We start from the raw sequence: 48650 nt of genomic DNA, 5'->3' as shown, positions 1-48650 counted from the left end.
ATCTCGGTGGGCGCCGTATGTGTGGCATCATCCCGGGGCGAGCGCACATGGCACGGTTGAAGCTGGGGTACCGGGAGGCTGTGGCGCTGACTGATTCTGTGCTGTGCCCGGTAGGAACGCGCGTGCGCGGTCACGAGTTCCACAAGACAGCCCTAACCGATGACACCGCAAGTGTCGCTGCTGCGGCCGGGTGGCAACCAGCCTGGGGTTGGCGTGGATATCAAGGCGAAACAGTTCGCGACGGCTTCGTTTCCGAGTCTGGGCGGATTCATGCCGGTTACCTGCATGTTCATCCGGCGGGTGCGCCGGGGAACGTCAGTCGCTTTGTCGCTTCGTGCGCCGGGTAAAGTGTTAGCTATGAGTTTGCTTCTCAAAGACTACGGTGTGTTGGTGATTGGCGGTTCCACGGCTGCAGAGCGCGTGATTCCTCGGCTGTTGGACTCTGGCGCTGATGTCACTGTGTGTGAAGGTGGGGAAGTAACAACTGCGATTGAGGCCTGGGCTGCAGACGGCCGTATTACTTTGACCCGCACCGGTTTTACCGAGGCGATGAGCTGGGGCAAGGCTCTCATGGTCTGCTGTGACGAGGCGTTGTTGCGTGAGGTGACTCTAGAGGGACACCGCCGAGGTATTCTCGTCGACGATGAAACCGGGGCTTCCAGCCCGCTTACTCCTGTGGCGCTGACCGGCCGTCGCGCGTCGCGCGCTGGGGACCTCGCTGGTCAGGTCGCACTCGTAGGCGGTGGCCCGGGCGACCCCGGTCTGATTACCGTTGAGGGGCGTCGCTTGCTCCGGCTTGCCGACGTTGTCGTTGCAGACCACCTCGGTCCACTGTCGCTGCTCGGTGACTTGGAGCCGGATGTCGAGATTATTGATGCCGGCAAGCTTCCTTACGGCCGCGCCATGGCTCAGGAGCGCATCAATGAACTGCTAGTTCATCGTGCCCGTGAGGGCTACTTTGTGGTCCGGCTCAAGGGTGGCGATCCGTACATCTTCGGCCGCGGTTTTGAAGAGCTTCAGGAGCTGCAGAAGGCTGGGGTACCGGTTCGCGTTGTGCCGGGTATTACTTCAGCACTGGCGGTACCGGGGACGATTGGCATCCCAGTTACTATGCGTGGCGTCAACCATGAATTCACTGTTGTGTCCGGTCACGTCCCACCGGGGCACAGGAAATCGCTGGTCAATTGGGATGCGCTGGGCCGGATGCACGGCACTATTGCCATCATTATGGGAGTTAAGAACGGGCCAAAGATTGCCGAGGCTCTGATGAAGGCCGGCCGCAGCCCGAAGACTCCGGCTGCGGTCATCCAGGACGGCACGCTGCCGAATCAGAGGTCGCTACGCTGCACACTCGGCGAGCTTGGCGAGAAAATGGTCGAAGAGGCAATCAAGCCGCCCGCGGTTATCGTCATCGGTGAAGTCGCCGGTCTGGATGAGGGCGATGAGTAAGAACAACAAGTCGAGGAAGCGTGAGCCAGAGCAGCAAAAGGCAGGGCTTGTTACCCGACTGCTTGCCGACGATCAGCTGCGTAGCGCCATCTGGATGGGCGCTGCGACCTTCCTGGTGTTCTACCTCGGAGCCATGATCATCTTCCGCCTCCTTCTCCTCGGCGGAGAAGGCTCGCGATACGACAGCATTTTCATCGCTGTCATCGCGCTCATTGCCGCCATTGTGGCAGGCCGGAAGCGCTACAACGACGACATTTAGTTTTCCGGGACGCGGAAGATGAGGGTGTCGTCGTCAAGCGAGACGTCGTATCCTGCGGCGCGTGCGATGTCGACGGCCTCTGTGGGGGAGGTCGGTGCCGTGTCGGAAAGGGCGATGGCGCGGGCAAATAGGCCCTTGTAGTGCTTGTTGAAGTGGCTGACGATTTTGCCCTCGGCGGTGAGCACGGTCATCGTTGTCGCGGTCTTGACTTTGCCCAAATTGGCGTAGGTGCCGGAACGAAGGTCGATGAGGAAGTCGACATCCTTGAGAGCCTCGGTGATGGCGGTGCCCCATCGGCGCTTCATCGTCGGAGCTGCGTCGGCAGGCTGATCCGCGAAGGGGAGCTTGACCGTGCCAGAGAGACGGTAGTGGGGGATGAGGTCGTCTCCGCCAATGACACCGAAGAGTGCTGACCCGATGGCGAGTCGAGCACGGCCGGTTTCCGGCAAATCGCTGGGGGAGAGTGCGTCGTAGAGCACCCCGGTATAACGCTCGAGAGCCGGCATGGTCGGCGACTCTAGGAGCGCGGCATTAGCTGTGACTTCGTCAGCAAGCCGTGGTCCCAGCTTCAGTGTTTCCATCGCAGCTTCCCTGTTCGCACTTAACTCCACGAGATCGGCTGCAATGCGCTCGCGGATGGGGTTGAGGGAGCCGAAGCTCAGCGAGGAAAAGTCCACTGCGGGATGGCTGCCACCAGTGGCTTTGGTTTCAGATGGGGGTAGGACTACGAGCATGGGCACCATAGTAATGCCCCGCATGTTGCGAAGAATGATCGACGGGTAAAATCAGCATTCATGATTACGCGAATGTCCCAGCTGTTCCTGCGCACACTGCGCGAGGATCCAGCTGACGCCGAGGTCCCTAGCCACAAGCTGCTCGTCCGTGCCGGCTACATCCGGCGAACTGCCCCTGGTGTGTACTCCTGGCTGCCACTGGGCTTGAAGGTTCTGCGCAACGTAGAGAAGGTTGTGCGCGAGGAGATGGAAGGCATTGGCGCACAGGAGCTGGCATTCCCTGCACTGCTCCCGCGTGAACCGTACGAGGCGACGAATCGGTGGACCGAATACGGCCCCGAGCTGTTCCGTCTGAAGGATCGCAAGGGCGCGGACTACCTGCTGGGGCCGACGCACGAAGAGATGTTCGCGCTGGCTGTCAAGGATCTTTTAAGCTCCTACAAGGATTTCCCGACGACGCTGTTTCAGATTCAGACCAAGTACCGCGACGAGGCTCGCCCGCGTGCAGGTATTCTGCGTGGCCGCGAGTTCGTGATGAAGGACTCTTATTCCTTCGACATGGACGACGAGGGGCTGGAGAATTCTTATCAGCAGCACCGCGGTGCCTACCAGCGAATTTTTGACCGGTTGGGCATTAAGTACGAAATCTGCCACGCCACCTCCGGTGCTATGGGCGGTTCGGCCTCCGAGGAGTTCCTGGCTGTTAGCGAAAGTGGCGAAGACTCCTTCGTAGTCTCCACCGACGGTGAGTACGCCGCCAATGTGGAAGCCGTGAAGATTCCGGCAGTCGAACCGCAGCCGATTGAGGGACAACCGGAGGCGAAGGTTTACGAGTCTCCGAACTGCACCACAATCGCAGCGCTTGTTGATTGGGCCAATGGTGCGGACCTCGGACGCGAGGTCACTGCTGCCGATACTTTGAAGTGCGTTCTCGTCGCCGTCGACCCGAAGAAGGTCGATAAGGAGGGCAACGCCCTGCCGGAACAGCTCACCGCAATCCTGGTTCCCGGTGACCGTGAGGTCGATGAAAAGCGTCTTGAAGTCGCATTTGAACCGGGTGAGGCGCGCTTGCTGGAGGACAAGGACTTCGCAGCCAATGACTTCCTGATCAAGGGCTACGTCGGCCCGCAGGGGCTCGCCGATCGCGGTGTGAAGGTCCTTGCTGACCCCCGCGTGGCGGAGGGCACTAATTGGATTACAGGAGCCAACGAGGAAGGCAAGCACATCGTCGATGTGGTCGCTGGTCGCGACTTCCAGATTGACGGTATTTGCGATGTCGCAGAGGTGCGTGACGGCGACCCGGCTCCGGAGGGGCATGGCACGCTAAAGATCGAGCGCGGAATCGAGATCGGTCACATTTTCCAGTTGGGCCGCAAGTACACCAACGCCTTTGAAATCGACATCCTCGATGTCAACGGTAAGCGTGCTCGTCCGACGATGGGGTCCTACGGCATTGGCGTATCCCGCCTGGTCGCTGTCCTCGCAGAACAGCAGTTGGATGAAAAAGGCCTCAAGTGGCCAGTTGCCGCAGCACCGTACAAGGTTCACATCGCTGTGGCCGGCAAGAACGCCGAAGCAGCTGAGGCCGCTGAACAGCTGGCGGAAGACCTCAGCCAGCAGGGCATTGAGGTGCTTTTCGACGACCGTCCGAAGGTCAGCCCCGGTGTGAAGTTCAAGGACGCCGAGCTGCTGGGTATGCCGTTTGTGGTCATCTTTGGCCGTGGCTACGCGGACGGCAAGGTGGAGCTGCGTAACCGCCTGACCAACGAGACCGACGAGGTCGCCGCTGACGGCATTGCAGCTCACGTCGCGGAGCTGGTTCGCAAGGCTTAGAGCCCGGGCAACGGCTCCAAGTTGTTGCCACCTAGCGCTGCCGCTCCGGCGGCAGCCACGCCAGCTGCCTGCAGTGCGAACATACGCATCCGAGGGTTATTAGCAGCGAGCAATACGTCTTCCCACGCCTGGGCACAATAGCGCTCCAATGCAATCATGTAATCGACGGGTGCCGTATCTGGCGAAGGAGCGCCTTCCGGCATATAGCCAGGTGCGCTCTCCGGCACCTCAACGTCGGAATCCTCCAAAATTAGTCGGGTACGATCGCGCAAAATACGGTGGCGCTCGCCACGAGCCAAAAGAGCAGTAGTGGTATCGCCTCCGACACGTGGTGCGGCTACGCCGACACCGTAGATCATCATGTATTCGGCTTGCAGTGCCTTAGTCATCTGTTCTTCGGCACCCGAGATTTCATCCCTGTCACTGGGAATCAATGGGACAAGCTCCTCCCACTCAGCGCCCGCAACACGCAGAGCGAGGACGATACCGCCATCGACAGCCGTGGCGAGGCGCGCAGTGTGCTCCTCCCGCAATGCAGTGCGTGAATCCAGGGCATTCGTCAGTACGGGATTGTTTCGCGAGTCCGTGAGCAGTAATTTCGCATCGGAACCGGTAACCAGGGATCCTGGGACTGCTACGTCCGAGCCACATTCATCGACAGGTTTACCGTCCTTGTGGGTACCGCAGGCGCGTGTGATTTCCTTATCCAGTTCGGTTACCTGCGCGGAGCGCACAGCTGCGAGGTTAGGATTGGCGTCGCTAAGCGACTGTGCATCGCGCGCCGCCAGCGCATGGAGAACCTCAATGGCGTAATCGGGGCGCGGTGCCACCAGATGCGAGCACGCGGAAAGCGCAGGAAGTGATCCCACGGCGAGGGCAGCAGCGAGGAAGCCACGGCGCGAGAGAGTACGAGTGCGATGCGATGCGGAAGCAAAACTGGGGGCGGGAGGTTCAACAATCACCTCACTATGGTGCCACGGCGGGCGGCACTTTGTGTCAACGCGGTGCGGGAAAGTGCCCAGGTGCGCAATTCCTAGTACTTGACCTGTAGACTCTACGACTATGGCGATACCCGCACCCGAGAAAATTGAACAGTTTGTGAGCCCGGCGCTCGCACAAATCGGCCTGGATGTGGAAGATGTCAAGGTCGTTCGCGCCGGCGCAAAGTCACAGGTCATTGTGTTGGTTGACGCAGATGAGCGTCCTGACCTCGATGTTCTGGAACAAGCCACGCATGAAGTATCTTCGGCTCTGGATGCCGCGGAGGCACGTGGTGAAGCGGACTTCGGCGCTCAGGGCTACACCTTGGAAGTTTCCACTCCTGGTATTGACGCACCGCTGACTCAGCCTCGGCACTGGCGTCGTAACCGTGGTCGTATTGCGGAGATTTCGCTTGCCGACGGTTCCGCGATTGCAGCCCGCATTGGTGCGCTGTCGCCGGATGAAGAATCCATCATTCTCGTTACCTCTAAGGGGCCAAAGGGACGTTTGAAGGCTGTTGGCCAGCGTGTCCAATTAACCAATGTGGCCCGTGCAGTGGTACAAGTTGAATTCTCTAATCCGCCCGCAGCCGAGAAGGATTTTGCGGGACTAGACTATGACGATGCCTTGACCAGGCTGGAGGATAACAAGTGAAGATTGAACTAGCTGCCCTGCGAACCTTGGAAAAGGAAAAGGGTATTCCTGTCGACGAAATGCTGGGACTGGTCGCCCGAGCATTGCGTGAAAGCTACCGTAACACCACCGCACCGGCACAGTATGCGCGCGTCGAAATCGACCGTGAGACCGGTGACGTCATAGTCTTTGCCCAGGAGCGAGACGACGAGGGCAATCTCATCTCCGAATGGGACGACACTCCGGAGGACTTCGAGCGTACCGCTGCATTCGCTGTTCGTCAGACCATCCTTTCGCGTCTGCGGGATGCGGAGAGCGATAAGGTTCTCGACGAATACGCAGACCTGTCTAATCAGGTCATTTCCGGCGTGGTCCAGCGCGATGTCTATGCCAATGAAAAGGGCATTGTCGTCGTCCACATCGGTTCGGAGGCCAACGGCCGAGACGGTATTCTGATGCCGGCTGAGCAGCTGCCAGGTGAGGAACTCAAGCACGGTGACCGCATCAAGTGCTACGTCGTCGGTGTGAACAAGACACCGCGCGGTGTTGCGATTCACCTGTCACGCACGCATCCGGAGCTCATTCGTAAGCTCTTCGAACTTGAAGTTCCGGAAGTTGCCGATGGGGCAGTGGAATTGATTTCCATTGCGCGCGAGGCCGGTCACCGCACCAAGGTTGCTGTACGCCCCACGGTCAAGGGCCTCAACGCTAAGGGCGCCTGCATTGGGCCCCGCGGTCAGCGTGTGAACTCGATTATGAATGAGCTCAAGGGCGAGAAGATTGACATCATCGACTACGACGAGGATCCGGCGAAGTTCGTTGGTAACTCGCTGGCGCCCGCCAAGGTAGTTAGTGTCAAGATTCTGGACATGGACGAGCGCCGTGCACACGTTGTGGTGCCCGACTACCAGCTCTCTCTTGCTATCGGCAAGGAGGGACAGAATGCCCGTCTGGCGGCTCGTCTGACCGGCTGGCGAATCGATATCCACTCCGACGCGGAGTAGACACAACGTCAGCGTCCCAGCGGTTGCGAAAGTGGCGGGAAAGTGCCTAGGGGGTTGGCACTTTTCCGCCTTTTCGGGTTATGCTGGGAGGTGGCCAAACGACAAGGCGTGATTTTCCTATGCGAATTTTCGCGCTGAATTTCTTAGCAGGAAGGTGGGTGCGTCAGGAGTATGACGACTTCGCGGGTGCTAAACCCGAATTCGACAACTCATACGCCTGCACCCACACGTACCTGTATTGCAACTAAGCAGCGCCACAATTGCTCGGAGCTGCTACGCATTGTCGCCACCACCCGTTCAGATGGCTCAGTAGCCGTCGTTGCTGATCCGCATCGTCGGATGCAGGGGCGAGGTGCCTGGATCACCCCAACACTAAAGGCTTGGGAGATCGCCGACAAGCGCCGTGCATTTGGCCGCGCACTGAAGGTATCTACGCAGGTAGATGCGTTTCCGGTTAAACAGTTTATCGCCACGCACTACGAAGCGGCGGAGGGTTTCGCCCCCGCTGACGATGTGCGTGTCGCTAAGCAGGGAGGCAGGAAAAATGACAACAGAAAGACCTGAACACTGATGAGCACACGATGAAGCATCAGCGATGAACGGCAATAGATAAGAGGGAGCCCTGCAGGCGCTCTCGGTGCGCGGACAAATCCGCCATCGGGCGCTGCTCGGCCCCCACTAGTGAGGAGAGCAGTGTCCGGAAAGCTACGTGTCCATGAGCTCGCTAAGCAGCTCGGGGTCACCAGCAAAGAACTACTCGCCGAGCTGAAGGCTCAGGGCGAGTTTGTTAAGACCGCTTCTTCGACGGTGGAACCACCCGTCGTCAGGAAGATGAAGAAGGTCTACGAAGAGAAGAATGCTGGCGCAGGTGCTGACGCGTCTGCCCAGGCCCCAACTACCAAGGCTGCTGCTAAGTCGGGTGCCAAGCCAGCTGCAAAACCAGGCGCTAAGCCTGCTGCACCAGCGGCGGCAAAGCCGGGTGCCAAGCCAGCAGCTAAGCCAGGCGCTAAGCCTGCTGCACCAGCGGCGGCAAAGCCGGGTGCCAAGCCAGCTGCACCGTCCCGTTCGCCGAAGCCGGGACAAGAAATGCCACGCCCGCCGAAGCCTGCTGGCCCGAAGCCAGGGCCGAAGCCAGGCGCACGCGCACCGCGTGTGGCGAACAACCCATTCTCGACCGGCGGATCCTCCCGTCCGGCACCGCGGCCGTCCAACATGCCGCGTCCGCAGGGTGGAAACGGCCGTCCGGGCCCGAAACCGGGAGCACGCCAGGGTGGCCCTCGTCCGCAGGGTGGAAACGGCCGTCCGGGCCCGAAACCGGGAGCACGCCAGGGTGGCCCTCGCCCGCAGGGTGGACAGGGCCGCGGTAATAAGCCGAGCGGCAATCGTCCGACTCCGGCAATGATGCCTTCGCACCCGAACCCGGGGCAGATGCCTGCAAAGGCAAGCCGCGGTGGCGGTGGCGGTGGCTTCGGCGGCCGTGGTCGCGGCCCGGGTGGCCCGGGTGGCGGACCGCGCGGTGGTCGCGGCGGACGTCGCGGTGGAACTGCAGGTGCATTCGGGCGACCAGGAGGCGCCCCGCGTCGCGGACGTAAGTCGAAGCGTCAGAAGCGCAACGAGTACGAGGCAATGCAGGCACCATCCGTGGTAGGCGGCGTTAAGCTGCCCAACGGTAAGGGCACGACCATTCGCCTCGCACGTGGTGCATCCCTGTCTGACTTCGCTGAGAAGATTAACGCCGATGCAGCATCGCTGGTCCAGGCGTTGTTCAACCTCGGCGAAATGGTGACGGCAACTGCATCGGTCTCCGACGAGACCCTGCAGCTGCTCGGCGACGAGATGGATTACAAGGTCCAGGTCGTCTCGCCTGAGGATGAGGACCGCGAGCTCCTCGAGTCCTTCGACCTCCAGTTCGGTGAGGACGAGGGCGACGATGAGGACCTGGAGCAGCGCCCGCCAGTGGTAACTGTGATGGGTCACGTCGACCACGGTAAGACGCGCCTGTTGGACACGATTCGTAAGGCCAACGTCGGTGGCCACGAGTCCGGTGGTATTACCCAGCACATCGGTGCCTACCAGGTGCCGGTGGAGCTCGACGGTGAGAAGCGCAAGGTTACCTTCTTGGATACCCCGGGTCACGAGGCGTTTACCGCCATGCGTGCTCGTGGTGCCAAGTCGACCGATATCGCGATTCTGGTTGTTGCAGCTGATGACGGCGTCATGCCGCAGACGGTTGAGGCTATTAACCACGCCAAGGCCGCTGATGTGCCGATTGTCGTTGCAGTCAACAAGATCGATAAAGAAACTGCAGATCCGCAGAAGATTCGTGGTCAGCTGACTGAATACGGTCTCACTGACGAAGAGTGGGGCGGCGACACTATGTTCGTCGATATCTCCGCTAAGCAAGGTCTCAACATCGATCAGCTTCTCGAAGCAGTGCTGTTGACTGCCGATGCTTCGCTGGATCTGCGCGCCAATCCGGATATGGACGCTCAGGGTGTCGCCATTGAGGCTCATCTTGACCGTGGCCGTGGTCCGGTGGCAACCGTTATCGTTCAGCGCGGTACGTTGCGCGTCGGTGATTCCATCGTTGTCGGTGACGCATATGGTCGTGTTCGCCGCATGGTCGATGAGTACGGCAACGACGTCGATGAGGCTGGTCCTTCCCGTCCGGTTCAGGTGCTCGGCCTGACCTCCGTACCGGGTGCTGGTGACAACCTCCTGGTTGTTGACGAGGATCGTACGGCCCGCCAGATTGCAGACCGCCGCGACGCACGTCGTCGTAATGCGCTGCAAGCACGTCGTCGCAAGCGCGTCTCCCTGGAGAACTTGGACGAGATTCTGAAGGAGACCAACACCCTCAACCTGATCCTGAAGGGCGACAACGCCGGTACCGTCGAGGCACTGGAAGAAGCCCTGCTCAAGATCGAGGTCGACGACGAGGTCGCTCTGAACATCATCGACCGTGGTGTCGGTGCTGTCACGCAGACCAACGTCACGCTGGCTGCTGCGTCTGACGCCGTCATCATCGGCTTCAACGTTCGCTCCGAGGGCAAGGCCACCGAGGTTGCCAATGCTGAGGGCGTTGACATCCGCTACTACACGGTGATCTACCGTGCTATCGAGGATGTCGAGGCTGCTCTGAAGGGCATGCTCAAGCCGGTCTACGAGGAGAAGGAGATTGGTCGTGCAGAGATTCGCGCCATCTTCAAGTCCTCCGCAGTTGGCCTCATCGCCGGCTGTATGGTCGAGTCCGGAAAGGTCCGCCGCAACGCGAAGGCTCGCCTGGTTCGTGACGGCAACGTCATTACGGATTCGGCGACTATCGAGTCGCTGAAGCGAGAGAAGGACGATGCCACCGAGGTCGCAGCCGGTTACGAGTGCGGTATGGTGCTGTCCTACCCGGACATCCAGGTCGACGACGTTATCGAGGTCTACGAGATGGTCGAGGTTCCGCGCACGTAGCGACGTAAGCTAAACACTGCGTGAACTTTGATAAGGCGCTCCCTTCGGGGAGCGCCTTTTTGCGTATCGTGATCGTTATGGGCTTCAAAACTAATCTCTTTGCACTCTCAGATGAACTGCCGCGAACGAATATTTTGAATTATCCTCCTGCGAGCGCAGAGGAGACTCTTGCGCAATTGGACAAGATTTGGCCAGGGAAATTCGCCTTTGATTCCGAAGAAACCATTGAGGATGGTCATAATTGGTACTTCCACGCGGTAGCGTTTGGGCCAACGCTGCTTTTCGGGACCGACGACGTATACGACCTTATTGAGGACCCAGCGTTGGCGAACGATCCTCGCGAGAGTTGGTCACTGTGCATCAATAGTGTTGTCGATTTCTGCCACTACAAGACTCCTACCAGGGAATTAGCAGCAAGCTGCGAAGACTATGATTTTGACATGCAGCGGTTTTTCAGCTCTGGACGACTGTTGGATTTCGAGGTACCGTTCGCTAACGGTGAACACGTCGAGGTACTACATCCGACGGATGTGGCTGAATGGGAACAAACCCATGGCAGCGCGGCGCCCAAGGATAAAAATGGTGAGGTAAGTTACCTTTTCCATCCGCTGGATTTAGGCAATGCTGCGGTTAAATGGATTTTCGGCATCGAGGGAGAAACACCATTGCAGGACAGTGTGATGGATTCACTGCCTGACTGCTCTCATGTTAATGGGTTACCTATGTACAACTTCGTGGAGCGCCGTTAAGAGCGTACGGGTAGGCTGCGTTTCAGCTGCGCAATTCCGTAGTAGCGACTCCCCATGCCGTCGATGACATCGATGGTGGTGGCAGTGTTGTCGTGATGATTAATGGGTTAGTAACAAAGGGCGAGCGTGCGGCGAAGCAATTGACTGCACTCGGTAAACGGGTGTGGGCGAAGTCGCGAAACATGCGGTTCGAAGTTGAGTAGTGTTTTGCGTGTTAGTATTAGCAGTCCTTTGTATTGAACCGTTTTGCCGGATCCCAAATGGGTCTTTGTCAGCGAAGGGGCACTTCAGGCCCCACGCTAAATGGGGTCTAGCTACGAATCGTTACGCACAGGTAGAGATAGATAGGGAGTAGCCAAAAATGGCAGATCCAGCACGCGCGCGCAGGCTGTCCAAGCGTATTCAGGAGATTGTCGCTAGCGCAATTGAGCGTGAGATTAAGGACCGGCGGCTGGAGTTTGTGACTATCACCGACTGCCGCGTCACCGGCGATTTGCACGACGCCACAGTTTTCTACACTGTGCGCGGACGTACGCTCGACGAGGAACCGGACTACGAGTCGGCAGCAGCAGCGCTGGAAAAGGCGAAGGGGCAGCTACGTTCCCTGGTCGGTCGTGGCACCGGTGTGCGCTACACACCGACGCTGGCTTTTGAGGTTGACACGGTGCCGGAGATTTCCGCGCACCTTGAGGAGCTGCTCGATAAGACTCGCGCGCGCGACGCGGAATTGGCTGAGCAGGCTAGAAACGCAAAGCCCGCAGGCGATGCCAACCCATACCGCGACGAGGAGTAAAACTCTCCACCGGCCACATCTATCGATGAAAGGGGCACCCACGTGACCACTTCTCCGCAGGCTCAGGAGCAGGCAGCTCACCAGCTTTCCCAGGCGATTAATCGCCGCATGTCCAAGCCGATTCAGCAGATGCAGGATATGCTTGCCGACGCCAAGAAGGTCGGCGTCATTGCCCATGTTCACCCCGATGCGGATGCGATTGGTGCTGCATCTGCGATGGTCATGGCACTTGTACAGCGTGGCATTTCGGCTGTAGCCAGCTACGGTGAGAGCGATTTGCCAGCCAAGTCGCTGCTGACCATCCCCGGATGGGAGCGATTTGTCGAGTACACGGACTTGGATGAAGACATTGACACGTGGGTGACTGTCGACTGCGCAAGCCCGGGGCGCCTCGGTGCGCTGGAAGATCGCGTGATGGCCTCCGACCGCGTTATCAATGTTGACCATCACGCGACCAACACTCGCTTTGGGTCCGTCAACATGGTTGACGAACGCGCAGAGTCCTCGACCATGGTGCTCCTGGACTTCTTTGGTGTCTGGGGTATCAAGCTGACCACGCCGATGGCTCATGCTCTCTATGCAGGGCTGTTGACGGACACCGCATCGTTCCAGTTCGGCCATTCCCGCATGCACACTGCAGCGGCGCGCCTGCTGGATAAGGGGCTCAATCCGCGCACGATTGGTGCACAGCTGCTGGAAGAACATCCGTTTGCCTACCTTCCATTCCTGGGCAAGGTGCTTTCCACCGCGACATTGGTGCCCGAGTGGGGCGACGGCGCTGGCCTAATCCACGTCGTCATTGAGCACGACCAGACCGCCGAAGTTGGCCACGATGAGATTGAATCGGTCGTGGACATTGTTCGTACGACTAATGCGGCCGACGTCTGTGCTGTACTTAAGGAGTATGAGCCAGGCCAGTGGGCAGTCTCGCTGCGTTCTCGCGAGCTTGTCGATGTCTCCCAGGTCGCCCTGGAAATTGGCGGCGGTGGCCACGAGCGTGCCGCCGGTCTGACTCGGGAGTGCAGCAAGGATGAGCTGCTGCAGGCCATCCTGGACACCAGCGATGTCGCAGTCCAGGCACGCCGAGGCACGAGCGAGGCCTAGGGGATTGTCGGACTCGCGAGAAACTCAGGAGCACACTGAGATTGAGCACACTGACATAGAGCGAACCGGGCACAGTGCGAAGTCAGATGTCAGCCTTCGCGCAATCGTTTCGCTTGCGCTGCCAGCGTTGGGTGTTCTTGCCGCGCCCGCACTCTATGTGCTGCTGGATACGGCTGTCATCGGTCGGCTTGGAGCTGTTCAGCTTGCGGCGCTTGCCGCTGGTTCGACGGTTTTTTCTGTGGTAACTACGCAGCTTACTTTCTTGGCTTACGGCACGACCGCCCGATCAGCGCGAGCCTTTGGCAGGGGCAACGTGGACGAGGCGGTTGAAGAGGGACTGCAAGCGACGTGGGTCGCCATCTTTGTGGGCCTTAGCCTCTTTGCCATCATCGTGGGGTTGGCACCAGTATTTACCGGTTGGTTAGCTCCTCATCCGGAGGTCGCTCATGATGCCGGGCAGTGGTTGCGAGTTGCTGCCTTCGCCATTCCGCTGACGTTGATTGCGCAGGCTGGAAATGGTTGGTTGCGCGGTATCCAAAACACCCGCGCGCCGCTGCTATTTGTGCTCTCAGGCCTTGTTCCGGCCGCCATTGTGATTGTGCCGCTGGTCCGCGCCTTCGGTCTCGAGGGCTCTGCGCTGGCCGTTCTCTTCGGCGAATTGATTACCGGCGGACTGTTCCTCCGCAGTCTTTTCAAAGAGTGCTCTAGCCGCAAGCTTTCCATGCGCCCGAATGGCGCCATTATCAAAAGCCAGCTGGTCCTCGGCCGCGATCTCATCGTTCGCTCCTTGTCCTTCCAGGTAGCGTTCCTCTCCGCCGCAGCGGTTGCTGGCCGCGTTGGGCCGACCACGCTCGGTGGGCACCAGGTCATGCTGCAACTGTGGAACCTGATTTCGTTGGTGCTCGACTCGCTAGCGATTGCTGCACAGACGCTCGTCGGTGCAGCGTTGGGCGGTAGCTCCACGGCCGTTGCCCGCTGGACTGGCAAGCGCGTGACTGTCTGGTCAAGCGTCATTGCCCTCGGCCTAGCGGCTGTTTTCGCAGTAGGTAATGCCAGTATCGTCCGCATTTTTACCGACGCCACAGGCGTGATTGACGCAGTCACCGCTGGACCATGGTGGATTCTCGTCGCAATGATTCCTATTGGCGGTGTCGTCTTCGCGCTCGATGGCGTGTTGCTCGGCGCCGGCGACGCAGCCTTCCTCCGTAACGCCACCGTTAGCGCGGTCCTGTGCGGATTCCTCCCACCGGTCTGGCTGGCGCAGGCATTTGGCTGGGGGCTGACCGGCGTGTGGTGCGGTCTCTTGGCCTTCATGATTCTGCGACTCATCTTTGTCGCTACCCGTTTCCGTGGAGAGAAATGGTACGGCATCAGCTCATGAGTGTGCTTGCCGACGTCCAGGAGTACCTGGCCAGGCATTTGCCCGCCGGTAGCCGGCTGGTTATTGACTCCAATGCCGAGCGTCCGTTTAGTGATGCGGAATTGCAGCAGCTCCGTACTGCTGAGTTGAGGCTGTCTGATAGTGCAGCACCTGCTCGAATCCGTGATTTCACCCGAGGGCGCCTCGCTGCGCATGAGGCGGTGCAACGGCTAGGAGAGTCTGCCCCACATGGGATTGGCATGTCGGCCACCGGAGCGCCGCTGTGGCCACAAGGGATCGTGGGGTCAATTAGCCACTGCGGCAGGGCCGTGGCAGCCGTGTCCGCGAGCGCTGAACAGCTGCAGGGGATTGGCATCGATGTCGAGGTCGAGCAGACTCTAGAGTTAGGAATCATCGATGCAGTCTTGCTCACTGACGAAGCACGCCTTGACCCGCTGGTGCAATTTAGCGCCAAGGAATCAATGTACAAACTCTGGGAGCCGATAGTCGGGCAGTGGCTGGACTTCGACGAAGTCTCCGTGCAACCGAGGAAGAAACGGATAGCAGCGCGAGGTTTTTCCCGAGGACTCACAGGGGGACCTTTACAGCTAACGTTTCACCGTGAGATTCCCGGCGCCTTCCGCGGAGTAAAGGGCTTCTGGGCTCGCGGTGCAGGCATCGTTGCAACCGCGGTGTGGCTCGAGCAGTCTTAAAATCCTTGAGAGGTAGTCATAGCGTGGCCGGGCGCACCACGAAGACCGTCTTAGCCCGTTTGCCAGATTCTGTGAGTAGCGCCGGAACCTTTCCCGTTGGTGACACCGCCGCATAGACTCCAGGTTTTCCGATCGGCTCCAGCCACTTGCCCTGAGCCAAATCAGCCGCCTGCTGTTCAGTAATTTCGCGGGTATCAAAGCAACGCAGGCAGGCCTCGTCCAGACTCATCGGCAGCAAGGAAGCGGCGCGCTCCGGGACTGGGCGTCGCATCTCCGCAATTTCTGGATGGGCGGTGTCGAACTGCTCGGCCTTCGCCGTGAGCTCGTCGATAGTCAACGCCTCATCAATAGTGAAAACGCCGGCGGCAGTACGCCGCAGAGCAGTGAGATGACCACCGACTCTCAGTGCATCCCCCAAGTCACGAGCTAGGGCGCGGATGAAAGTGCCGGCAGAGCAGTCGACCTCCACGTCGATATCGATGCACTCCCCGGGGCGCGAAGGATCGGAGTCGTGGCGGATGTCCAGAGCCTCATAGCGGGTGATTGTCACTGGGCGCGCAGGGATATCGACCTTCTCACCACGGCGGATGCGCTCGTAGGCGCGGACACCGTCAATCTTCACCGCTGATACCGCCGCGGGTTTTTGCATGATTGTGCCGGTGAACTTCGCAATTTCCGCTCGAACCATTTCATCAGTCACCGATGCCGCCGAGGATTCGGAGAGCAACTCGCCCTCGGCGTCGTCGGTAAGCGTGGCAGCGCCGAGTCGAATGGTGGCTTGGTAGGACTTCGTGTCGGCGTGGACATGTGGCAGGAAACGGGTGCCGCGGCCGATGCCGAGGACGAGCACACCGGTGGCCATTGGGTCGAGGGTACCGGAGTGGCCGACCTTCTTGGTGCGGAAGATGCGACGGAGTTTGCCCACTACATCGTGGCTTGTCCAGCCTTGGGGCTTGTCGACGATGACAATGCCGGAGTCTGCAATCGGATCGAAGTCGGTCATAGACGCAATCCTATGTTGCGCTATATGCGGTGTGTTAAACGGTGACCAGTTACACTGGCTCTCTGTGGAGATTTGGTATGGCTTGGACAATGCACCCGAAGACCTGGGGGACACGGTCGTAACCATCGGAGTGTTCGATGGTATTCATCTTGGGCATAAGCGCCTGATAGCTGCTGCGGTCAGTGACGCTCGCGCTCGTGGCGTGAAATCGCTGTTGATGACTTTCGACCCCAATCCCGTAGCGCTGTTTGCCCCGGATAAGGTGCCGCCGGCGCTGTCCACCGTTTCCCGTCGTGCCGAGCTGGCAGAGGCGGAGGGAATCGATGCCATGCTCGTCGTGCCTTTCGACAAGAACTTCTCCAGTATCCCCGCTGAAGATTTTGTACGCACCGTTGTCCGCGACAAACTGAATGCACAGGCCGTCTTCGTTGGCCAGAACTTCACCTATGGGCAGAAGGCCGCAGGTACCGCCGAGACTATGCCGGAGCACGGCCGTAAGTGTGGGGTCGACGTCACCATCGTCGACCTCCTCGACGTCACTGCCGCGGACTCGACCGAACGTGTTTCGTCGACACGTATTCGCGGTTTGCTTGCCGACGGTGCGGTGTCCGCAGCTGCCTCGTGTCTCGGGTACTTCTACCGTGTCGATGGTGATGTTATTCCAGGTCAGGGGCGTGGGGGAGCGCAGCTGGGCTTTCCGACCGCCAATATTGACTTCGCTGAGGGCCTAGCAATCCCGGCTGATGGTGTCTACGCGGCATGGTTCACGGTTCAGCCGACGGCAGCCCGCCCGGAGCCGGACCCGAAGGGCGATATCGAGTTTGGGGTGCGCTACCCAGCGGCCGTGTCGGTGGGCACTAATGTGACCTTTGGAGACACTGATCGAACGGTCGAGGCCTACGTGATTGACCGTCATGCGGACCTCTACGGCACCGCCGGGCAGGTTGAGTTTGTCGACCGGATTCGCGGAATGGAGAAGTTCGACTCGGTCGAGGAGCTCATTGACCGGATGAACCAGGACGTGGCAGACACCGAGGCCATTTTGGCTAAGACCGATTAGCTGTTAAAGTAGAACGTCGGCTGTGACTGCGGTCCACAAGCAGTTGCGGGGAACCAGCTGCCAGACGCTGTTTGGTTCCGGAAGAGCCGAGAATGTGGACTGAAAAAACGACCATAATTTGATTCAAGGAGTTAGATTTACATGGCTTTGAACACTGCAGAAAAGGCTGAGATTCTCAAGGAGTTCGGCCTGCACGAGACCGACACCGGTTCCCCGGAGGCTCAGGTTGCACTGCTGACCGCACGTATTCGTCAGCTGACCGAGCACCTGAAGTTCCACAAGCACGATCACCATTCTCGTCGTGGTCTGCTGCTGCTGGTCGGTCGCCGCAAGGGCCTGCTGCAGTACCTGCAGGACAACGACGTTGAGCGCTACCGTAAGCTGATCGAGCGCCTGGGTCTGCGTCGCTAAGGTTCTCCCTAATGTCTTGTTTGTCAGAGCTTCATTGGTGTAAGTTGCTCTGTTAATTCAAGGCTTTTAAGCTTTTTAGACTCGCCGTTTGGGTTTCCATTGGATGGAAGCTCACGGCGGGTCTTTTTTGTTCACTTGTCGTTGTGGTATTCACTCATCGATGCGCTGTAGCGTGGCCACAAGTGAATCCCTCATCGACATGTGGAGGGGGTGATCGAAAGCGTGCGCATAAGTGCCGGGGCCCCATCGATAAGACACGGTAATTCGTCGATAAGACACGGTAAACCATCGATGAGTCAAGAAAAGTCATCGATAAGTGCCCCCGCCCCGCAAACTCCTAGAACCCCGCGTAGGTGCAAGAACCCAGATGCAGTGAGAGATCTCCGATCCGTCCAATACGAGAACTTTCCGCGTTAGCTGGTAGAATGCGTGACGCAAACGAAGTTCATTCGATCTTTTACAGGCGACATCGATGATCGCCGCTATTTCTAGGAGTAAGAAACCTATGGCCAACAGCAAGGCTGTTGAATTTTTCTTTGATGAGGATTTCGGTATTACCGAGGCCGTTGCCACCATCGACAATGGTGATTTCGGCACCCGCACCATTCGCTTTGAAACGGGCCAGCTGGCTCGTCAGGCCGATGGTTCGGTGACCACCTACTTGGACGAGGAGACCATGCTCCTGTCCACCGTCACCGCTTCCAACCAGCCCCGCGAGGGCTTTGATTTCTTTCCGCTGACCGTCGACGTTGAAGAGCGTATGTACGCCGCGGGCAAGATTCCGGGTTCGTTCTTCCGCCGTGAGGGCCGCCCGTCCACCGACGCCATCCTGGCATGTCGTCTGATTGACCGTCCGCTGCGTCCGACCTTCGTCAAGGGCCTTCGCAACGAGGTACAGGTTGTCGTCACCGTCATGTCCTGGGATCCGAAGGACCGTTATGACGTTGTCGCAATCAACGGCGCGTCAGCTGCAACTCAGCTTTCCGGGCTGCCGGTTTCCGGCGCTGTCGGTGGCGTCCGCATCGCGCTCGTTGCTGATGACAAGCACCCAGAGGGTGCATGGGTCGCTTTCCCGACCGAGGAGCAGCACGAGCAGGCTCTGTTCGAGATGGTCGTCGCTGGCCGTATCGTCACCCGCAAGCGTCGCGGCAAGAACGTCGAAGATGTCGCCATCATGATGGTGGAGGCCGGAGCAGGGGAGACCGTCGTCAAGCGTATTGCTGACGGTGCACCGGCGCCGACCGAGGACATCGTCGCCGCTGGCCTCGAGGCAGCAAAGCCGCACATCAAGGTTCTGTGTGAGGCACAGAAGGGTCTGGCTGAGCGCGCAGCGAAGGAAACGCAGGAGTTCCCGCTGTTCCCGGCATACAGCGATGAGATTTTTGACGCAGTCGAGAAGAAGTCCGCTAAGAAGCTGGTCAAGCTGCTCACCATCCCGGGTAAGCAGGAACGAGATGACGCCACCAATGAGTACATGGAGGACGTCGAGGGGCAGCTGCTGGAGCGCTTCGTCTCCGATGATGTCGACGAGCAAGCTGCATCTAAGCAGATTCGCGCTGCATACAACGCAGTGATGAAGCAGATTGTCCGTGAGAAGATTCTGGCTGAGGGCTTCCGCATCGATGGTCGTGGTGTCACCGACATTCGTGACCTGGGCGTTGAGGTCGGTCTGATTCCGCGTGCCCACGGCTCTTCGCTGTTTGAGCGCGGCGAGACCCAGATTCTGGGTGTCACCACTTTGGACATGCTGAAGATGGAGCAGCAGATTGACTCGCTGACTCCTGTTACCTCCAAGCGCTACATCCACCACTACAACTTCCCGCCGTACTCCACCGGCGAGACCGGTCGTGTTGGCTCTCCGAAGCGCCGCGAGATTGGTCACGGGGCACTGGCTGAGCGCGCTCTGCTGCCGGTCGTGCCGTCCCGCGAGGAATTCCCGTACACCATTCGCCAGGTCTCCGAGGCTCTTGGATCCAATGGTTCGACCTCCATGGGCTCGGTCTGTGCTTCGACTCTGTCGCTGTACAACGCCGGTGTGCCGCTGAAGGCTCCGGTTGCCGGTATCGCCATGGGCCTGGTTTCCGGCGAGGTTGACGGTGAAAACCGCTTCGTCGCACTGACCGATATTCTCGGTGCCGAAGACGCATTCGGTGACATGGACTTCAAGGTCGCTGGTACTGCGGACTTCATTACCGCACTGCAGCTGGACACCAAGCTCGACGGTATTCCGTCGAAGGTTCTGGCCGATGCTCTGTCCCAGGCTCGTGATGCACGTCTGGCCATCCTGTCCACCATGGCTGAGGTCATCGAGTCTCCGGACGAGATGAGTGGTCTCGCTCCGAAGATCACCACCGTTAAGGTTCCGGCTTCGAAGATCGGTGAGCTCATCGGTCCGAAGGGCAAGACCATCAACGGCATCACCGAGGAAACCGGTGCTGATATCTCTATCGAGGACGACGGCACCGTATTTGTCTCGGCAACTTCCGGTAAGGCCGCGGACGCTGCAATCGAGCAGATTAATGCGATTGCTAACCCGCAGTTGCCGAAGGTCGGCGAACGCTACCTGGGCACTGTCGTGAAGACTGTCGCTTTCGGTGCTTTCGTCTCCCTGACTCCGGGCCGTGACGGTCTGATTCACATCTCCAAGCTCGGTGGCGACAAGCGCATCGAGAAGGTCGAGGATGTCATCAATGTCGGCGACAAGATTCAGGTCGAAATCGCTGATATCGACAACCGCGGCAAGATCTCGCTGGTTCCGGTCGAAGACAACTAATGCTTGACGACGGAGGATGTGCTGTAGGTAGCCTCCGACAACGCGAGTAGCGAGGGCGCGGTTAGGTCACAAATTGACCTAACCGCGCTTTTGTTTTGGGTTAATCTCGGGTTTCGAACGGATTAATTTTCGAACCCACGTGGAAGGTGATTTGCGCATGCAACTTGTCGCGCACGATCATGAATTCATTGACATTGCGGCCGGTGACTATGTCGCAAGTATTTCCCAGTTCGGTGGTGGTCCGAGATCACTGGAGTACTGTGGCCTGCCACTGCTGACTGACTATCCCAAAGGGTTCAATCCACCGTTGTCCGCAGGTACGCTCCTGGCTCCGTGGCCGAACAGGGTCGCTGACGGAGTATTCATCTTTGATGGGGAAGTACATCGGCTAGATATTTCGGAGCCGTCCCGGGCGAATGCTATTCACGGGTTTGTTGCAGATCGCGTTTGGTCTGTGGTCGATTCTGATGACAGCAGCGTCACCTTGGGCGTGGAAGTTGAGCCGCAGCCGGGCTGGCCTTGGGAACTCGGTCTGACCGTGCGTTGGCAAGTCACAGCCTCAGATGGCCTATCGGCGGAGTTCACAGTGCATAATCGCAGCGATAGGGAGTGCCCGTTTGGTCTGGGCTGGCATCCCTATTTAAGCGCGTTGGGCGCTGACTTCGGCAGTTGCACACTGCGGTTGCCCGTTGATAAAAACCTGCCACTGGAGCCAATTCGAAACTTGCCCGCCGGCCCAGCGGTGCCAGCCGAGACGGTGGTTCCCAGCCTTCGAGAGGGAGTATCCCTGGATGGACTGTGGCTGGATCACTGCTTCTTTGCTGCCGAGGAGACAGCGGGGAGTGACTCACCGCGCCGTCGTGAAGCGCATTTGGTTGGGCCAAATGGCAAGGGTGCTGTGCTCTGGGCCGATGATGAATTCAGGTTTTTCCAGGTCTATGTTGCGGACGCCGGACGACGAGAAGGATTTCCTGGGCACGGGAATGCGATTGCGGTGGAGCCAATGACATGTCCGCCGGATGCGCTACGCTCCGGTACCGGTTTGCTGCGAGTTCAGGCTGGAGAGACAACAACTCTTGCCATGGGACTGCGCGCGGAAACGGGCGGAAAATAGTTTTCCCAGCGCAGAAGAGTGCAGCCCCCTCAATGGAAATCCCGGGCCGGGAGCAAGCCGCCTAGTTTAGGCGGTATTACCCCCCCGGTCTTGGGGGGGCTACTGCAATGCAATCTTCTTCCGCTGCGGCTTGAGCAGCGTGGTGAGGAAGATTAGCACCACGGCAAATCCCGCGGCGGTAAACATCGCAATGCTATAGCCACGAATCAAGTCGTCGGCGGCAGGAGCTGCTGCACCAGTGCCGGACAGGCCAGTGGCAATAACAGCTGACAGCGCCACAAACAGTGCGGTACCGACAGCGCCGGCAACCTGCTGTAGCGTGTTCATGATTGCTGAGCCATCCGGGTAGAGGCGCTTCGGAAGATCACCAAGACCGAATGTGAACAGCGGAGTAAACAGCAGCCCCAGGCCAATCTCAAGGACGATGTGGCAGGCGACAATCCACCATAGCGGAGTCGATGCTGAGATGAAGCCGAGCCCGAAAAGACCGAGGGCAAGGACAATGGAGCCGGGAATTGCCAGTGGGCGCGGACCATAGCTGTCAAAGAGCCGGCCGACAGCCGGTCCCATAAGGCCCATAACCAGTGGACCAGGCATCACAATCAAACCAATAGTCTTGACGTCGACACCTCGCAGATTGAGGTAGAGCGGCAAAATGATGATCACACCGAACATCAGCATGAAACCAATGGTCAGAATGATTGTGGACAGCCTAAAGCTCTTTGTGCGGAAGGTTCGAAGATCCAGCAGAGCTCGGTTGTGCGGTGCCAAACGGCGCTGGCGCATGATGAAGAACACCAACAGCACGATGCCGACTGCGCACAGGATTCCGTCGATAAGCGAAAACTCTGCGCCCACGCGGCTCAGCGCGTACACCAGCGGACCGAATGCGCCGGCACTGAGGAACACCGAGAGGATATCGATGGACTTCGCGGAGTTTTCCTCAATATTGGGAACGAGAATGACACCCACTACCAGCACAATTAGGCCGAGCGGCAACATCGTGTCGAAAAGCGCATGCCAATTGTTATTGGCAATCTCCAGAATGAGACCGGAGATGGTCGGTCCGATAGCAGGCGCGACAGCGATGACCACGCTCATTCGTCCCATCATGCGCCCGCGCTCATGCTCCGGTACTACGTTGAGCACCGTGGTCATCAGCAGCGGCAGCAGCACTGCGGTACCGGACGCTTGGACAATGCGTGCGAGCAGAACGATCGCGAAGTTTGGCGCGAAAGCACCGATGAGAGTGCCCACGACGAATAGTCCTTGACTGACCGCGAAAAGAATGCGGAACGGCACTGCCGAAATGAGAAATCCAGTGACCGGAATGACAACTGCCATGGTCAGTAGGAACGATGTTGTCAGCCAGCCTGCGGTAGCTGCGCTGATTCCGAGGTCCGCCTTGACGACGGGAATTGCGACGCTCATGACCGTCTCGTTCAAGATAGCCATGAATGCCGCAGCTAGTAGCACGTAAATGGCCATATAAGCACTTTTGGGCGCATCGGCCTGTGGTGCCTCCGAACTTGGGCTGAGTTCGGAATCTTCAGATTCAGAAACCAATTGAAGTCTCTTTCTATATATCGGTACAGAAATAGGTAATTGTCGAAGACATGGAATCTTAGCGCAACAAAAACCCCGTCGTAAGTCGACAAAAGGCAAAGCGGACGGGGGCATTGGCACACAAGTTGGCCAACACATTCTAAGGTAAGGGAGAAAGATAAACTCGTTGGGAAAGGACAATAGCTGTGAGCAATATCAAGGTCGGCGTACTTGGCGCCAAGGGCAAGGTAGGGTCCACCATCTGCGAGGCAGTTGAAGCCGCCGACGATTTGGAGCTGGCAGCGGGTCTCGACTCTGGCGATGACCTGAATGAACTTGTCACCGCTGGTGTGCAGACCATTGTTGACTTTACTCAGCCCGACGCTGTGATGGGCAATCTTGAGTTCTGCATTAAGAATGGCATCAACGCCGTCGTGGGTACTACGGGCTTTACCAAGGAGCGCCTCGATCAGGTGCAGCGCTGGCTTGACGACGCCGCCGGTGAGGCCAATGTTCTTATTGCACCGAACTTCGCAATCTCCGCGGTACTGACGACGAAGATGGCGGAGCTAGCCGCTCCGTACTTCGATTCCGCTGAAGTTATCGAAATGCACCACCCTTTTAAGAAGGATGCACCCTCGGGCACCGCTATCCACACTGCTGAGGCTATTGCTCGTGCTCGCAAGGAAGCCGGCATGGGGGAGCAGCCGGACGCCACTGAGCAAACTCTCGATGGTGCTCGCGGTGCTGAGGTCGAGGGCATTCCGGTGCACGCAGTCCGTATGACCGGTTCGGTGGCTCACGAGACCGTTATCTTCGGTGCAGAAGGGCAGTCGCTCACCATCAAGCAGGACTCCTACTCGCGCACCAGCTTCGTACCAGGCGTTCTGCTGGGTGTGCGCAAGATTGAGGATTTTCCGGGCCTGATTGTGGGACTGGAGCCGTTCCTGGGACTTTAATGGCCGGGAGTTAACTGAAAATGTCTGAAAATGTCACTCTCAAGGCGCAGCTAATCGCCGCGACCAACTTCTTCCCGCCGGAGGACATCGACTTTGATAGCGATGCCGATGGTGGGGAAGCATTGATTGAGTTCTCCGGCAGGGCTTGTTATGAAACGTGGGACAAGCCCAATCCACGAACGGCGACGAATAGGGGATATCTGCGACATGTGCTTGAGGTAGGCCACACCTCACTTTTTGAACACGCAAGTGCAAGCATCTATGTTCGTGGGCTGTCGCGCTCGTGTGCACATGAACTCACACGGCACCGCCACTTTTCCTTTTCGCAGTTGTCGCAGCGGTTTGTGCCGGCCAGTTCCAACAATGTTGTGGTTCCTCCCGCAATTGCGGAGGACCCGGATCTGTTGCGAGTTTTCGAAAGCGCGGTTGATCAGTCCCGTTTCGCCTATGGTGAGTTATTAGACGCACTGGAAGAGAAGTGGGCCGACGAGCCCAACGCTATCTTGCGGCGAAAGCAGGCACGCCAGGCAGCCCGGGCGGTTTTGCCCAATGCCACCGAAACTCGAATCGTGGTTACTGGTAATTTCCGGTCTTGGCGCCACTTCATTTCGATGCGTGCGACTGAGCATGCCGATGCTGAAATTCGGGAGTTGGCAGTGGCTTGCCTGCGGGAGCTGCAGCGCTGTGCTCCTGTTGCTTTTGGGGATTTTGAGATTAACACTCTGAAGGATGGGTCGGTCGTCGCGTCGAGTCCTTACGCCTTCGAGGGGTAATCGCACGTACAGTGTGAAGATATAGTCGATTGAGATTTTTAAGAAAAGGTAGTCAACAATGAGCACAGGAATTGCGTCAACTCGCGGTGCTGACATTTTCGGCACCGTCGCCGTAGCTATGGTGACCCCTTTTGATAAGGACGGAAACCTCGATGTCAAGGCGGGTGTGCAGCTCGCTGGTCATCTTGTAGACGGTGGCTGCGATGCACTCATTCTGGCCGGTACTACCGGCGAGTCGCCTACTACGACGGTTGAGGAAAAGCTTGAGCTTCTCCGAGCTGTCCGTGCAGAGATGGGTGACGAGGTTAAGCTCGTGGCCGGTGCCGGCACCAATGACACGGCCGGGTCCATCGAGCTGGCAAAGGCTTCTGTGGAGGCGGGCGCGGATGCGCTGCTCGTCGTCACGCCGTATTACTCCAAGCCGTCCCAGGAGGGGCTGTACCGTCACTTTACGGCAGTGGCTGACGCAACCGAGGCGCCGGTGTGTTTGTATGACATTCCGCCGCGTTCGGTTATTCCGATTGAAGTTGATACCATTTACCGGTTGGCGGAGCACCCGAGAATCCAGGCTGTTAAGGACGCCAAGGGGGATTTGGGAGCTGCCGCCGGCATTATCGCTAATACTGATTTGGCGTGGTACTCCGGTGACGATGTGCTGAACCTTCCGTGGCTGTCTGTTGGCGCCACCGGGTTTATTTCCGTTATTGGACATGCAGCCCCGCAGCTGCTGGCTGAGGTGCGCTCTTGCTTTGACAAGGGAGACCTTGCTGGTGCGCAGGCTGCCCACGCGAAGATGACTCCGCTGTTTGCCGCTCAGGCTGCACTTGGCGGTGTAAGTTTTGCTAAATCCGCTCTGCGTCTGCAGGGCATTGAGATAGGAGATCCACGCTTGCCGCAAATTGCAGCAAATGACCAGCAGCTTGAGGTGCTTGAAGAAGCTATGCGGAAGGCAGGTGTTCTGTAGTGGCTGAAGGACGCAATCGCGCCCGCAAGGTAACTCGTAAGGCCGGTCCGCCTTCCGAGTCTGACGTGGCTGCAGCAGAGCAGTCCAAGAACTCTGCATCCAAGGGCTCCGACAAAGGTCGAGCTAACTCGAACGGCTCGAAGTCCTCGCAGCGTTCCGGTGATCGTAAGAACGCCGGCAACGCTAAGAAGTCCCAAGGTTCGTCGAATTCTTCCAACCGCGGTTCTCGTGGTGGTCGCGGTGGCCGTGGCGGTAACCGCGGAAATAATTCGCGGGGTGGCCGTGGCGGGCGTGGCGGCAACCGTCGTAACGTAGTGCAGTCGATGCAGGGTGCAGACTTGACGCAACGTCTGCCCGCGCCGCCGAAGGCCCCCAAGGACGGTCTGCGTGTGGTCGCGCTGGGTGGTATTTCCGAAATCGGTCGCAATATGACCGTGTTGGAGTACAAAAACCGACTGATTATCGTCGACTGTGGCGTGCTGTTCCCGAGCTCGGATGAGCCGGGTGTTGACCTGATTCTGCCTGACTTCTCCTACATGGAAGACAAGTGGGATCGCGTGGAAGCTCTCGTGGTCACCCACGGTCACGAGGATCACATCGGTGCTATCCCTTGGTTGCTCAAGCAGCGCGCGGACATCCCGATTATTGCTTCCCGCTTTACCTTGGCACTGATTCAGGCCAAGACACAGGAGCACCGTCAGCGCCCGAAGGTCATCGAGGTCAACGACACCAGCCACATTCAGCGTGGTCCGTTCGATCTGCGTTTCTTCAACGTCAACCACTCGATTCCGGAGTGCCTTGGCATCGTCATTAAGACCGGAGCTGGCATGGTTGTCCACACCGGTGACGTGAAGATGGACCAGACCCCGCCGGACGGAAAGCCGACTGACCTGCCGGCGCTGAGCCGCTACGGTGATGAGGGAATCGACCTCTTCTTGTGTGAGTCCACCAACGCCACAATCCCGGGCTTCTCCGGTTCCGAGGCGGAGTTGGCTCCGACCCTGCGTCGTCTGATTATGGACGCAAAGCAGCGCGTTATCGTTGCGGCTTTCGCGTCGAATGTCTACCGCGTTCAGGCTGTTATCGATGCAGCTGTCAAGGCTGGACGAAAGGTCGCGTTCAACGGCCGCTCCATGATTCGCAACATGCGTATCGCGCAGGAGTTGGGTCTGCTGACCGCGCCAGAGAACACCATCGTGGAGATGAACGAGGCCGCTCGCATGGCGCCCCACAAGGTCGTGCTGGTGACTACCGGTACGCAGGGTGAGCCAATGGCTGCGCTGTCTCGCATGGCCCGTCGTGAGCACCGTCAGATTACCGTCCGTGATGGCGACCTGATTATCCTCAGTTCTTCGCTGGTACCGGGTAACGAAGAGGCGGTCTTCGGCGTTATCAACATGTTGGCCCAGATTGGTGCCACGGTTATCACTGGCAAGGATGCCAAGGTTCACACCTCCGGTCACGGGTTTGCTGGCGAGCTGCTGTTCCTCTACAACGCAGCCCGTCCGTCGAATGTCATGCCAATTCACGGTGAGTGGCGCCACATTCGTGCCAACAAGGAACTGGCTGTGTCCACTGGCGTGAAGCCAGAAAACGTTGTCCTCGCTCAGAACGGTGTGGTTGTCGACCTCGTTGACGGCCGCGCTCGTGTAGTTGGCCAGGTTCCGGTCGGTAACCTCTACGTTGATGGCGTCACCATGGGTGACGTCGACGCTGACGTGCTGGCAGACCGTGCTGAAATGCGTGAAGGTGGTCTTATCACCGTCACAGCCGTCATCGATAACCGCACTGGTCGTCCGTTGGAGAAGCCGCGGGCTCAGGCTCGCGGTTACTCGGACGACGCCAAGGAAGTGCTCGCAACCGTCGAGCAGGTCGTTGACGATACTCTCTTTGACCTGGCTGGCAGTGGCGAGAACAATCCATACCGTATGGCTCAGGAAGTTCGTCGCCGCACCGAGCGCGTCATTAACCAGAAATGGCGTCGCAGTCCGATGGTTGTTCCGACCATCGTGCCGATGTCCTCAGAGGCAGCCGAAGAGGTCACCGATGAGGAAATCAAGGAGTCGCGCGAAAGCATCTAAGTTTCTAGAGCGTCGTTTAGCGTAAGAGCCCGCATCCACCTAAAGCCGTGTGGATGCGGGCTTCTCCGTGCCTGGTCTAGTCTGGAGCTATGACTTTTGCTGAACGGGAACGTGAAGACCTAGCTAATCTACTGCTCAGCGTCGGCCCCGACGCACCGACCTTGTGCGAGGGCTGGACAACCCGGGATTTGGCCAACCACCTTTACATTCGCGAAAACCGTCTGGATGCCGCTGGCGGGATGTTCGTCAAGGCGCTTTCGGAACGCCTCGTTGCTGTTACCGCTGAGGTCAATCGAATGCCCTACGTCGAAGTGGTGGGGAAGTGGGGCAGTGGTGCTCCGCGATGGAATCCAATGAACTGGGCAGACCGCTATGTCAACACTGCGGAGAACTTCGTTCACCACGAGGACGTCCGTCGTGCCCAGGAAGGTTGGACCGTTCGTCAGCTGCCACCCTCCGGAGTTTCAGACCTGTGGCGCCTGGTCACTACTGCCGGCCGTATGATGTTGCGCGGTTCGACCTCGACCGTGGTGCTAATGCGCGACGACGGGGTTGCGGTGACCCTAATCGACAACAGTGCTAAGGGTGCTCCGGTTGTGACTGTCCGCGGAAGCGTCGGGGAACTGGTGTTGTGGCTCTATGGCCGTGACGAGGTACGCGTCACCATCGACGGCGATGAATCGGGCATCAAGCGCAACAGCCTTTAAGATCACGTTCTCAGTTCTGGACAGTCGTGGCAGCCCGCCTGTTAAACAATGACACGCGTGTGACTAATGTGAAAACGATCCGGTGTTAGCTGTAAGGTTATGGTCATGTCTGCGACCAGCCGAACCAGAACTGACAATCGTCGTGGATCTTCCCGCTCTGCGGAGACAGATGCCACGCGGCGATACCCCGTGCACAGTGCCACGGAGGAATTCGAGCGCACTCCTAGCGCCATGTCGTTCGTGGGCAATAGCTTGGCCAGCGCCTGGACTGAAACTGCCCGCGGCGTGGCCGGTCTTGCCCGTCGGGTAGGCGGTCGCAAAAATAAGCGAGATGAAGAGGAGAATATGTCGCGGCGCGAAAGTGACGCCGATTTTTCGACGAAGCCCCGTAGGAAGCGTCGTAAAGCAGCTAGTGGCTATGACGATGTAATTGAACCGCCGGCACCGGCCTCCGTGCCAGCTGACGAGTTCGACGCAGACTTCGATGAGGGTGGCGAACCGGGATCGAAGGATGGCCTCGCACTACTCGTGCTGGCGTTGGCGATTGTGCTCGCTGGCTCGACATGGTTCCACCTGGCAGGGCCAGTGGGGGAGTTCATTGAAACGGCAGTGCGCACGCTCATTGGTATCGGCGCTTTTGTACTTCCGGTGCTGCTCGGTGTTGTTTCCGTATTAATGATGCTGGATGCTATGCCGCGCCGTGAACGTCTGACACCTACCATCACTGGAGCTTCGCTGATCGTGGTGGGGCTGCTCGCAATTGTGCATATCGGCTCGGGTCGTCCTGCGGACTGGCAGGGGCGACGTGCAGCTGGTGGCGCAATTGGTGGTTATATCGGTTCGCCGCTAGCAGCCGGGTTTACCTCGTGGGTCGCCGTGGTTTTGTTGCTGGGTATCGTTTTTTACGGCGCTCTGGTGCTCTCTGGCGCGACGGTGCGCCAGCTTATCGATGCCACTAAGGAATACTTCAACTTTTCCGAGTGGTCTTCGCGTCGTGCCGGCGACGAGCCGGAATCGGACGATCCCTACGGCAATGTCGATGACATGCTGGAACGTCGTGCGAGCTGGGATTCCGATACCGCATATGCCGATGAGGACTTTGACCAGCCGACGCAGCTAATTGAGCGTCGCCCAAGCCACAGCAGCCGCACGCAACATTCCTCGTCTCGTTCGACCGGTCGCCCTGCTTACCGAGCGTCCCGCCGTGGCGCGGATAGCCGTATATCCGCACCCGAACCCGCGCCTTACGACGAACCGGATGCTGACGGTAACCTCTACGATCTTTTGGACGAAGAGCCGCAGAGGACTCGACAGGCTCCGCGACCTGCCCGTCAGGTTGAGGATGTCGACTACGATTCGGCAAAGACCACAGTGTTTGATGTCCGGAATGGGGCACAGCACTCCAACCGAGTCTCCCCGGTGGAGCCGGCGTTTCCGGCGGCTGAGTACGTGGAGGAAACTCAGTCGGATGCTGTGCATCGGGACACCGCCGAGACAGAATCGACTATTCCGGCTGTCGGGGGAACGAACTACCACGCTGCCGACGAGGAGTATGACGAGTACTCCGAGTACCCGACGCAGGAGGCTGCTGCAGCTAGCAATAGCGAACGCAATCGTGTTTCCGCTTCCCGAGCTCCGAAACAGCCCGTTCAGCCTGAGGCTGCAGCGCCGGCGAGTGCGCCGCAGAGCGAGTCGTCTGTCGATGATTCGCGGGATGCGGTTTCTGAGGCTACGCGCCGCACTATGGACGCCATTGCCGCTCGTTCTAGCATCGATGCCTCTAAGATTCCGGCTACAACTCCGAAGTCTGAATTGGAAAAGGATGCCGAGGGTACTTCCGGTTCGTCGGCACGCACGCCGGAGTCTGACTACCACCTGCCATCGACTAACTTGTTGATCCCAGGTGAGCGCCCCAAGACACGTACGGCGACGAACGACCGCATGATTGAAGCGATTACTGAGGTATTCGCAGAATTCAAGGTCGACGCTGCGGTGACTGGTTTCTCTCGCGGTCCGACGGTGACTCGCTACGAGGTCGAGCTTGGCCCGGGCGTGAAGGTCTCGAAGATCACGAACCTCCAGTCCAACATTGCCTATGCGGTAGCGACCGACAATGTCCGCCTACTGACTCCGATTCCGGGCAAGTCAGCCGTTGGTATCGAGGTACCGAACAACGACCGTGAGATGGTTCGGCTTGCCGACGTACTCAACGCGCCCAAAACCGTTGCGAACGATGACCCGATGCTGATTGGGCTCGGTAAGGATATTGAGGGCGAGTTCATCTCGCACTCTATCCAGAAGATGCCGCACCTTCTCGTTGCCGGTTCGACCGGTTCGGGTAAGTCCGCGTTCGTAAACTCGATGTTGGTGTCGCTGCTGACGCGTGCAACCCCGGAGGATGTCCGACTGATTCTGGTGGACCCGAAGATGGTCGAGCTGACTCCCTACGAGGGGATTCCTCACCTGATTACGCCAATCATCACTCAGCCGAAGAAGGCCGCGGCGGCTCTGCAGTGGCTGGTTGAAGAGATGGAACAGCGGTACATGGACATGAAGGCCGCCCGCGTCCGTCACATCAAGGACTTCAACCGTAAGGTCAAGTCCGGTGAGATTACGACGCCACTTGGCTCGGAACGCGAGTACCGTCCGTACCCGTACATTGTCTGTGTCGTCGACGAGCTGGCAGACCTGATGATGACCGCACCCCGCGATATCGAAGATGCGATTGTGCGCATCACGCAGAAGGCCCGTGCCGCCGGTATCCACTTGGTGTTGGCTACGCAGCGTCCGTCTGTGGATGTGGTCACCGGTTTGATTAAGACGAACGTGCCATCGCGATTGGCATTCGCTACCTCGTCACTCACGGACTCCCGCGTCATTCTTGACCAGGGCGGTGCTGAAAAGCTCATTGGTATGGGCGATGGCCTGTTCATCCCACAGGGTGCAGGCAAGCCGCGACGTCTACAGGGTGCCTTCGTCACAGACGAGGAGATTCAGGCCGTAGTCGATGCAGCTAAGGCACAGGCCGAGCCGGATTACACCGAGGGTGTCACAGAGGATAAGAGCGCTGAGGCTGAGCGCAACATTGACCCCGATATTGGAGATGATCTGGAAGATCTGCTTCAGGCAGTCGAGCTGGTGGTCACCGCACAGCACGGGTCGACCTCGATGTTGCAGCGCAAGATGCGAGTCGGTTTCGCCAAGGCCGGTCGACTGATGGATCTGATGGAAACTCGCGGAGTGGTTGGACCGTCAGAGGGATCTAAGGCACGTGAGGTGCTGGTCAAACCAGAGGAGCTCGAAACCATTAAGTGGATGATCAAGGGCGCAAACCCGGAGGATGCTCCTAAGGAAGAAGTAAACGTAGTCGACGCTGATCCGAATCAGTCTATGGCGTAGGACGACCCAGCCTTACCGCCGTTTCTGATTGCGTGTATAGTCGGCACACGTGGAGGGGAGTATCCCCGGTAAAAGTGGATGTTTTCCGCTAGCCCGTGACGGTTATCGTCAGCACGGATTGGACGCACAGACTCGTCTTGCGCACATCGAATCCCGGTGCCGTCACTTTTGCCACTATGGCAGAAGCAGGAGAGACCTCCGGTTCATGTTCGCACGACCGGAGGTCTTTTTTTAATATGCATGTCCCCGCATTGGTATGGATTATCACCATTGTGGTCGTCATGGGTTTTATCGCCTTTGACTTCTATGCACACGTTCGCACGCCGCATAACCCAACTATGAAGGAAGCCGGCATCTGGACCGCTTTCTACGTAGTCTTGGCATTAATTTTCGGCGGAATGGTGTGGTTGTTATGGGATCACCACCGAGGCATTGAGTTTCTATCGGGCTATATCACCGAAAAGGCGCTCAGCGTAGACAATCTATTTGTCTTTGCACTCATCATCGGCGCATTCAAGATTCCGCGCCAGTACCAACAAAAGGTTTTGCTGTTCGGTATTGCGATGGCGCTGGTATTCAGAGGCCTGTTCATTTGGGCTGGTGCGGCAGTTATTGCCAAGTGGTCTGACGTTTTCTACCTGTTTGCAATCTTCCTGATTTACACGGCTATCAAGACGGTGTACGACGAAGCCGTCGATAAGCCGGAACCCGATCCGTCGGATATGAAGCTGATTCAATGGCTGCGTCGAATCGTCCCAATTTCGGACCATTACAACAAGGACAAGCTGACCGTTAAGGAAAACGGCAAGCGTTACTTGACTCCACTTGCCATCGCGCTGGTGTCCATCGGTTTTATCGATGTGATGTTTGCGTTTGACTCTATCCCGGCTATCTACGGCCTGACGGATGAGGCATATATCGTCTTTACTGCAAATGCCCTTGCTCTCATGGGGTTGCGACAGATGTACTTCCTGCTCGACGGTCTGCTGGATCGCTTGGTGTACCTGGCTTATGGCCTGGGTGTCATCCTGGCCTTTATTGGTGTGAAGTTGCTGTTGCACGCACTGCATGAAAACAACCTGCCGTTTATCAACAGCGGTGAGAACGTGTCGGTGCCTGAAGTATCGACCTGGGCGTCGCTGGCGGTCATCGTCATCGTTCTGGTGGTGACTGTCCTGGCATCGTGGCTCAAGAGCAAGCGTGATGAAAACATGGGTGCGATTGCCCTTCCGCGTGTTCACCACGATGATGATGGAAGCCGCGATGGCCTCGGCTCTCACGCCTCCTCTACTTCTGTCAGTGAGGGGTCAACGTCGGCCGGAAGCGAAACTAACGGTTCACACACCGGTAAGAACGAGCCTGGGCGTTAATCGAACACGATTGTGAGATAAGGTAACAACTGTGACTGCTCCAAGTGCTGATACAAGCCGTGTTTCCAACTGGAACTTGCCCAATTTCCTGACCGTGCTTCGCATCCTCGGAGTACCGGTGTTCCTGTGGGTACTTCTTCAGGAGGGCGGCGAAGCCACCAATTGGCGCTGGTGGTCGTTTGTCGTATTCGCGCTTCTGATGGCGACTGACAAGTTGGACGGGCACCTCGCACGTAGCCGTAACCTCATTACCGACTTTGGCAAGATTGCCGATCCGATTGCCGATAAGGCTCTAATGCTGGCTGCGCTGATTGGTATGAACATCATCGACATTCTGCCGTGGTGGGTGACTGTCATCATCGTGATTCGCGAAGGTGGCATCACCATCTGGCGTATGTTCGCCCTGCGTCAGGGGCGTGTTGTTCCGGCTTCTCGGGGCGGCAAGATAAAGACGGTCCTGCAGTCTGTAGCAGTGGGGCTCTTCCTGATGCCAGTGGACTGGTTGTTCTGGCCGTCCTGGATTGTGATGGTTGCCGCCATTGTCGTCACCGTCGGTACTGGTATCCAGTACATTGTGGATGCGCGAAAGGTCTCGTAGAGAAATTAAGTGGAGGGTAAAGCTGTGAACACAGTCGAACGCCTCGCCCAGAGCGACCGAAACGATGACGCTGTTGACGGCGTTTCGTTTCAACTCGTCCAAGCGCTTGCCTCTCGCGGAGAGACTTTTGCAGCCGCAGAATCACTTACCGCAGGTCTTCTCTGCGCCACCGTCGCCTCCGTACCGGGAGCCTCCGCCGTTCTGCGCGGTGGCGTGGTCACCTACGCCACTGACACGAAGGCGTTGCTTGCCGACGTGCCAAAGGATGTTTTGGCCGCATATGGCCCCGTGTCCGAGTTGACGGCCCGGTATATGGCACTTGGAGTGGCGAATAAGACAGTGGCGGACTGGGGGATTTCGCTAACTGGCGTTGCTGGTCCAGCCATGCAGGATGGGCACCCAGTAGGTGAAGTCTGGTGTGGTCTGAAACCGCCGGGGGTTTCGGACCTTGATGGGGTAACCGCTGTTAGGTTGCCGGTGAATAAAGAGGGTTCGCGCGCGGAGATTCGTCGTCAAGCAGTGGTATTGGCGTTAGAACTGTTGTTGCAGAATCTCGACGGTGAGTAGAATTTTTGAAAATTGGGAACAGGTCGGCCTTCTAAAGCGTTAGAGAAAGTGATGACCAACAATACTGCACTTATGACCATTCGCTACCCAGAGGTAGATAGCGCTGCCGCTTTCGAAGCTTCCATGGATGCCACAGCACCGTCGGCGCGGGTGGCTGTAGGGGAGCAGCCTGGATCGGTTGCAAAGTTAACGGCACAGGATTTGGCGGAACGGGGAGAATCCCGTGAGCCACTCCTGCGAGAGGCACTGGGGGAGACGCTGCGTGATATCCGTTCGCGCAGTGGACAGACGCTGCGTGAGCTTTCTGAAAATGCGGCTATTAGCCCTGGTTATTTGTCTGAGCTTGAGCGTGGACGGAAAGAAGTCTCGTCTGAGCTGCTGGCGTCGGTATGCGCGGCGCTTGGTGTGACGGTGTCGGATTTGATGATGGAAGCGGCCACAGCGATGGCTCTGCATTCGGCGAGCCCAGAATTGGCAGCGATGTAGAAATTGGTTGCGCCGGTGGAATTTCATTCCATTGCTCGGGTACTTAGCACCCGAAGACGCTCGGCTTTAGTTAAGATTGGGTGCGCGATAAGCACAGACCTGCTTTGAGGTAGTTGCAATAAGAAAGGTGTATGGGACGCTATGGCTAATCCATTTGTAAAGCTGTGGAATTACTTGATGGCCGCTTTTGATTCCAAGATTGAGGAAAACGCTGATCCGAAGGTGCAGATTCAGCAGGCTATCGAGGATGCCCAGCGGCAGCACCAGGAACTATCGCAGCAGGCAGCGGCGGTGATTGGTAATCAGCGCCAGCTGGAAATGCGCCTTAACCGTCAGCTCGCTGAGATTGAGAAGCTGCAGGGGAACACTCGTCAGGCATTGCAGCTCGCTGACAAGGCTCGTGCTGAGGGGGATACTGCCAAGGCTACGGAGTATGAGAACGCAGCTGAGGCTTTCGCAGCTCAGTTGGTTACTGCTGAGCAGTCGGTAGAAGATTTGAAGGCTCTGCACGATCAGTCGCTGCAGCAGGCGGCTCAGGCTAAGAAGGCCGTCGAGCGTAATTCCATGCAGCTGCAGCAGAAGGTCGCGGAGCGCGCAAAGCTCCTCAGCCAGCTGGAGCAAGCAAAGATGCAGGAGAAGGTCTCTGAGTCCCTGCAGTCGATGAATCAGATTTCTTCGGGGGCTACACCTAATCTGGATCAGGTTCGTGACAAGATTGAGCGTCGTTACGCTAACGCTCTTGGTCAGGCTGAGCTGGCTCAGAACTCGGTTCAGGGGCGTATGGCTGAGGTAGAGGCCGCAGGCGTTCAGCTTGCTGGGCACTCTCGCCTGGAGCAAATCCGCGCAGAAATGAACGGTGGCAACGAGCTCTCTGGTGGCGAGGCTCAGAAGTCCATCGAGGGAAGCGCTGCCTCCAACGTTGACCCTGCTGTTGCTGAGCGCATGCGCCAGCTGCGTGAGGGCAATTAATTCTCCTACTCACCTTCGCCACGTGCGATTAGCGAATCACCCATTGCCTTCGAGCGATTAATGGTTCGGATGACCACAGGTACGCCGAAGGCAATGATTGAGCCGGCAGCCCCTCGTGCTTTTCGAGCCTCCAGTACCTCGGCAGCGGCCATAACCTGAAGCGGAATCATACGCAGCGTCAGCGATAGTGCGAGCGCGATGGTGTCGACTGGTAGGCCGAAACGGGCGAACGGCTTCATCGCAGTGGTCAAAGTATCCATGATGTCGCTGACGCGGGTCGTCAGCGTTAGCAATATTGCCGCTGCGATTGCGGCGAGAAGCGCGAGGAAGGTCGTCAGCGCTTGCTCACCCCCGGCGCGCCACCACAGGAGAAGCGAAAGCAGCGCCAAAATGATTACGGCTCCACGGAGCTGTCGGAAAGCAACCATCGGTGGCACCTTGGCCACCGCATAAGCGAGGGTGACAATTGCCAGGGCAATCGCCCCGCCTAGCCAGGTATCCACGAGAATCCCGGTGAGCAATAAAAATGCGATGACTATGATTAGTTTGGGGGCCGTCGGGAGCCTGTGCGCAGGCGACTTATGGTTGAGGTAAAGCCCTAACGGGACATCGGCCGGATGAATCATGAGCGGCCTTCTTCCGCACGAGTCATATCGCTGACGTATCGGTCAATAACTTCCTTCGGCGCACCGTCGTCGACGATTTCTCCTGCGCTTACACGGATAACTCGGTCGAAGTCCATAAGAAAATCCAGATCATGAGTGACCACGATAATTTGCTGCTCAAGCTGGGCGAAAATACTCCGAATGTGGAGACGATTGCGCAAGTCGAGGAGCGTAGTGGGCTCATCGGCAATAATGGTCGTGGGATTAAGAATTAACACTGCCGCCAGCGCCAGTAGCTGTTTTTGTCCACCCGAGAGCAAGTGTGGCGAGGCGTCAGCATGATCGGCAAGCCCAAACCGCTCGAGGGCTTCCTGCACCAGCTGGTTGCGCTCATCCTTTGGTAGTTTTCGCTTGCGTAGTGAAAAGGCAATGTCCTCTGCGACTGTAGGCATCACAATTTGATTATCCGCATCAGAAAAGATGAAGCCGACATTCTTGCGAATTGCCTTTGCCTGCTTTGCGACATTCATGCCCTCATACGTGACCGTGCCACCAGTGACCGGGCCCAGGCCGTTAATGAGTCGCACCAGCGTGGACTTACCGCCACCGTTTTCGCCGATAATGCCAATGCGCTTCTCTGTGAGAGTTAGCGTGGTCGGCTTCAGTATCTGGCGTCCCGAATAGGTTGCGGAAGCGCGGTCAAAAGCGATGGTGGGCATAGTGCGACTCGAGACCCTTTCTAATTCTGTGGGGTTAATTGCCCGAGGTGGCTGCTTCCTTAACCAAACGACTTTGCTTACGGTTGGCAGCGTCGGGAAGCAAATCAGGGAAAGCCTGCAGTACTGCAGTAGCAATAAGCGCGGCTACGACAACCTTTGCCACGTCGCCTGGGATAAACGGGACGTTGGTAATCAGTGCGTCGGTGAAGCTAAGTCCCATACGCCAAGCCAATCCGACAGATCCGAAGAAGTACTGTAGTAGAACTCCAACGAGGCCCGCGCCGATGAAGACGCTGATTCGTGAAACTTTCGCCCGTGGTGCTTGCTGGGCAATCGCGCCGATTGCGAAACCTGCAATTAAGTAGCCGACAATGTAGCCCACGGTAGGGCCGGGAAGTGCGGCGAGAAGTGGTTTCCAGCCCGCCATGTTTGGGACGCCCACGAGACCAACAGCCAGGAACAGGGTAGTGGCGAGGCCACCGCGTTTGAATCCGAGAATCATCCCGGCCAGTGCGATGCCCATGTTCTGTAGCACGATTGGCACGCCGAGGCCGCCAACGGGAATGGCAATGCCGCCGAGCACGATGATCAGTGCTGCGAAAGCAGCGATAAGAGTGAGGTCATACACCTTGGAATTATTCACAGCTCTCATCTTAAACCCATGGGTTGAGCACTGTTCAGGCAGGGGAGCGGGGATTAGGTTATGAAAAGAGGGTGGCCAGGTAGGTATCAGTGACAGGTATCTTGTACGTTGGTCTCATGCGATTGGCCGATTTTCACAACTTCGTCAACCACGAATTTGGGCCTCAGCACGGCCCGTGGCTGTTGCATTCCCACGTACTGATGGAATATGGAAAAACTCCCGCGGAATTGCTCGAGGACGGGGTCGAACCTCGGGATATCTGGTGGGCGCTGTGTAGGGAACACGATATTCCCGAAGACCGCTGGTACGGTCCTGACGAATAGGTTCCGGCGTAGACGACGGTGAATGCTTGCCGACGGCTCTTGCGTGTCGTTGCCATTCGAACAGGGTTTCGCATATTATCGAAAGTGCTGATGAAGTCAATCCGTCTGATTCGGTATAACTTCCGGGTGTAACCGGCAGTAGAGGTGTCGCGGACCAATTTGGAACCGGAACGGCTAGTTTCGCGCCTAATTAAGTGTGAGCGAAGTTTCTGTTTTGGATGAAAATCGGGAGACACATTCTCTGAGTACGGCTCCAGAACCCGATACCGTACGCGACAATGACCGCGACAATGACAATGAGGAAGAACAACGAACTATGGCTCGTAAGAAGGCTACGGCTTCGAACCAGGGCAATGATCGCCTGAAGGCGCTCGATGTAGCTCTGGCGAATATTGAGAAGGACTTTGGTAAGGGTGCAGTTATGCGCCTGGGGGACGACAATCGTCCTCCAATTCAGGTTATTCCCTCCGGCAATATCGCTATCGACGTGGCCTTGGGCCTGGGCGGGTTCCCGCGTGGTCGTATCGTAGAAATCTATGGTCCAGAATCCTCGGGTAAGACCACAGTCGCACTGCATGCTATTGCAGAGGCGCAGCGGCAGGGCGGTATTGCCGCATTTATTGATGCGGAGCATGCGCTGGATCCGGTTTATGCGCGCAAGCTTGGAGTAGATACGGACAACCTTCTGGTATCCCAACCAGATACCGGTGAGCAGGCACTTGAGATCACAGATATGTTGGTGCGTTCCGGTGCTATTGACATCATTGTGGTTGACTCGGTGGCCGCGTTGACTCCGAAGGCTGAAATCGACGGTGAAATGGGCGATTCCCACGTTGGTCTGCAGGCGCGGTTGATGAGTCAGGCGCTGCGCAAGATGACGGGTGCGCTGTCCCACACCGGTACCACTGCCATCTTCATTAACCAGCTGCGTGAAAAGATTGGCGTCATGTTCGGCTCTCCTGAGACCACCACGGGTGGTAAAGCACTGAAGTTCTACGCTTCCGTTCGCTGTGACGTACGCCGAATTCAGACGTTGAAGGATGGCCAGGATGCGGTGGGTAACCGCACGCGCTTGAAGGTAGTCAAGAACAAGGTGTCGCCGCCGTTCAAGCAGGCAGAGTTTGACATCATCTACGGCGAGGGCATTTCGCGTGAGGGCTCGTTGATTGACATGGGCGTTGATAACGGCATTGTCAAGAAGTCCGGTTCGTGGTTTACCTACGAGGGCGATCAGTTGGGGCAGGGCAAGGAAAAGGCTCGTATGCACCTGCGCGAGAATCCAGAAATTGCCCAGGAAATCGAAGTCAAGATCAAGAAGAAGCTCGGCGTCGGGGAATTCGCGGAGGTCGAGGACGAGACCGATATCGATGCCCCTGTCGATGTCGTGCCGGACATCGACTTCGATGATTTGGAAGACTAGCTAGCTCGAGGCGTAGTGCCGCGACACACGAAAAGTGAGGACCGTGGAGGATCGTAACGGCCGCGATGTGCGGGAGACTATCGAAAAGCTTGCTCAGCAAATTGCGGAAGCTGACGGTAGTTCGCTCTACGATGCGGGTCGTGAGGAATCCAAGGCCCCGATTCGTGCTAAGGCACTGCGCTTGCTCGATCAGCGAATGCGTTCCCGCAAGGAACTCGTAGAAAGGCTCGAGGCAGTCGAGGAGTTTCCAACCTCGATGATTGAAGAAGTCGTTGATGACCTGACCCGAAGTGGATTGGTCAACGACGAGCTTTTCGCATCCGAATGGGTGCGGCAGCGCTTTGCCAGTCGCGGCAAGTCGAAGATGGTTTTGAACCGGGAGCTGCAGGAAAAGGGCATTGATGTTTCACTTCGTGCAGATGCGTTGGAGCAGATTACGCACAACGCGGAAGAAGAAGTCGCCCGGAAGCTAGCGGCGAAGAAAGCGGCCACTATTAAAACAGTGGCACCTGACTTCAACTCCAAGCAAAAGGATTTACGCAAAGTCGTCGGTGTGCTGGCGCGGCGTGGTTTCCCCTCTGAATTGTCCATGAGCATTGCTCGGGATCAGTTAGAAGAGCGATACCGGGAACTCGAAGAGGACACAGATTAGCGCCGGTGCCACCGCACGCCGGATTAGCACGCCGGCTGCGGACCCGTCAGGTTTAAAGGGGTCGCTGATTGGGGAAATGGGCCATAAACAGCTAACCTAAACTGCCGTGACTACCCCTTCTTTGAACTCTCAGCAGCAGTCTTCGCCTCGCACATATGAGGTACGTACGTTCGGTTGTCAGATGAACGTCCATGACTCGGAACGACTGTCTGGCTTGCTGGAAGAAAACGGTTATGTAGCGGCTGCAGAAGGCGATAATCCTGATCTGGTCGTTTTCAACACCTGTGCCGTTCGAGAGAATGCGGACAATCGCCTTTATGGCACGTTGGGACAGCTCAAACCAGTCAAGGATGCTCACCCAGGCATGCAGATTGCCGTCGGTGGCTGCTTGGCCCAGAAGGATAAGGACGTCGTCGTAAAGAAGGCCCCATGGGTGGACGTTGTCTTCGGTACGCATAACTTGGGTTCGTTGCCAGCACTGTTGGAACGCGCCGCTCATAATGACCGGGCTGAAGTCGAGATTAAGGACGCACTGGAAGAATTTCCCTCGGTGCTGCCGGCCAAGCGTGAATCCACTTACGCAGGTTGGGTGAGTATCTCCGTAGGCTGCAACAACACGTGCACCTTCTGCATCGTCCCCAGTTTGCGTGGTAAGGAACGCGATCGTCGTCCAGGCGAGATTCTCGCTGAGGTGCAGGCACTCGTGGAGCAGGGCGTTACTGACGTCACCCTCCTTGGACAGAATGTCAACGCCTATGGTGTTAACTTCGCCGACCCTGACATGGAACGCGACCGCTCGGCTTTTTCCAAGTTGCTGCGCGCCTGCGGCCAGATTGAGGGGTTGGAGCGCGTGCGCTTTACGTCTCCGCACCCAGCTGAGTTCACCGATGATGTCATCGACGCCATGGCGGAGACACCGAACGTGGTTCATCAGCTACACATGCCACTACAGTCCGGTTCCGACCGAGTGCTGAAAGACATGCGCCGTTCCTACCGCACCAAGAAATTCCTGGGAATTCTGGAGAAGGTTAGGGAAAAAATGCCGGATGCCGCCATTACCACTGACATTATTGTCGGTTTCCCAGGCGAGACTGAAGAGGACTTCCAGCAAACTCTCGACGTGGTGGAAAAGGCTCGTTTTAGCTCGGCGTTCACCTTCCAATACTCGCCCCGCCCGGGAACTCCGGCGGCAACCATGGCGGATCAGGTTCCACCACAGGTTGTGAAGGAACGCTATGGTCGGCTGCTAGCGCTTCAGGAGCGTATTTCCGAGGAAGAAAACGCTAAGCTAGTCGGCCGGGAAGTCGAGCTGCTGGTCAGCCAGTCCGATGGCCGTAAGAATGCGGAGACTCATCGCATGTCTGGTCGTAGTCGGGATGGCCGCCTGGTGCACTTCAGCCCGTCGGAAAGCGAACCAGGCATCGTCGACCGCAAGATTCGCCCAGGTGATTACGTGACAGTACGCGTGACCGACTCCGCACCGCACTTCCTCATTGCTGACTCCGGTGTGCTCACACACCGCCGCACTAAGGCGGGCGATAATGTAGAGGTCGGCCAGACTCCGACGACCGCGCCGATCGGAGTTGGTCTGGGCTTGCCAAAGATTGGGCGCCCGGAGAAAACGAGTGTAAGTGAGGGATGCGGCTGTGAGTAGTGACAAGGCTTCGCCGGAAAGTGATATGGAATCCACTAGCGAGCAGTCGGTGGAATCCGCGCAGGCGTTGCGGGTTCAGGAGCGCAAGGCCGCTGGCGAGCTGGATCTCGGCCGTGCGGTGATTCCGATGATGGTTGCCGTCATCGGCCTCATTACGAGTTTCTTCCTTCCGCACTCGGGCGTTGTTTTGGGCTTTGATGTGTTGCTGGATACGGATGTTGCGCATCAGTACTTCACGACTCGACCGGAGCGAATTTACTCCATTCTCGTGGTGGTAGGTGTCTTGCTAGCTATTGCCACGCTGATTACGCGGACGACGATTCTCGCATTCGTCACCTGGTTTTTTGCCTGTATTCAGATGGTCTACTCAGTCTTCGCTGGTTGGATGCGTCAGTCTCGTCCACAGGAACTGGCCGGCGAGGGTATTTCCTTCGGCCTGATGCTCGGTATTTTCTGCAGTTTTCTACTGGCCATCTCCGTGACTTTCATCGCTTTCCGACGTAGTAAGGAGCAGCTCGCAATCGCGACGAAACGTCGCAAGCACGCTGACACCGATCCGGTACTGCGCGCGCAGCAGGTTTACCTGCGGGCGGGCCTGACCCCGAATACGACTACGGATGTTGAGGTCGTCGACGACCGCCGTGAACGCGCTCGCCGACGCAATCGTGTCCAGCAGGGCAGTAGCGCGGATAATGTCTCTCAGCAGACCGGCGAAAAGGACGAACAGGTCAGCGACGAGTAGTGAGACTTTTTAACTAGCGCAGTAAGTATGGGGCTCTCTTCCATTCCGGAAGAGAGCCCCTTACTTTTAACCATCGACGCGTTGCCAGCGCGTAGCTGAGCCAGGATTCTGTTGCGGACGCCGGAGAGCGAGAACCTGCTTCCCCGACACACAACTAGCTTCTGTTAGAGCTCCTTGAGAGTCTCCGCGGCCTGCTCTGCCCACTGTCGCCACTGTTCGGCCTGCTCCCGAGCCTTGGCGGCCTGAGAAGCCTTGCCCTTCGCCTCGAGTTCGGCGGCCTTCTGCTCAAACTCCGCTGCGCGGTTGGCGAACTGCTGGACGCGAGCCTGTGCTTCGGGGTCGGTACGGCGCCACTGCGAATCGGCAGCATCGGAGACGCGCTTTTCCAGTGCGCCAATGCGGTTTTCATACTCACGCACACGACCACGCGGCACAAAGCCGATGGCCTCCCATTTCTCCTGCAACTGACGCAGTTCGTTGCGAGCGTGATCGAGGCCCTTGGACGGATCAATGCGGTCTTCGTATTCAGCCAGCAGTGCGTCCTTGGCCGCAGCGTTTTCCTCGAACTCCTTGTCTCGAGCTTCGTTGACCGCGTTGCGAGCACCAAAGAACTCATCCTGGGCGGCCTTGAACTGCGCCCACAGCTTGTCATCGACCTCGCGTGGGGCTCGACCAGCGGCCTTCCACTCAGCCATCAGGTCACGGAAGGCAGCAGCGGTGCCACCCCAATCAGTGGAGGTCTTCAGGGCCTCAGCTCGCTCAATGATGTCCTCCTTAACGCGGCGAGCAGCCGCACGGTTGCGGTCCAGTTCCGCAAAATGGGCACCGCGGCGGCGGTTGAAAGAATCACGCGCGCGAGAGTAACGGCGCCAGAGTTGATCATCAGTTTTGCGGTCGATGCCGCGAATCTGCTTCCACTCCGTGAGAATCTCGCGGATACGGTCGCCGGCGACCTTCCACTCGGTGGAGTTCTCTGCGAGCTCCTCGGCCTCTGCGGCGAGCTCTTCCTTACGTGCGATGGCGTTCTTACGGCGCTCTGCCTTGTCGTGAGCGACTTTCTCCTCTGCGACGTGGGAGGTGGCAATGACCTCTGCAAGGCGCTTATCCAGCGCATCGATATCGCCGAGAACCGTGGCGGTGGCAAGGCTCTCACGCAGTTCAACTGCGTTGTGAGAAATGGTCTTTGCCTCCTGCGGGTGGGAGACTACACGAGATTCCAGTAGCTCGACCTCGGTGGCCAGATCCTCGTAGCGCTTGCCGTAGTGGGCATAACCCTCTTCTACGGTGCCAGCCTGCCAGGAGCCAATATTGCGTTCGCCGGCGCTGGTGACCAGCCAAACAGTGCCGTCTTCGTCAATGCGGCCAAACTTCTTTGGATCATTGTGGACGGCATGTGCCACAGCGGCCGACCCCGCAGGCGCTGGAGTAGCTCCAGGGGCCTTACGATGAGCCGGCATTGAGCCTGGTCGAGGTCCCGGACGTGGACCCGGGCGTGGACCTGGCTTAGGGGAATTGCTGGTACCGGTCATAGTGGGTAAACCTCTTCCAATCTTCATGCAGAACTGCCGCGCGACACGGCTGCCATCAAACACTTACGGTATGTGCTCGAGTATCCCAAAAATTTTGGCACAGCGCGCGTAACACCGCCGGAATAAGGCATCGACTAGCCCCTCACGGTAGCGTTGAGGACGTGAATTCGCGTTTGCCTCGGCTTGTTATCGTTCCGCGTGCGCTCCTCATCGTCGAGGAGCTGGGTGGTTTTGCGCCCACCGCCACGGAATTGCGCCGTCATGCCCGTGAAACCGTCGCGACGCTGTGGACAGATGACGAACCCGGGGAGCCCGGCGCGGTCGCTATTATCACTGGCAGGATGCAGGCGAAGTCCCCGCACCAGACCAGCGCACCCGACAGTTTTTCTCCGTATGGGGTTGATGTCACGGTGTCAGGCGGAACCGAATTACCTGAGCTGCTGGGACGCTGGCTTATCGAAGACTACGCGCGACGGAATTCTGAAGGACCCACTGGCCGCGTCATTCAGGCAACGTGCTTCGACTCTATCGCTGAGGCACTCGCTGCCGGTCACACGCGTCTGCTTGTGCTTGTCGACGGCGCATTCGGCCTTGCGGACGATTCCCCGGTCGGCGTAATTGAAGGTGCAGCGGAGGTTGATGCGCTGTGCAGTCTAATTGCTGGTCAGGACTGCTCAAGCATTAACGTGGAAAATATTGTGTTTCCAGCTCCCGGCGCGTACGCGGCCGAGTTATGGCAGCAGCTGAGTAAAGCTGCTGAAAGCTGGACGGGGTCTGGAATGACCGTCGTAAAGCGTTCTTACTATGACAGGGCGCCTTACGGCATCGGTTACCACGTGGCCAGCTGGCAGTGTGTTGCGAAGTAAGAGCTCGCGTTTTTAGTTTTTGTGCAGGAGTGTGAACTGGGTAGTGACGGCTTTCGAGAGTGAGAGCTTGCCGGTGCCGATTGCGGTGGTAGGGCCGACGGCGTCGGGAAAGTCGGATTTGGGGCTGGTGCTTGCGGAGCAGCTTGGCGGTGAGGTCGTCAATGTTGATTCGATGCAGCTCTATCGAGGAATGGATATCGGAACAGCGAAGCTGTCGGTGGACCAGCGGCGGGGGATTCCGCACCACCAACTCGATGTGCTGAACGTGACGCAGCCGGCGAGTGTGGCGACGTATCAGCGTGAGGCGGTCGCGGATGTTGAGGCCATTCGCGCGCGGGGGAAAGTCCCCATCCTTGTCGGCGGGTCGATGATGTACGTACAGGCGTTGGTGGACGACTGGCAGTTCCCACCTACGGACCCTGAGGTACGTGCGAAGTGGGAGGCAGTGCAAGACGAGATTGGTCCGGCGGCGTTGCACGATCGGTTGGCAGAGATTGATCCGGATGCGGCGGCAATTATTGAGACCAACGACCCGCGGCGCACTGTCCGGGCTTTGGAGGTCATCGAGCTGACAGGTAAACCTTTTGCAGCGTCGAAGCCGTCGATTGATAAGCCACCGCGGTGGAACACTCGCATATTGGGGTTGCGCACGCAGGCGGAATGGCTAAATCCGCGGATAGAACAGCGTACGCGGGGCATGTTTGCCGCTGGCCTGGTGGAAGAAACTGAGAGTTTGATTGCGCAAGGGTTGCGCGAAGGTGTGACCGCTAGTCGCGCGATCGGCTATGCACAGGTGCTGGACTACTTCGATGGGGTTTACGACCTGGATACGGCTTGTGAACGCACGATTACTGGTACGCGCAGGTATGTGCGACGTCAGCGCTCCTGGTTCAACCGTGATCATCGGATCATGTGGCTAGACGCTGCCGGTGACGTGCCGGGACAGGCGTTTTCCGCACTTGGTCTGTAAGAGATTCGGACCTCCCGCTAGCATCAAGGGCATGGTTTCATTTGCCAAAGGCCACGGTACGCAAAACGATTTCTTGATTTTTCCAGATGATTTGGTGTCGATTGATTTGACCGAATCACTGGTCGCAGCAGTATGCGATCGACAGCGAGGTCTTGGCGCTGACGGCGTCCTGCGGGTTGCCCGTGCGGGGAAACTCGTCGATGCCGGTGTTTTGGCGGCATTGCCGGAGGGCGTTAAAGCCGACGATTGGTTTATGGACTACCGCAATAGTGACGGTTCTATTGCCGAGATGTGCGGGAATGGTGTCCGCGTCTTTGCACACTATATTGCCGCGATTCACAGTCCGGACAGTGTCGTCGACGGAACCTTGCGGGTGGGCACTCGAGCAGGGCTGCGCGCTGTTTCGATTGATGAGCTCAGCCGCAGGCACGCGGTCGTTGGGGTGGATATGGGCCAGCCGGAAGTCCTCGGCCTCGCTACTGCGTTCATTGGTTCGGGCAACAATGCCCAGAAATTCGCCGGGATTGGTGTCGACGTGGGAAATCCGCATTTGGCCTGCGTCATGCCTGGCCTAAATGCCGCCGCTCTGGCGGAGCTGGAATTGGAAGCGGCGGGTAGTGTCGTGAAGCCAGTGCGTGCCGACGAAGCCATGTTCCCGAACGGCCTCAATGTGGAAATTGTCACCCCGCTGGATGCCTCTGATTCGGTGTCCATGCGAGTAATTGAACGCGGAGTTGGTGAGACCCGCTCGTGTGGCACCGGTACGGTTGCGGCAGCTATTGCCGCGCTGGCCGATGCCGGCCGGACTGAGGGGGTTGTGACAGTCAAGGTGCCTGGCGGTGTGGTGACTGTGGATGTCCACAAGGCCAGCAATGCGGATGGGGACTTCTCGGCGACCTTGACCGGACCGAGCGTGATTCACACGCTCGGCGATATTGAGCTGGAAGCCCTGTGACTGGTAGCTATTGCTGCAGGAGCACTAGCGGGGTAGTGGAAGCGGTGGGGAATCAGCGGACTAGTGTCCGCCGCAGCCACCGTCGCCACAACCACAGCCGCCATCGCCACAGCCGCCTCCGCAACCTTGAGGCGGAATGATCTCACCGGTCAGTGAGAAAGTACCGGAAACGACCATGCCTGGCTGGGGAGCTTCGTCGCCGCCGGGGACAAGTACGTCCATAGGAGTCGGCAGAGCAAGGTTGAGCACCCAGAACTTCTTGCCGGTTAGCTCATTGACATGCTTGCGGGAGTTATTGATAACACCAGCCAGTTTCACGGTTGCGCTAGGCGATGCCTTCCCGACCTGATCTCCGACAATTGCCTTAGCACCTTCGAAGTCCAATGTTGTCGGGGTTGCCCCGGTGCGCTTCTCGTACTCTTCGATGGATGCGTCGAGGGTGAAATCAGTTGCTAGAGCTGATAGCGCGACATGCTCAAAAGTCTGAGTTCCGGCATCAACAATCATTGGCCCCTGTGACAGCAGGCAGGTAGCGACCTCGATGACCTTGTCAAAGTTATCCGAGGAGGGATCATCCTCGACGATTTCCACGAGCGCCAAGACATCGTCCACGCTGGATACATGGGCAGTGACGGTCGGGCTGCCCGCGAAGCCGGCGTAGGTAGAAAATGGTTCAACACCCAGGATGTGCAGACGCGCACCAGAGGAATCTTCGAAACGGACCAGCTGGCCACCGCGGACCTCGCCGATGACCGACAGATTGTCACTAGCGATCGCGGCTTCCATCGCGTCTCGCCAGCTGGGGTAGTCCATGCCAATGCTTCGCAAGTCAGTAGTCATACTTTTCGATGATACTTCCCATATCTTCATCTGCGAACTAACGAATCGCACGTGAGCACATTGTGCTCTGGGGTACCTAGAAGCATTCCTGCACGCCGCGGCAACTATTCGGATGGGACTAACAATTCTGCCACGCTAAATAGGTAAAGGTTAAGTGTGGCATAAATAACTTTCCTTAGGTGTGCCGGGTTTATTCCATTTAGGCATGCCTAAGAGTAAGCTCATCTCTGTAAACACGATTTGCTTAGCTTAATTCTTATCTATATAAGCGAGGTTTCTCATGCTCGGATTGCGGTCTCGAAAACAGTCGGATGACATTCAGTCGCTTGCCGACGTCCCGGTGGGGGTAACCGTCACTCTGGGAGCGTCGCATGTGGATGAGCGCCTGTGCCGCAGGCTTTCGCAACTGGGGCTTCGCCCTGGAATGAGTGTCACTGTGGGACGGAGTACGAGCGGCGGTGGGCGAATCGTCCATGCTGGCGCAACGCGCTACGCCATCGATGCCAGCACGCTGCACAAGATGTCCGTCGTGGGTTAGGTCCCCTACATCTCTTTTCTCACCTCCCTTCTGAAAGTAAACAATGACAACACCTATGGATTCCTCAACGCGAAAATTCGCATCTACGCCCAGCTGCCATGCTTGCAGTGGCGGAGCGCCAGCAAAGGATGGTGCACCTGTTGTCGCAGTGGTCGGCGCACCGAACTCCGGTAAGTCAACACTGTTCAATAGTTTGACTGGTGCGAAAGCGCAGATGGGCAATTGGCCTGGTACGACCGTAGAGGTCAGCCGCGGCGCGTGGAAGACCGATGCCGCTGAGTACGATGTCATCGATTTCCCGGGTGCTTACTCGCTGGATGCCATGAGCCCGGACGAAGAGC

46 protein-coding genes and 1 pseudogene (1 of these 47 only partly in view) are annotated in these 48650 nt (G+C 58.0%); 38 read left to right on the top strand and 9 right to left on the bottom strand.

Annotation, left to right across the window (positions count from 1 at the left end; translation table 11 throughout):
- From HMPREF2562_RS10695 to HMPREF2562_RS02335, 3 genes and pseudogenes are all read left to right on the top strand, one after another.
- Positions 1–347: pseudogene (locus HMPREF2562_RS10695) on the top strand (cobyrinate a,c-diamide synthase); the annotation flags it as partial.
- A 10-nt stretch (positions 348–357) separates the two neighbouring features.
- Positions 358–1449 carry a uroporphyrinogen-III C-methyltransferase gene (cobA, locus tag HMPREF2562_RS02340; protein WP_049170808.1) on the top strand — a complete coding sequence of 364 codons (1092 nt, stop codon included), beginning with the start codon at positions 358–360 and terminating at the stop codon, positions 1447–1449.
- Positions 1442–1708, top strand: a complete 267-nt coding sequence (locus HMPREF2562_RS02335) for a hypothetical protein (RefSeq protein ID WP_246819318.1) — start codon at positions 1442–1444, stop codon at positions 1706–1708. Before cobA ends, HMPREF2562_RS02335 begins: the two co-directional genes overlap by 8 nt.
- Here the strand turns inward: HMPREF2562_RS02335 and HMPREF2562_RS02330 are convergent.
- The gene (locus HMPREF2562_RS02330) at positions 1705–2442 is read right to left on the bottom strand and encodes a YaaA family protein (protein ID WP_070549569.1); all 738 of its coding nucleotides are present in this window, start codon (positions 2440–2442) and stop codon (positions 1705–1707) included. The genes HMPREF2562_RS02335 and HMPREF2562_RS02330 overlap by 4 nt on opposite strands.
- Positions 2443–2502: 60 nt before the next feature.
- Here HMPREF2562_RS02330 and HMPREF2562_RS02325 point away from each other — a divergent pair, with 60 nt between their 5' ends.
- Positions 2503–4275: a proline--tRNA ligase gene (locus tag HMPREF2562_RS02325; RefSeq protein ID WP_070549564.1), complete on the top strand. Its 1773-nt coding sequence runs from the start codon at positions 2503–2505 to the stop codon at positions 4273–4275.
- Here HMPREF2562_RS02325 and HMPREF2562_RS02320 read toward each other — a convergent pair.
- A complete protein-coding gene (locus HMPREF2562_RS02320) occupies positions 4272–5237 on the bottom strand; it encodes a DUF4439 domain-containing protein (RefSeq protein ID WP_070549563.1) in 966 nt (321 codons plus the stop codon). The genes HMPREF2562_RS02325 and HMPREF2562_RS02320 overlap by 4 nt on opposite strands.
- Before the next feature lie 100 nt (positions 5238–5337).
- On the opposite strand from HMPREF2562_RS02320, the gene rimP reads away from it, so the two are divergent.
- The 9 genes from rimP (at position 5338) to HMPREF2562_RS02275 (ending at position 15074) form a co-directional block, all read left to right on the top strand.
- A complete protein-coding gene (gene rimP / locus HMPREF2562_RS02315; RefSeq protein ID WP_069358755.1) occupies positions 5338–5910 on the top strand; it encodes a ribosome maturation factor RimP in 573 nt (190 codons plus the stop codon).
- Complete coding sequence (nusA, locus tag HMPREF2562_RS02310) at positions 5907–6893, top strand: transcription termination factor NusA (protein ID WP_016422584.1); 987 nt, start codon at positions 5907–5909, stop codon at positions 6891–6893. Before rimP ends, nusA begins: the two co-directional genes overlap by 4 nt.
- A gap of 171 nt (positions 6894–7064) precedes the next feature.
- Positions 7065–7457, top strand: a complete 393-nt coding sequence (locus tag HMPREF2562_RS02305) for a YlxR family protein (RefSeq protein WP_016422585.1) — start codon at positions 7065–7067, stop codon at positions 7455–7457.
- Between the two features lie 129 nt (positions 7458–7586).
- Positions 7587–10355 carry a translation initiation factor IF-2 gene (infB, locus tag HMPREF2562_RS02300; protein ID WP_070549562.1) on the top strand — a complete coding sequence of 923 codons (2769 nt, stop codon included), beginning with the start codon at positions 7587–7589 and terminating at the stop codon, positions 10353–10355.
- A 68-nt stretch (positions 10356–10423) separates the two neighbouring features.
- Positions 10424–11104 (top strand): hypothetical protein, encoded by a 681-nt coding sequence (locus HMPREF2562_RS02295; RefSeq protein ID WP_246819319.1) that lies wholly within the window; start codon positions 10424–10426, stop codon positions 11102–11104.
- Positions 11105–11465: 361 nt separating this feature from the next.
- Positions 11466–11897 (top strand): 30S ribosome-binding factor RbfA, encoded by a 432-nt coding sequence (gene rbfA, locus HMPREF2562_RS02290; RefSeq protein WP_016422588.1) that lies wholly within the window; start codon positions 11466–11468, stop codon positions 11895–11897.
- A 42-nt stretch (positions 11898–11939) separates the two neighbouring features.
- Entirely contained in the window at positions 11940–13001 is a 1062-nt protein-coding gene (locus tag HMPREF2562_RS02285; protein ID WP_070549559.1) for a DHH family phosphoesterase, read from the top strand.
- Between the two features lie 4 nt (positions 13002–13005).
- The gene (locus HMPREF2562_RS02280; protein WP_083295687.1) at positions 13006–14382 is read left to right on the top strand and encodes an MATE family efflux transporter; all 1377 of its coding nucleotides are present in this window, start codon (positions 13006–13008) and stop codon (positions 14380–14382) included.
- Positions 14361–15074: a 4'-phosphopantetheinyl transferase family protein gene (locus HMPREF2562_RS02275; RefSeq protein WP_070549556.1), complete on the top strand. Its 714-nt coding sequence runs from the start codon at positions 14361–14363 to the stop codon at positions 15072–15074. The genes HMPREF2562_RS02280 and HMPREF2562_RS02275 overlap by 22 nt, the downstream gene beginning before the upstream one ends.
- Positions 15075–15090: 16 nt before the next feature.
- Here HMPREF2562_RS02275 and truB read toward each other — a convergent pair whose 3' ends face one another.
- Positions 15091–16077: a tRNA pseudouridine(55) synthase TruB gene (gene truB / locus HMPREF2562_RS02270; RefSeq protein ID WP_070549554.1), complete on the bottom strand. Its 987-nt coding sequence runs from the start codon at positions 16075–16077 to the stop codon at positions 15091–15093.
- Positions 16078–16141: 64 nt separating this feature from the next.
- Here truB and HMPREF2562_RS02265 point away from each other — a divergent pair, with 64 nt between their 5' ends.
- From HMPREF2562_RS02265 to HMPREF2562_RS02250, 4 genes are all read left to right on the top strand, one after another.
- Positions 16142–17137: a bifunctional riboflavin kinase/FAD synthetase gene (locus HMPREF2562_RS02265; RefSeq protein ID WP_048733519.1), complete on the top strand. Its 996-nt coding sequence runs from the start codon at positions 16142–16144 to the stop codon at positions 17135–17137.
- 141 nt (positions 17138–17278) lie between these two features.
- On the top strand, positions 17279–17548 hold the full coding sequence (rpsO, locus tag HMPREF2562_RS02260) for a 30S ribosomal protein S15 (RefSeq protein WP_016422594.1): 270 nt from the start codon (positions 17279–17281) through the stop codon (positions 17546–17548).
- Positions 17549–18053: 505 nt separating this feature from the next.
- A complete protein-coding gene (locus HMPREF2562_RS02255) occupies positions 18054–20321 on the top strand; it encodes a polyribonucleotide nucleotidyltransferase (RefSeq protein WP_070549552.1) in 2268 nt (755 codons plus the stop codon).
- A gap of 157 nt (positions 20322–20478) precedes the next feature.
- Positions 20479–21435: an aldose 1-epimerase family protein gene (locus tag HMPREF2562_RS02250; RefSeq protein WP_016422596.1), complete on the top strand. Its 957-nt coding sequence runs from the start codon at positions 20479–20481 to the stop codon at positions 21433–21435.
- A 99-nt stretch (positions 21436–21534) separates the two neighbouring features.
- On the opposite strand, the gene HMPREF2562_RS02245 is transcribed toward HMPREF2562_RS02250, so the two are convergent.
- Positions 21535–22923: an MDR family MFS transporter gene (locus tag HMPREF2562_RS02245; protein ID WP_224784239.1), complete on the bottom strand. Its 1389-nt coding sequence runs from the start codon at positions 22921–22923 to the stop codon at positions 21535–21537.
- Between the two features lie 263 nt (positions 22924–23186).
- Here HMPREF2562_RS02245 and dapB point away from each other — a divergent pair, with 263 nt between their 5' ends.
- The 11 genes from dapB to HMPREF2562_RS02190 all read left to right on the top strand — a co-directional run bounded on the left by dapB (position 23187) and on the right by HMPREF2562_RS02190 (position 35853).
- Positions 23187–23939: a 4-hydroxy-tetrahydrodipicolinate reductase gene (dapB, locus tag HMPREF2562_RS02240; RefSeq protein ID WP_070549550.1), complete on the top strand. Its 753-nt coding sequence runs from the start codon at positions 23187–23189 to the stop codon at positions 23937–23939.
- A gap of 20 nt (positions 23940–23959) precedes the next feature.
- Positions 23960–24712 (top strand): FAD-dependent thymidylate synthase, encoded by a 753-nt coding sequence (gene thyX, locus HMPREF2562_RS02235; protein WP_016422599.1) that lies wholly within the window; start codon positions 23960–23962, stop codon positions 24710–24712.
- Between the two features lie 58 nt (positions 24713–24770).
- A complete protein-coding gene (gene dapA / locus HMPREF2562_RS02230) occupies positions 24771–25676 on the top strand; it encodes a 4-hydroxy-tetrahydrodipicolinate synthase (protein ID WP_016422600.1) in 906 nt (301 codons plus the stop codon).
- On the top strand, positions 25676–27757 hold the full coding sequence (locus HMPREF2562_RS02225; protein ID WP_070429435.1) for a ribonuclease J: 2082 nt from the start codon (positions 25676–25678) through the stop codon (positions 27755–27757). The genes dapA and HMPREF2562_RS02225 overlap by 1 nt, the downstream gene beginning before the upstream one ends.
- Positions 27758–27846: 89 nt before the next feature.
- Positions 27847–28464, top strand: a complete 618-nt coding sequence (locus HMPREF2562_RS02220; RefSeq protein ID WP_070429436.1) for a TIGR03085 family metal-binding protein — start codon at positions 27847–27849, stop codon at positions 28462–28464.
- Between the two features lie 105 nt (positions 28465–28569).
- Positions 28570–31863, top strand: a complete 3294-nt coding sequence (locus tag HMPREF2562_RS02215) for a DNA translocase FtsK (protein ID WP_070549568.1) — start codon at positions 28570–28572, stop codon at positions 31861–31863.
- Positions 31864–32099: 236 nt separating this feature from the next.
- Positions 32100–33233, top strand: coding sequence for a TerC family protein (locus tag HMPREF2562_RS02210; protein ID WP_016422604.1), 1134 nt, complete (start codon positions 32100–32102; stop codon positions 33231–33233).
- Positions 33234–33264: 31 nt separating this feature from the next.
- Positions 33265–33831: a CDP-diacylglycerol--glycerol-3-phosphate 3-phosphatidyltransferase gene (gene pgsA, locus HMPREF2562_RS02205; RefSeq protein WP_016422605.1), complete on the top strand. Its 567-nt coding sequence runs from the start codon at positions 33265–33267 to the stop codon at positions 33829–33831.
- 24 nt (positions 33832–33855) lie between these two features.
- Positions 33856–34398 carry a CinA family protein gene (locus HMPREF2562_RS02200; protein WP_070549567.1) on the top strand — a complete coding sequence of 181 codons (543 nt, stop codon included), beginning with the start codon at positions 33856–33858 and terminating at the stop codon, positions 34396–34398.
- Between the two features lie 51 nt (positions 34399–34449).
- The gene (locus tag HMPREF2562_RS02195; RefSeq protein ID WP_016422607.1) at positions 34450–34884 is read left to right on the top strand and encodes a helix-turn-helix domain-containing protein; all 435 of its coding nucleotides are present in this window, start codon (positions 34450–34452) and stop codon (positions 34882–34884) included.
- A gap of 141 nt (positions 34885–35025) precedes the next feature.
- Entirely contained in the window at positions 35026–35853 is an 828-nt protein-coding gene (locus tag HMPREF2562_RS02190; RefSeq protein WP_005509356.1) for a PspA/IM30 family protein, read from the top strand.
- 5 nt (positions 35854–35858) lie between these two features.
- Here the strand turns inward: HMPREF2562_RS02190 and HMPREF2562_RS02185 are convergent, their stop codons facing one another.
- The 3 genes from HMPREF2562_RS02185 to HMPREF2562_RS02175 are packed head-to-tail and all read right to left on the bottom strand — an operon-like array spanning position 35859 to position 37829.
- Positions 35859–36479: an energy-coupling factor transporter transmembrane component T family protein gene (locus HMPREF2562_RS02185; RefSeq protein WP_070549548.1), complete on the bottom strand. Its 621-nt coding sequence runs from the start codon at positions 36477–36479 to the stop codon at positions 35859–35861.
- Complete coding sequence (locus HMPREF2562_RS02180) at positions 36476–37177, bottom strand: energy-coupling factor ABC transporter ATP-binding protein (RefSeq protein WP_049170859.1); 702 nt, start codon at positions 37175–37177, stop codon at positions 36476–36478. The genes HMPREF2562_RS02185 and HMPREF2562_RS02180 overlap by 4 nt, the downstream gene beginning before the upstream one ends.
- A 34-nt stretch (positions 37178–37211) precedes the next feature.
- A complete protein-coding gene (locus HMPREF2562_RS02175) occupies positions 37212–37829 on the bottom strand; it encodes a biotin transporter BioY (RefSeq protein WP_049170862.1) in 618 nt (205 codons plus the stop codon).
- 80 nt (positions 37830–37909) lie between these two features.
- Between HMPREF2562_RS02175 and HMPREF2562_RS02170 the strand changes: the two genes are divergently transcribed.
- The 5 genes from HMPREF2562_RS02170 to HMPREF2562_RS02150 all read left to right on the top strand — a co-directional run bounded on the left by HMPREF2562_RS02170 (position 37910) and on the right by HMPREF2562_RS02150 (position 42611).
- Positions 37910–38143 carry a DUF3046 domain-containing protein gene (locus HMPREF2562_RS02170; RefSeq protein WP_005509697.1) on the top strand — a complete coding sequence of 78 codons (234 nt, stop codon included), beginning with the start codon at positions 37910–37912 and terminating at the stop codon, positions 38141–38143.
- Between the two features lie 316 nt (positions 38144–38459).
- Complete coding sequence (gene recA / locus HMPREF2562_RS02165; RefSeq protein ID WP_049170952.1) at positions 38460–39563, top strand: recombinase RecA; 1104 nt, start codon at positions 38460–38462, stop codon at positions 39561–39563.
- 43 nt (positions 39564–39606) lie between these two features.
- Entirely contained in the window at positions 39607–40215 is a 609-nt protein-coding gene (locus HMPREF2562_RS02160) for a regulatory protein RecX (RefSeq protein WP_049193012.1), read from the top strand.
- 106 nt (positions 40216–40321) lie between these two features.
- Positions 40322–41869: a tRNA (N6-isopentenyl adenosine(37)-C2)-methylthiotransferase MiaB gene (gene miaB / locus HMPREF2562_RS02155; protein ID WP_049170866.1), complete on the top strand. Its 1548-nt coding sequence runs from the start codon at positions 40322–40324 to the stop codon at positions 41867–41869.
- On the top strand, positions 41862–42611 hold the full coding sequence (locus tag HMPREF2562_RS02150) for an Rv2732c family membrane protein (protein ID WP_016422614.1): 750 nt from the start codon (positions 41862–41864) through the stop codon (positions 42609–42611). The genes miaB and HMPREF2562_RS02150 overlap by 8 nt, the downstream gene beginning before the upstream one ends.
- 164 nt (positions 42612–42775) lie before the next feature.
- On the opposite strand, the gene HMPREF2562_RS02145 is transcribed toward HMPREF2562_RS02150, so the two are convergent.
- Positions 42776–44140, bottom strand: coding sequence for a DUF349 domain-containing protein (locus HMPREF2562_RS02145; RefSeq protein ID WP_070437345.1), 1365 nt, complete (start codon positions 44138–44140; stop codon positions 42776–42778).
- A 161-nt stretch (positions 44141–44301) separates the two neighbouring features.
- Between HMPREF2562_RS02145 and HMPREF2562_RS02140 the strand changes: the two genes are divergently transcribed.
- The 3 genes from HMPREF2562_RS02140 (at position 44302) to dapF (ending at position 46931) form a co-directional block, all read left to right on the top strand.
- On the top strand, positions 44302–45006 hold the full coding sequence (locus HMPREF2562_RS02140) for a hypothetical protein (protein ID WP_070546958.1): 705 nt from the start codon (positions 44302–44304) through the stop codon (positions 45004–45006).
- A 67-nt stretch (positions 45007–45073) separates the two neighbouring features.
- Positions 45074–45976 (top strand): tRNA (adenosine(37)-N6)-dimethylallyltransferase MiaA, encoded by a 903-nt coding sequence (gene miaA / locus HMPREF2562_RS02135; RefSeq protein ID WP_049189646.1) that lies wholly within the window; start codon positions 45074–45076, stop codon positions 45974–45976.
- A gap of 31 nt (positions 45977–46007) precedes the next feature.
- Positions 46008–46931, top strand: a complete 924-nt coding sequence (gene dapF / locus HMPREF2562_RS02130; protein WP_070549546.1) for a diaminopimelate epimerase — start codon at positions 46008–46010, stop codon at positions 46929–46931.
- Between the two features lie 60 nt (positions 46932–46991).
- On the opposite strand, the gene HMPREF2562_RS02125 is transcribed toward dapF, so the two are convergent.
- The gene (locus HMPREF2562_RS02125) at positions 46992–47771 is read right to left on the bottom strand and encodes a hypothetical protein (protein WP_049189638.1); all 780 of its coding nucleotides are present in this window, start codon (positions 47769–47771) and stop codon (positions 46992–46994) included.
- Positions 47772–48051: 280 nt separating this feature from the next.
- Between HMPREF2562_RS02125 and HMPREF2562_RS02120 the strand changes: the two genes are divergently transcribed.
- Both HMPREF2562_RS02120 and feoB read left to right on the top strand, forming a co-directional pair.
- Positions 48052–48309: a FeoA family protein gene (locus HMPREF2562_RS02120; RefSeq protein ID WP_016422620.1), complete on the top strand. Its 258-nt coding sequence runs from the start codon at positions 48052–48054 to the stop codon at positions 48307–48309.
- A gap of 55 nt (positions 48310–48364) precedes the next feature.
- Positions 48365–48650 carry the 5' end (the start) of a ferrous iron transport protein B gene (gene feoB, locus HMPREF2562_RS02115; protein ID WP_070549544.1) on the top strand. The gene runs 1688 nt beyond the window's last position, so 286 of the gene's 1974 nt are visible here — the first part of the coding sequence; the start codon lies at positions 48365–48367; the stop codon falls past the right edge of the window.

Source organism: Corynebacterium sp. HMSC077G07, from assembly GCF_001809225.1.
In the GTDB taxonomy this organism is placed as follows: Bacteria; Actinomycetota; Actinomycetes; order Mycobacteriales; family Mycobacteriaceae; genus Corynebacterium; species Corynebacterium jeikeium_D.
The sequence above is the reverse complement of the archived record's forward strand: the minus strand, read 5'-3'. Positions and strand labels throughout refer to the sequence as shown.

Bases quoted from the DNA above. Each gene is read 5' to 3' on its own strand.
- HMPREF2562_RS02180 (WP_049170859.1), bottom strand. From the start codon at position 37,177: ATGCCCACCATCGCTTTTGACCGCGCTTCCGCAACCTATTCGGGACGC.
- cobA (WP_049170808.1), top strand. From the start codon at position 358: ATGAGTTTGCTTCTCAAAGACTACGGTGTGTTGGTGATTGGCGGTTCC.
- HMPREF2562_RS02195 (WP_016422607.1), top strand. From the start codon at position 34,450: ATGACCAACAATACTGCACTTATGACCATTCGCTACCCAGAGGTAGAT.
- truB (WP_070549554.1), bottom strand. From the start codon at position 16,077: ATGACCGACTTCGATCCGATTGCAGACTCCGGCATTGTCATCGTCGAC.
- HMPREF2562_RS02335 (WP_246819318.1), top strand. From the start codon at position 1,442: ATGAGTAAGAACAACAAGTCGAGGAAGCGTGAGCCAGAGCAGCAAAAG.
- HMPREF2562_RS02210 (WP_016422604.1), top strand. From the start codon at position 32,100: ATGCATGTCCCCGCATTGGTATGGATTATCACCATTGTGGTCGTCATG.
- HMPREF2562_RS02325 (WP_070549564.1), top strand. From the start codon at position 2,503: ATGATTACGCGAATGTCCCAGCTGTTCCTGCGCACACTGCGCGAGGAT.
- HMPREF2562_RS02125 (WP_049189638.1), bottom strand. From the start codon at position 47,771: ATGACTACTGACTTGCGAAGCATTGGCATGGACTACCCCAGCTGGCGA.
- HMPREF2562_RS02190 (WP_005509356.1), top strand. From the start codon at position 35,026: ATGGCTAATCCATTTGTAAAGCTGTGGAATTACTTGATGGCCGCTTTT.
- rimP (WP_069358755.1), top strand. From the start codon at position 5,338: ATGGCGATACCCGCACCCGAGAAAATTGAACAGTTTGTGAGCCCGGCG.
- HMPREF2562_RS02330 (WP_070549569.1), bottom strand. From the start codon at position 2,442: ATGCTCGTAGTCCTACCCCCATCTGAAACCAAAGCCACTGGTGGCAGC.
- dapF (WP_070549546.1), top strand. From the start codon at position 46,008: ATGGTTTCATTTGCCAAAGGCCACGGTACGCAAAACGATTTCTTGATT.
- HMPREF2562_RS02220 (WP_070429436.1), top strand. From the start codon at position 27,847: ATGACTTTTGCTGAACGGGAACGTGAAGACCTAGCTAATCTACTGCTC.
- HMPREF2562_RS02275 (WP_070549556.1), top strand. From the start codon at position 14,361: ATGGTACGGCATCAGCTCATGAGTGTGCTTGCCGACGTCCAGGAGTAC.
- HMPREF2562_RS02145 (WP_070437345.1), bottom strand. From the start codon at position 44,140: ATGACCGGTACCAGCAATTCCCCTAAGCCAGGTCCACGCCCGGGTCCA.
- HMPREF2562_RS02175 (WP_049170862.1), bottom strand. From the start codon at position 37,829: ATGAGAGCTGTGAATAATTCCAAGGTGTATGACCTCACTCTTATCGCT.
- thyX (WP_016422599.1), top strand. From the start codon at position 23,960: ATGTCTGAAAATGTCACTCTCAAGGCGCAGCTAATCGCCGCGACCAAC.
- HMPREF2562_RS02305 (WP_016422585.1), top strand. From the start codon at position 7,065: ATGACGACTTCGCGGGTGCTAAACCCGAATTCGACAACTCATACGCCT.
- dapA (WP_016422600.1), top strand. From the start codon at position 24,771: ATGAGCACAGGAATTGCGTCAACTCGCGGTGCTGACATTTTCGGCACC.
- HMPREF2562_RS02120 (WP_016422620.1), top strand. From the start codon at position 48,052: ATGCTCGGATTGCGGTCTCGAAAACAGTCGGATGACATTCAGTCGCTT.
- HMPREF2562_RS02255 (WP_070549552.1), top strand. From the start codon at position 18,054: ATGGCCAACAGCAAGGCTGTTGAATTTTTCTTTGATGAGGATTTCGGT.
- HMPREF2562_RS02250 (WP_016422596.1), top strand. From the start codon at position 20,479: ATGCAACTTGTCGCGCACGATCATGAATTCATTGACATTGCGGCCGGT.
- HMPREF2562_RS02245 (WP_224784239.1), bottom strand. From the start codon at position 22,923: ATGGCCATTTACGTGCTACTAGCTGCGGCATTCATGGCTATCTTGAAC.
- rbfA (WP_016422588.1), top strand. From the start codon at position 11,466: ATGGCAGATCCAGCACGCGCGCGCAGGCTGTCCAAGCGTATTCAGGAG.
- recA (WP_049170952.1), top strand. From the start codon at position 38,460: ATGGCTCGTAAGAAGGCTACGGCTTCGAACCAGGGCAATGATCGCCTG.
- HMPREF2562_RS02215 (WP_070549568.1), top strand. From the start codon at position 28,570: ATGTCTGCGACCAGCCGAACCAGAACTGACAATCGTCGTGGATCTTCC.
- rpsO (WP_016422594.1), top strand. From the start codon at position 17,279: ATGGCTTTGAACACTGCAGAAAAGGCTGAGATTCTCAAGGAGTTCGGC.
- HMPREF2562_RS02185 (WP_070549548.1), bottom strand. From the start codon at position 36,479: ATGATTCATCCGGCCGATGTCCCGTTAGGGCTTTACCTCAACCATAAG.